Origin of the sequence: Nonomuraea sp. NPDC049129, from assembly GCF_040648495.1 — a bacterium.
Lineage (GTDB): Bacteria > Actinomycetota > Actinomycetes > Streptosporangiales > Streptosporangiaceae > Nonomuraea.
On the sequence record NZ_JBEZDU010000019.1, the window covers coordinates 54164 to 109502 of the forward strand.

At 69.7% G+C, this 55339-nt stretch carries 55 protein-coding genes (2 of these 55 cut by a window edge); 24 read left to right on the forward strand and 31 right to left on the reverse strand.

The window, feature by feature from the left end; all coding sequences use genetic code 11:
• Positions 1-1286, reverse strand: the 5' portion of a protein-coding gene (locus AB0B64_RS42665) for an ATP-dependent helicase C-terminal domain-containing protein (RefSeq protein WP_358185403.1). The gene continues 1237 nt to the left of window position 1, outside the view; the window shows 1286 of its 2523 coding nt (coding positions 1-1286); it begins with the start codon at positions 1284-1286; its stop codon lies off the left edge, out of view.
• Between the two features lie 76 nt (positions 1287-1362).
• Positions 1363-1680 (reverse strand): helix-turn-helix transcriptional regulator, encoded by a 318-nt coding sequence (locus AB0B64_RS42670; protein WP_357959159.1) that lies wholly within the window; start codon positions 1678-1680, stop codon positions 1363-1365.
• An 83-nt stretch (positions 1681-1763) separates the two neighbouring features.
• Here AB0B64_RS42670 and AB0B64_RS42675 point away from each other — a divergent pair, with 83 nt between their 5' ends.
• A complete protein-coding gene (locus AB0B64_RS42675) occupies positions 1764-2915 on the forward strand; it encodes an MFS transporter (RefSeq protein WP_358185407.1) in 1152 nt (383 codons plus the stop codon).
• Here the strand turns inward: AB0B64_RS42675 and AB0B64_RS42680 are convergent.
• Entirely contained in the window at positions 2864-3424 is a 561-nt protein-coding gene (locus AB0B64_RS42680; protein WP_358185410.1) for a TetR family transcriptional regulator, read from the reverse strand. The genes AB0B64_RS42675 and AB0B64_RS42680 overlap by 52 nt on opposite strands.
• A 141-nt stretch (positions 3425-3565) precedes the next feature.
• Between AB0B64_RS42680 and AB0B64_RS42685 the strand changes: the two genes are divergently transcribed.
• Positions 3566-4525: a hypothetical protein gene (locus AB0B64_RS42685; protein ID WP_358185413.1), complete on the forward strand. Its 960-nt coding sequence runs from the start codon at positions 3566-3568 to the stop codon at positions 4523-4525.
• Positions 4526-4530: 5 nt separating this feature from the next.
• Here the strand turns inward: AB0B64_RS42685 and AB0B64_RS42690 are convergent, their stop codons facing one another.
• Positions 4531-5361 (reverse strand): undecaprenyl-diphosphate phosphatase, encoded by an 831-nt coding sequence (locus AB0B64_RS42690; RefSeq protein WP_357959147.1) that lies wholly within the window; start codon positions 5359-5361, stop codon positions 4531-4533.
• 41 nt (positions 5362-5402) lie between these two features.
• Complete coding sequence (locus AB0B64_RS42695) at positions 5403-6284, reverse strand: MurR/RpiR family transcriptional regulator (RefSeq protein WP_357959143.1); 882 nt, start codon at positions 6282-6284, stop codon at positions 5403-5405.
• A 114-nt stretch (positions 6285-6398) separates the two neighbouring features.
• Here AB0B64_RS42695 and AB0B64_RS42700 point away from each other — a divergent pair, with 114 nt between their 5' ends.
• The 6 genes from AB0B64_RS42700 to AB0B64_RS42725 all read left to right on the forward strand — a co-directional run bounded on the left by AB0B64_RS42700 (position 6399) and on the right by AB0B64_RS42725 (position 12659).
• On the forward strand, positions 6399-7532 hold the full coding sequence (locus tag AB0B64_RS42700; protein ID WP_358185417.1) for a C45 family peptidase: 1134 nt from the start codon (positions 6399-6401) through the stop codon (positions 7530-7532).
• Positions 7529-9136, forward strand: coding sequence for an ABC transporter substrate-binding protein (locus AB0B64_RS42705; RefSeq protein ID WP_358185420.1), 1608 nt, complete (start codon positions 7529-7531; stop codon positions 9134-9136). The genes AB0B64_RS42700 and AB0B64_RS42705 overlap by 4 nt, the downstream gene beginning before the upstream one ends.
• Positions 9137-9138: 2 nt before the next feature.
• Positions 9139-10053, forward strand: a complete 915-nt coding sequence (locus AB0B64_RS42710; RefSeq protein ID WP_357959134.1) for an ABC transporter permease — start codon at positions 9139-9141, stop codon at positions 10051-10053.
• A gap of 64 nt (positions 10054-10117) precedes the next feature.
• Positions 10118-10957, forward strand: coding sequence for an ABC transporter permease (locus AB0B64_RS42715; RefSeq protein ID WP_358185423.1), 840 nt, complete (start codon positions 10118-10120; stop codon positions 10955-10957).
• On the forward strand, positions 10957-11898 hold the full coding sequence (locus tag AB0B64_RS42720) for an ABC transporter ATP-binding protein (protein ID WP_357959128.1): 942 nt from the start codon (positions 10957-10959) through the stop codon (positions 11896-11898). Before AB0B64_RS42715 ends, AB0B64_RS42720 begins: the two co-directional genes overlap by 1 nt.
• Positions 11898-12659, forward strand: a complete 762-nt coding sequence (locus AB0B64_RS42725; RefSeq protein ID WP_358185426.1) for an ABC transporter ATP-binding protein — start codon at positions 11898-11900, stop codon at positions 12657-12659. The genes AB0B64_RS42720 and AB0B64_RS42725 overlap by 1 nt, the downstream gene beginning before the upstream one ends.
• Positions 12660-12701: 42 nt before the next feature.
• On the opposite strand, the gene AB0B64_RS42730 is transcribed toward AB0B64_RS42725, so the two are convergent.
• Positions 12702-13514 (reverse strand): NAD(P)H-binding protein, encoded by an 813-nt coding sequence (locus AB0B64_RS42730; protein WP_358185429.1) that lies wholly within the window; start codon positions 13512-13514, stop codon positions 12702-12704.
• Between the two features lie 74 nt (positions 13515-13588).
• Between AB0B64_RS42730 and AB0B64_RS42735 the strand changes: the two genes are divergently transcribed.
• From AB0B64_RS42735 to AB0B64_RS42745, 3 genes are read left to right on the forward strand one after another with little or no spacing between them, the layout of a single operon-like run.
• Positions 13589-14506, forward strand: a complete 918-nt coding sequence (locus tag AB0B64_RS42735) for an AraC family transcriptional regulator (protein WP_357959119.1) — start codon at positions 13589-13591, stop codon at positions 14504-14506.
• Between the two features lie 32 nt (positions 14507-14538).
• Positions 14539-15045, forward strand: coding sequence for an HAD domain-containing protein (locus tag AB0B64_RS42740; RefSeq protein WP_357959116.1), 507 nt, complete (start codon positions 14539-14541; stop codon positions 15043-15045).
• 60 nt (positions 15046-15105) lie between these two features.
• Positions 15106-15288 (forward strand): PspC domain-containing protein, encoded by a 183-nt coding sequence (locus AB0B64_RS42745; protein ID WP_357959113.1) that lies wholly within the window; start codon positions 15106-15108, stop codon positions 15286-15288.
• Between the two features lie 179 nt (positions 15289-15467).
• Here AB0B64_RS42745 and AB0B64_RS42750 read toward each other — a convergent pair whose 3' ends face one another.
• From AB0B64_RS42750 to AB0B64_RS42765, 4 genes are read right to left on the reverse strand one after another with little or no spacing between them, the layout of a single operon-like run.
• A complete protein-coding gene (locus AB0B64_RS42750; protein WP_358185433.1) occupies positions 15468-15722 on the reverse strand; it encodes a hypothetical protein in 255 nt (84 codons plus the stop codon).
• 56 nt (positions 15723-15778) lie between these two features.
• A complete protein-coding gene (locus AB0B64_RS42755) occupies positions 15779-16480 on the reverse strand; it encodes a M15 family metallopeptidase (protein ID WP_357959107.1) in 702 nt (233 codons plus the stop codon).
• On the reverse strand, positions 16477-17499 hold the full coding sequence (locus tag AB0B64_RS42760) for a D-alanine--D-alanine ligase (protein ID WP_357959105.1): 1023 nt from the start codon (positions 17497-17499) through the stop codon (positions 16477-16479). The genes AB0B64_RS42755 and AB0B64_RS42760 overlap by 4 nt, the downstream gene beginning before the upstream one ends.
• On the reverse strand, positions 17499-17864 hold the full coding sequence (locus AB0B64_RS42765; protein ID WP_357959102.1) for a hypothetical protein: 366 nt from the start codon (positions 17862-17864) through the stop codon (positions 17499-17501). The genes AB0B64_RS42760 and AB0B64_RS42765 overlap by 1 nt, the downstream gene beginning before the upstream one ends.
• A gap of 835 nt (positions 17865-18699) precedes the next feature.
• Here AB0B64_RS42765 and lipB point away from each other — a divergent pair.
• The gene (gene lipB / locus AB0B64_RS42770) at positions 18700-19335 is read left to right on the forward strand and encodes a lipoyl(octanoyl) transferase LipB (RefSeq protein ID WP_358185436.1); all 636 of its coding nucleotides are present in this window, start codon (positions 18700-18702) and stop codon (positions 19333-19335) included.
• Between the two features lie 5 nt (positions 19336-19340).
• Here the strand turns inward: lipB and AB0B64_RS42775 are convergent, their stop codons facing one another.
• A complete protein-coding gene (locus AB0B64_RS42775) occupies positions 19341-20870 on the reverse strand; it encodes an amino acid permease (RefSeq protein ID WP_358185439.1) in 1530 nt (509 codons plus the stop codon).
• Between the two features lie 120 nt (positions 20871-20990).
• Positions 20991-21338, reverse strand: a complete 348-nt coding sequence (locus tag AB0B64_RS42780) for a DUF2809 domain-containing protein (RefSeq protein WP_358185442.1) — start codon at positions 21336-21338, stop codon at positions 20991-20993.
• Between the two features lie 28 nt (positions 21339-21366).
• On the opposite strand from AB0B64_RS42780, the gene AB0B64_RS42785 reads away from it, so the two are divergent.
• The 6 genes from AB0B64_RS42785 to AB0B64_RS42810 all read left to right on the forward strand — a co-directional run bounded on the left by AB0B64_RS42785 (position 21367) and on the right by AB0B64_RS42810 (position 28830).
• A complete protein-coding gene (locus AB0B64_RS42785; RefSeq protein WP_358185445.1) occupies positions 21367-22995 on the forward strand; it encodes an ABC-F family ATP-binding cassette domain-containing protein in 1629 nt (542 codons plus the stop codon).
• Positions 22996-23113: 118 nt separating this feature from the next.
• Positions 23114-24928, forward strand: a complete 1815-nt coding sequence (locus AB0B64_RS42790; protein ID WP_358185448.1) for an ABC transporter substrate-binding protein — start codon at positions 23114-23116, stop codon at positions 24926-24928.
• A complete protein-coding gene (locus tag AB0B64_RS42795; protein WP_358185452.1) occupies positions 24925-25977 on the forward strand; it encodes an ABC transporter permease in 1053 nt (350 codons plus the stop codon). The genes AB0B64_RS42790 and AB0B64_RS42795 overlap by 4 nt, the downstream gene beginning before the upstream one ends.
• Positions 25974-26858 carry an ABC transporter permease gene (locus AB0B64_RS42800; RefSeq protein WP_358185456.1) on the forward strand — a complete coding sequence of 295 codons (885 nt, stop codon included), beginning with the start codon at positions 25974-25976 and terminating at the stop codon, positions 26856-26858. The genes AB0B64_RS42795 and AB0B64_RS42800 overlap by 4 nt, the downstream gene beginning before the upstream one ends.
• Positions 26855-27829 (forward strand): ABC transporter ATP-binding protein, encoded by a 975-nt coding sequence (locus tag AB0B64_RS42805; RefSeq protein ID WP_358185459.1) that lies wholly within the window; start codon positions 26855-26857, stop codon positions 27827-27829. The genes AB0B64_RS42800 and AB0B64_RS42805 overlap by 4 nt, the downstream gene beginning before the upstream one ends.
• On the forward strand, positions 27826-28830 hold the full coding sequence (locus tag AB0B64_RS42810) for an ABC transporter ATP-binding protein (RefSeq protein WP_358185461.1): 1005 nt from the start codon (positions 27826-27828) through the stop codon (positions 28828-28830). The genes AB0B64_RS42805 and AB0B64_RS42810 overlap by 4 nt, the downstream gene beginning before the upstream one ends.
• Here AB0B64_RS42810 and AB0B64_RS42815 read toward each other — a convergent pair.
• Together AB0B64_RS42815 and AB0B64_RS42820 are read right to left on the reverse strand one after the other, a co-directional pair.
• Positions 28820-29644 (reverse strand): NAD(P)H-binding protein, encoded by an 825-nt coding sequence (locus AB0B64_RS42815; protein WP_358185464.1) that lies wholly within the window; start codon positions 29642-29644, stop codon positions 28820-28822. The two genes, AB0B64_RS42810 and AB0B64_RS42815, sit on opposite strands and share 11 nt — an antisense overlap.
• Before the next feature lie 67 nt (positions 29645-29711).
• Entirely contained in the window at positions 29712-30887 is a 1176-nt protein-coding gene (locus tag AB0B64_RS42820; RefSeq protein WP_358185467.1) for an FAD-dependent monooxygenase, read from the reverse strand.
• 73 nt (positions 30888-30960) lie between these two features.
• On the opposite strand from AB0B64_RS42820, the gene AB0B64_RS42825 reads away from it, so the two are divergent.
• Positions 30961-31542, forward strand: a complete 582-nt coding sequence (locus tag AB0B64_RS42825) for a helix-turn-helix domain-containing protein (protein ID WP_358185469.1) — start codon at positions 30961-30963, stop codon at positions 31540-31542.
• Positions 31543-31555: 13 nt separating this feature from the next.
• On the opposite strand, the gene AB0B64_RS42830 is transcribed toward AB0B64_RS42825, so the two are convergent.
• Positions 31556-32194: a maleylpyruvate isomerase N-terminal domain-containing protein gene (locus tag AB0B64_RS42830; RefSeq protein WP_357959063.1), complete on the reverse strand. Its 639-nt coding sequence runs from the start codon at positions 32192-32194 to the stop codon at positions 31556-31558.
• A 65-nt stretch (positions 32195-32259) separates the two neighbouring features.
• Positions 32260-32988 carry a nucleotidyltransferase domain-containing protein gene (locus AB0B64_RS42835; protein WP_357959060.1) on the reverse strand — a complete coding sequence of 243 codons (729 nt, stop codon included), beginning with the start codon at positions 32986-32988 and terminating at the stop codon, positions 32260-32262.
• 10 nt (positions 32989-32998) lie between these two features.
• On the opposite strand from AB0B64_RS42835, the gene AB0B64_RS42840 reads away from it, so the two are divergent.
• Positions 32999-33757, forward strand: coding sequence for an SDR family oxidoreductase (locus AB0B64_RS42840; protein WP_358185472.1), 759 nt, complete (start codon positions 32999-33001; stop codon positions 33755-33757).
• A gap of 90 nt (positions 33758-33847) precedes the next feature.
• On the opposite strand, the gene AB0B64_RS42845 is transcribed toward AB0B64_RS42840, so the two are convergent.
• The 4 genes from AB0B64_RS42845 to AB0B64_RS42860 form a co-directional block, all read right to left on the reverse strand.
• Complete coding sequence (locus tag AB0B64_RS42845) at positions 33848-34624, reverse strand: SDR family oxidoreductase (RefSeq protein WP_357959053.1); 777 nt, start codon at positions 34622-34624, stop codon at positions 33848-33850.
• A gap of 62 nt (positions 34625-34686) precedes the next feature.
• On the reverse strand, positions 34687-35625 hold the full coding sequence (locus AB0B64_RS42850; protein ID WP_357959050.1) for a ribose-phosphate pyrophosphokinase: 939 nt from the start codon (positions 35623-35625) through the stop codon (positions 34687-34689).
• A gap of 18 nt (positions 35626-35643) precedes the next feature.
• Positions 35644-36117 (reverse strand): GNAT family N-acetyltransferase, encoded by a 474-nt coding sequence (locus tag AB0B64_RS42855; protein ID WP_357959046.1) that lies wholly within the window; start codon positions 36115-36117, stop codon positions 35644-35646.
• Between the two features lie 28 nt (positions 36118-36145).
• Positions 36146-36787, reverse strand: a complete 642-nt coding sequence (locus tag AB0B64_RS42860) for an HAD family phosphatase (protein ID WP_358185476.1) — start codon at positions 36785-36787, stop codon at positions 36146-36148.
• 79 nt (positions 36788-36866) lie between these two features.
• On the opposite strand from AB0B64_RS42860, the gene AB0B64_RS42865 reads away from it, so the two are divergent.
• Positions 36867-38636 carry an alkyl sulfatase dimerization domain-containing protein gene (locus AB0B64_RS42865; RefSeq protein WP_357959042.1) on the forward strand — a complete coding sequence of 590 codons (1770 nt, stop codon included), beginning with the start codon at positions 36867-36869 and terminating at the stop codon, positions 38634-38636.
• A gap of 121 nt (positions 38637-38757) precedes the next feature.
• Here AB0B64_RS42865 and AB0B64_RS42870 read toward each other — a convergent pair whose 3' ends face one another.
• A complete protein-coding gene (locus AB0B64_RS42870; protein WP_357959038.1) occupies positions 38758-40164 on the reverse strand; it encodes a cytosine permease in 1407 nt (468 codons plus the stop codon).
• Between the two features lie 147 nt (positions 40165-40311).
• Entirely contained in the window at positions 40312-41301 is a 990-nt protein-coding gene (locus AB0B64_RS42875) for an NAD-dependent epimerase/dehydratase family protein (RefSeq protein ID WP_358185481.1), read from the reverse strand.
• Between the two features lie 253 nt (positions 41302-41554).
• Between AB0B64_RS42875 and AB0B64_RS42880 the strand changes: the two genes are divergently transcribed.
• On the forward strand, positions 41555-42946 hold the full coding sequence (locus AB0B64_RS42880; protein ID WP_357959032.1) for an ATP-binding protein: 1392 nt from the start codon (positions 41555-41557) through the stop codon (positions 42944-42946).
• On the opposite strand, the gene AB0B64_RS42885 is transcribed toward AB0B64_RS42880, so the two are convergent.
• Genes AB0B64_RS42885 through AB0B64_RS42905 form a run of 5 tightly spaced genes read right to left on the reverse strand, consistent with a single transcriptional unit; the run spans position 42903 to position 48078 of the window.
• The gene (locus AB0B64_RS42885) at positions 42903-43883 is read right to left on the reverse strand and encodes a D-glycerate dehydrogenase (protein WP_357959029.1); all 981 of its coding nucleotides are present in this window, start codon (positions 43881-43883) and stop codon (positions 42903-42905) included. The two genes, AB0B64_RS42880 and AB0B64_RS42885, sit on opposite strands and share 44 nt — an antisense overlap.
• Positions 43880-45319, reverse strand: a complete 1440-nt coding sequence (locus tag AB0B64_RS42890) for an FGGY family carbohydrate kinase (RefSeq protein ID WP_358185486.1) — start codon at positions 45317-45319, stop codon at positions 43880-43882. The genes AB0B64_RS42885 and AB0B64_RS42890 overlap by 4 nt, the downstream gene beginning before the upstream one ends.
• 7 nt (positions 45320-45326) lie before the next feature.
• A complete protein-coding gene (locus tag AB0B64_RS42895) occupies positions 45327-46163 on the reverse strand; it encodes a hypothetical protein (protein WP_357959023.1) in 837 nt (278 codons plus the stop codon).
• 1 nt (position 46164) lies between these two features.
• Positions 46165-47214 (reverse strand): alcohol dehydrogenase catalytic domain-containing protein, encoded by a 1050-nt coding sequence (locus AB0B64_RS42900; RefSeq protein WP_358185489.1) that lies wholly within the window; start codon positions 47212-47214, stop codon positions 46165-46167.
• Positions 47215-47262: 48 nt separating this feature from the next.
• Positions 47263-48078, reverse strand: a complete 816-nt coding sequence (locus AB0B64_RS42905) for a DeoR/GlpR family DNA-binding transcription regulator (protein ID WP_357959017.1) — start codon at positions 48076-48078, stop codon at positions 47263-47265.
• Positions 48079-48334: 256 nt separating this feature from the next.
• Here AB0B64_RS42905 and AB0B64_RS42910 point away from each other — a divergent pair, with 256 nt between their 5' ends.
• Complete coding sequence (locus AB0B64_RS42910; RefSeq protein WP_358185493.1) at positions 48335-49750, forward strand: MFS transporter; 1416 nt, start codon at positions 48335-48337, stop codon at positions 49748-49750.
• Positions 49751-49916: 166 nt separating this feature from the next.
• On the opposite strand, the gene AB0B64_RS42915 is transcribed toward AB0B64_RS42910, so the two are convergent.
• Positions 49917-51701 carry a bifunctional metallophosphatase/5'-nucleotidase gene (locus AB0B64_RS42915; RefSeq protein ID WP_358185496.1) on the reverse strand — a complete coding sequence of 595 codons (1785 nt, stop codon included), beginning with the start codon at positions 51699-51701 and terminating at the stop codon, positions 49917-49919.
• A 108-nt stretch (positions 51702-51809) separates the two neighbouring features.
• Here AB0B64_RS42915 and mshD point away from each other — a divergent pair, with 108 nt between their 5' ends.
• Positions 51810-52778 (forward strand): mycothiol synthase, encoded by a 969-nt coding sequence (gene mshD / locus AB0B64_RS42920; RefSeq protein WP_358185499.1) that lies wholly within the window; start codon positions 51810-51812, stop codon positions 52776-52778.
• Here the strand turns inward: mshD and AB0B64_RS42925 are convergent.
• The 3 genes from AB0B64_RS42925 to dcd form a co-directional block, all read right to left on the reverse strand.
• Positions 52711-53715, reverse strand: coding sequence for an inorganic phosphate transporter (locus AB0B64_RS42925; protein WP_357959007.1), 1005 nt, complete (start codon positions 53713-53715; stop codon positions 52711-52713). The two genes, mshD and AB0B64_RS42925, sit on opposite strands and share 68 nt — an antisense overlap.
• A 5-nt stretch (positions 53716-53720) precedes the next feature.
• Positions 53721-54338, reverse strand: a complete 618-nt coding sequence (locus AB0B64_RS42930; protein WP_225294450.1) for a DUF47 family protein — start codon at positions 54336-54338, stop codon at positions 53721-53723.
• Between the two features lie 738 nt (positions 54339-55076).
• Positions 55077-55339, reverse strand: the end of a protein-coding gene (gene dcd, locus AB0B64_RS42935) for a dCTP deaminase (RefSeq protein WP_357959004.1). 313 nt of this gene lie beyond the right edge of the window; 263 of the gene's 576 nt are visible here — the last part of the coding sequence; the start codon falls outside the window, past its right edge; its stop codon occupies positions 55077-55079.

Below are 55339 nucleotides of genomic sequence, written 5' to 3' on the forward strand. Positions count from 1 at the left end.
CCACCACCGGTTACCTGGCCGGTGCTGTCGCCGGTCACATGGTCGGTGCCGTCGTCCGACCCGTACCAGGGCGTGGTGGTGCCGGGGGCTGGTTCCAGGGCGCCCAGGGTGTGGAGGGTGCGGGTGGCGGCGGTCATCGCGGCAGGTGGTGGTGGGTCGAGCAGGGCGAGGCCTGAGGCGTCCGGGTCGCCCCAGCAGGCGGCCTGCAGTGCGAACCCCGTGAGGTCCGCCAAAGCGATCTCCGGCCGTGCGTGGTCGGCGAGCCGCTCGTGCTCCGCCGCCGTCCAGCACCGGTACACCGTGCCGGGAGCCTCCCGCCCGGCCCGGCCGGCGCGCTGGTCGGCCGATGCCTTCGAGACCCGTACGGTGGTGAGCGAGCCGAGGCCCCGGGCGTGGTCGGTGCGCGGCTCCCTGGCCAGGCCCGAGTCCACCACCACCCGCACCCCCGGCACGGTCAGGCTCGACTCCGCCACCGACGTGGCCAGCACCACCCTGCGCGCCGACCCGGGCGACAGCACCGCGTCTTGGACCTGGGCCGGCGCCTGCCCGTGCACCTGAAGCACCTCGACACCACCCGAGAGCCCACTGCCGAGCTGGGCGGCCACCCTGGCGATCTCGCCCGTGCCGGGCAGGAAGCACAGGATGTCGCCCTCCCGTTCGGCCAGCGCCTGCCGTACGACCTGGGCCACGTGCGAGAGCAGCGCGGGGTCGACCCGGAGGCCGTGCGGCGGGGCGACCGGGCGTACCGGTGGCGTCCACACGATCTCGACAGGGTGTGTCGCGCCGGACGCGCGGACGATCGGCGCGTCGCCGAGCAGGCGGGACCAGGGGGCGGCGTCCGCGGTGGCCGAGGCGGCGAGGAGGCGCAGGTCGGGGCGGAGCGTGTCCCGTACGTCGAGCAGGAAAGCGAGCGCCGTGTCGGCGTCGAGGTGGCGTTCGTGGCATTCGTCGAGCATCACCACGTCCACGCCAGAAAGCTCCTGGTCGCGCTGGAGCCGCTGCAGGAGTACGCCGGTGGTGACGACCTCCACCAGGGGGTTCGCGCCGGTGTGCCGTTCGCCGCGGATCGTATAGCTGACGCCCATCCGTTTGGCCGCGGCTCGTACGGCCAGTCGCCGCGGCTCCGCCACCAGCACCCGTAGCCCGGCCGCCGCCAGGGCGAGTGGGACGACGGTGGTCTTGCCCGTGCCGGGTGGTGAGGTCAGGATGGCCGACCCGGCGCGGTCGAGCACGTCGAGCAGCTCGGGCAGGACGTGCCGGATGGGCAGCCCGTCAGCCGGGGACACCGGCCGCCCGTCTGCCGGGGACGCCGACCGCCCGTCAGGCTGGGGCAGCGGTCGGCCGTCAGACGCGGGCCGCCGCTCAGACCGGGACATGAGCCGCCGAAAGGATCGCGTCGAGCAGGCCGGGGAAGCGGGCGTCGAGGCCGTCGCGCCGCAGGCTGATGTACTTCAGCCGCCCCTCCTGTCTCGACATGATCACCCCGGCCTCGCGCAGCGTTCGGTAGTGGTGCGAGGCCGTCGACTTGTGGACGCCGAGGTCGTCGCCCGCCGCCGTGCACGTTATCTCGCCGCGGCTGGCCAGCCGGATGACGATCTCCATGCGTATGGGATCGGACAGCGCCCGCAACACCTCGGTGAGCTGGATGTCGGCAGTGGCCGGATGGGGAAGCAGGCGCATGGTCCGACCTTACCTCCGTCGGATTGTTTGACAACAATCCAACGATAGTCCAGTTTGATGAGCATCAAACTGAAGGAGACTCAGTGAGCAGTCGGCTCTATCCTCTCGCGCTCGGGAATTTCGCCGTCGGCACCGGCATGTTCGTCACCGCCGGGCTGCTGGCGCCCATTTCACATGATCTGGATATCTCGTTATCGGCGGCCGGCCAGCTGATGACCGTGTTCGCGCTGGCCTACGCGTTGCTGTCGCCGGTGCTGGCCGCCCTGACCGCGCGGCTGTCGCGCCGGCGGGTGCTGCTGATCGCGCTGGCCGTGTTCGTGCTGGGCAACACGTTGACCGCGCTGGCGCCCACGTACCCGCTGGTGATGGTCACCCGCGTGGTCGCGGCGGCGGGGGCGGCGATGTTCACGCCGACCGCCTCCGGTGTCGCCACGGCGCTGAGTTCGCCCGAACGCCGTGGTCGTGCGCTCGCGCTGGTGATGGGCGGCCTGAGCGTCGCGTCGGCGATCGGCGTGCCGCTGGGTACCTGGCTCGGGTCCGCGTTGAGCTGGCGGGCCACGATCTGGCTCGTGGTCGCGCTCGGCGTCCTCGGCTTCGCCGGGGTGGTCGCCGTGGTGCCCGACGTCATGGTCGAGACCACGGGACGGCTGTCCGACCGGTTCGCCCCGCTGGCCGACCGGCGGGTGCTGGCGGTGCTGACGACGCAGTTGCTGATGTTCGCCGCCGGGTTCGCCGCCTACACCTACATCGGCTCGCTGTTCGACCTGCCGCTGCCCGCCGTCCTGTGGGCGTGGGGGATCGGCGGGGTCGTGGGCAACCAGGTCGGCGGGCGGTTCACCGACCTGTACGGGCCGCGGCGGATGGTGCTGATCGGCATCGCCGCCTCGACGGTGTTCATGGCGCTCATCCCGGTCGCCAACCTCGCCCTGCCCATCGCCCTGGTGTGGGCGCTCTGCTGGGGCGCGCTCGGGTGGCTGGTCGCGCCGGCGCAGCAGTACAGGACCGTGGCGGCCGTGCCGCACAACGTGCCGATCGGTCTTGGACTGCTGTCTTCGGCGCAGTATGTCGGGTTGTTCGTGGCGGGCATCACCGGCGGCCTGGCCCTCGACGGGTACGGCAGAGCGGGCGTGATCGTGCTGGCCACCGGGCTCGCGCTGCTGGCGCTGGTCTTCACGCTGGTGACCTATCGGCCGGAGACGGTCAGCTCGTCGAGCGAGAGCGTGCCGGTCAGATAGCGCTGTACGTTGGGCGCCACCAGGGCCGCCACCCGGTCCACGGGCAGCGAGGCCAGCGGATCGACCTTGAGCACGTAGCGGAACATGGCCATGCCGACCAGCTGCGACCCGGCGAGCAGCGCGCGGATCTCGGCGTGGTCGCCGGGCAGCCGTTCGGCGAGCGGCCCGAGCAGATCCACCCGCGTGAGGTTCGTCACCAGGTCGGCCGCGGCCGGGGTGGCGGCGGCCGCCTGCAGGATGGCGGTCAGCCGCGGGCCGTGCGCGGGATGCTCCCAGAGCGACAGATATCTGGTCACCAGCCGCTCGCCTATGTGCTCCGGGTCGCCGTCGAGGGCCTCGGCCATCAGCCGGACCGGCATGCTGTGCTCGATCGCCGCGCGGAACAGCCCCTCCTTGCTCCCGAAGAAGTGCATCACCAGCGCCGGATCGACACCCGCCGCGCGGGCCACGGCCCTGATCGTGGTCTGCCCGTAGCCCTGCGCGGTGAAGGAGTCGACCGCGGCCTCCAAGATCGACCTCCTGGTCGGGGGGCTGCCCGGGCGCCTTCCGCGTTCTTCGGCCATGGGGCCATTCAACTACGGAAATTCATCTATGTAGAATTCGACGGCCATGAATTCAACAGTGATGAAGTCAACAGACAGTGAATCTCTATGAGGAAGATCATCGGCGTGCTCGTCGGGGTCTCGTTGCTCGGCATGCTCTTCTCGGGGTCGTTCCTCGGGACGTTCTTCGAGCCGGAGCCGCACGGCGTGCCGGTCGCGGTGGTCGGGCCGGACACGCTGGTGAACCAGCTGTCGGGCGCCATGGAAGACAAGCAGCCCGGCGGCTTCGACCTGCGGGAATACACCTCCGTCGACGTCGCCCACGAGGCCCTGCTCGGCCGGGAGGTGGACGCGATCCTGGTCCCGCGGGAGGGCAGGCTCGTGGTGGCCAGCGCGGGCGGGCGCGCGGGCGCCGCCGCGATCACCGGGGCCTTCCAAGCCGCCGAGCAGGCGCGGGGCCGGGCATTGCGGGTGGAGGACGCGGTGCCGCTCGCCGCTGGTGACGTGGGCGGCACGTCCGGCATGTTCTACGTGCTCAGCCTGGTGCTGCCCGGCCTCGCGATGGCCCTGCTGCTCACGAAGGTCGCGCCCGGCCACGGCGTGGCTCTGCGGGTCGGGGTGATGGTGGCGGGCGCCCTGGTGGCGGCCTCGGTCAATGCCTGGCTCGCGGACGTGGTGCTCGGCGCCCTGCCCGGCAGATACGGCTGGCTGGTCGTGGTGTCGGCGGGGATCGTACTGACCATCGGACTGGTCGTCTCGGGCCTGCTCAAGACCGTCGGCATCGGGGGGATGGTGCTGGCGGCGCTGCTGTTCATCCCGATCGGGCTGCCGGCCAGCGGCGGCCCGATCGGGGCGCGGTTCATTCCCGAGTGGTACGCCGCGATCGGCCGCTTCCTGCCGGTGGAACCGGGGAGCGAGGTGGTGCGCAACACCGTCTACTTCGACGGGGCCGCGCTGGGGACGCCGCTAGGGGTGCTGGCGGCCTGGGCGCTGCTCGGGGTGGTCCTCCTGGCGCTGCCCCGCCGCCGTACGAGCTCTCACCAGGCGGCTCATCGCATACGCCGGTGAGTGGCTCAGCCCTGGGCGGGGATCCAGCCGATGGTGACCGCGAGGATGACGAACAGCCCGAGCAGGATGCGATAGATGACGAACCCGGTGAAGCGGTGCTGGCTGATGTACTTCAGGAACCAGGCCACCGCCGCATAGCCGACGACGAACGAGATGACCGTCGCCAGGATGGTCGGCCCCCAGTCGGGTGCCTGGCCCCCGCCGATCTGGGCGACCTCCAGCAGGCCTGACGACAGGACCGCGGGGATGGCCAGCAGGAAGGAGTATTTGGCGGCGTCCTCGCGCCGATAGTCGAGCAGCAGACCCGCCGTGATCGTGCCACCGGAGCGGGAGACGCCCGGGATCAGCGCCAGTGCCTGCGCGAAGCCGTAGACGATGGCGTGCGTGAAGCTCAGGTGCTTCTCCAGCGTGAGCCTGTTGCGGGCGGTGTAGTCGGCGAACCAGAGGATGATGCCGAATACGATCAGCGTGGTGCCCACCAGGCGCAGGTCGCGGAAGACCGTCTCGATCTGGTCCTTGAACACCAGGCCCAGGATGCCGATGGGCAGGGATCCGACGATCACGTACCAGCCCATCCGGGCGGCGTAGTGGCTGCGCAGTTCGGGCGTCCACAGGGCGCGGGTCCAGGTGGAGATGATCTCCCAGATCTCTTTCCTGAAGTAGATCAGCACGGCCGTCTCGGTGCCGAGCTGGATCACCGCCGTGAACGCGGCGCCGGGATCCTGCCAGCCGAAGAACGCGGACACCACGCGAATATGGGCACTTGAGGAGATCGGCAGGAACTCCGTGAGGCCCTGAATCAGCCCCAGCACCACCGCTTCGAGCCAGCCGATCACGACTACACCTTCCCCATACCCGCGTAAGTGACGAGGCGAGGCTAGCGGATACGGGGGCCCAGCAGTTGCTCGCGGAGTGCGGTCAGCTGGTGGGAATGCTCGACGGAACGGCTCTCGTCGAGCGAATCGAGCGCCAGCAGCAGCGCGTCGGCCACGATGATGCCGGTCAGCGGCTCGGCGCTGATGCCGGTGGGCGTGTGAGGGGCGGCCAGTACGGCGTCGACCCGGTCGGCGAAAGTGCCGCCCAACTCGTCCGAGATGAGGATCACGCCGGCGCCCACCGCGTGCGCCCGGTCGATCAGCACCGTGAGCTCCCTGAGCTTGCGGCCCGGCTGGAAGATGACCACGGCCTCGCCGTGCTGGAGTGAGAGCAGGTCGTCGGCCAGCGCGAAGCCGGTGGCCGAGACCGCGCGGGCGCGGTGGCCACGACGGCCCAGCTTGAGCGCGAAATAACGGGCGGACGGCTCGGAGGCGCCCGCGCCGTAGACGAGCACCGAGCTCGCGTGGGCCATCACCTCGATCGCGCGCTGGAACGCCTCCGCGTCATAGAGCCGGCGGCCGTGGTCGAGGCGCTCGCGGGCCTCGTCGAAGACCCGGTCCCAGATCGCCGACAGGTCGTGGCCGACATGGCTGATGCGCTGCCGCATGCGTACGTCGGGCGCCACGGCCGAGGTGAACTCACCGGCGAGCGCCCGCTTGAGCCCCGGCAGCCCGCCGAAGCCGAGCCGCTGCATGGTGCGGATCACGGTGGCGTTGCTCGTGCCGGAGGCCGTGCCCAGCTCCTGCGCGCTGGAGAAGAGGATCTGCTCGGGCGCAGCGGAGATCAAGAACTGGCACACGGCGCGCTCGGCGGGAGACAGCTCGTCCCAGAGCTGCTTCACCGTGCTCCTGAGCTGCTCGATCGGACTGTGTGAATTTTCCATTACGAACCTTGACTCCTGTGTAGCGCTCATTACTCTTTCCTGGAAACGACCGCTACGGACTCGTTGCCTCACTGAAATGAACGTTACAGGCAGCGGCCGGTCCAAGGAGCACCATTGAGCCTCACATCCCTGCCCGTCGTCGAGATCGCCGGGGGTCCGCGAGAACGCGGGCGCCAGTACGGCGAGCAGGCCCGCGAGCGGATCCACCGGGCGCTGGCCTACTACGCCGAGGCGTTCGCCCACTCCAGCGGCCTGGACTGGCCACAGGTGACGCAGCGGGCGGCGCGCTGGGTGGAGCCGAGCAAGGCGTTCGCCCCCGACCTGGTGGAGGAGATGGAGGGCATCGCGGAGGGCGCCGGCGTCGAGTTCCTCGACATCGTCGCGCTGAACGCGCGTGGGGAGATCATCTACGACACCACGTTCAACTCCATGGAGCCGGACGGGTGCACCTCCTTCGCCCTGATGGAGCAGGCGTCCGGCGACGGCCACGTCTACGCGGGCCAGAACTGGGACTGGCGGGCCGGCGTGGCCGACACGGTCATGGTGCTCAGGGTGGTCCAGCCGGGCAAGCCCACCGTGATCATGCACGTCGAGGCGGGCCAGGTCGGGCGGCAGGGGGCCAACTCGGCGGGCATCGCGCTCAACGCCAACGGGCTCGGCGGGCGCTTCGACGACGCGATCGGCGTGCCGCAGACGCTGATCAGGCGCCGGGTCCTCGACAGCGCCGACCTCAACTCGGCGCTGGAGGCGCTGACCAAGTCGCGGGCGCACATCGCCAGCAACGCGCTGGTCACCCACCGCGCCGGCTTCGCGATCGACCTGGAGACCACGCCCGGCGCCGTCGGCTGGATGTATCCCACCGACGGACTGCTCGTGCACGGCAACCACTACCAGGCGTTCATGCCGCCCCAACTGGCTGCCACCTACCGCCCCGGCTCGGCCGACTCGCTGTTCCGGGTGCCGCGCGCGGAGGGCGGGCTGCGCGCCGTCCGCCACGCGTCCGGCAGCGACGAGGCGCGCAAGCTGATCCGGCACGCCATGTCCGACCACCTCGGCTACCCCGAGTCGCTCTGCACCCACCCGGACGAGAGCCAGCCCCCTGTCAAGCAGTGGGCCACCCTGCTGTCGAGCTGTGTCGACCTCACCACGGGCGACTACTTGATCGCCGCCGGCACGCCCTGCGACCACGAGTACGAGCGCGTGCCCTGGAACCTCTACGACGGACCGCACGGAGAAGAGACGTTGTGAAGAAGACACTCGCTGTGGCCGGGCTGATCGGTCTCACCGCCGCGTGCGGTGGCCCGGCCGCCACGACCAAGGCGCCCGACCCGGCCAAGCTCACGCTGGTGAACCAGACGGCCAAGGCGACCGGCGCGCTCGACTCGGCCACCTGGCTGCTCGACGAGGAGCCGGGCACGCTGGACATGGACATCGACGGCAACACCGACAACCGAACGGTCCTGGCCAACGTCTGCGAGCGGCTCATGCAGACGCAGCCCGACATGACGGTCAAGCCGTGGCTGGCCGAGAAGATCGACCAGCCCGACCCCAAGACCATGGTCATGACCCTGCGCAAGGACGCCACCTTCCACGACGGCTCGCCGGTCACCGCCGACGACGTCGTGTGGAGCCTGAAGCGGCACTCGGGCGAGGGCATGGACGAGTCCGACGAGTTCGAGGACGTCGAGTCGATCAGCAAGTCCGGCGAGGGCCGGGTCACGATCGCGTTCAAGAAGCCGAACGCGCTGTTCGTCCAGGCCATGGCGGGCGGCGCGGGCATCGTGCTGAACCAGAAGGTCGTGGACAAGCTCGGCAAGGAGTACGGCACGCCGGGCCACGAGGACGCCTGCAGCGGGCCGTACCAGGTGAAGGACTGGAAGTCGGGCACCGAGCTGTCCATCGAGCGCTATGACGCCTATTGGAACAAGGACGTCAAGCCGCTCACCAAGACGGTGACCTTCAAATGGGCCGGCGACACGGCGCTGGTCAACAGCCTGACGACGGGCGCGGCCGACGGCGCCTACCTCTCCAGCACCGGCCCGGCGGTCGCGCTGCAGGGCAACCAGGCGGTCAACGTCGCCTACGGGCCCACCACGCGGGTGTTCGTGCTGCTGCCCACCGACCGCGGCGTGCTGAAGGACCCGAAGATCCGCCGGGCGCTGTCGCTGGCGGTCGACCGGGCGGGCATCGCCAAGTCCGGGTTCGCCGGGCTGGCCAGACCGTGGAAGGTGCCGGTGGGCGCGGGCGCCTGGTCGTACGAGAAGCAGGCCTTCCAGACGGCCTACGACCAGCTGTCCGGCGCGCCCGAGACGCCGTCGCTCGACGAGGCCAAGAAGCTGGTCCAGGAGGCCGGAACGCCCAAGGAGCCGATCGTGGTGGCCACCAACGGGGACGAGACCCGTACGGTGATCGCCAACGCGGTGGTCGACGCGGCCAAGAAGATCGGGCTCACCGCGCAGATCAAGACCGTGCCGCCGTCGGAGTTCGGCAGCTTCTACACCGACAAGGCGCTGCGCGCCCAGGTCGACCTGGTGCCCGACGACTGGTACATCACCAAGTCCGACCCGATCGGCTTCTACGACAACGGCCTGACGGGCTCGGCCAACAACTGGGTCGGCTTCAGCTCGCCCGAATACGACGCGCTCGTCGCCAAGGCGCTGGCCGGCACCGACGACGCCCAGCGCGCCAAGGACGTCATCGAGCTGCAGCGGCGCTTCACCGCCGACATGGTGTGGATCTCGCTCGTCGAGGTGCCGTCCGCGGTCGTGCTCGGCGGCAAGGTGACCGGGCCGCCCGCCTCCCAGGTCTACATGGGCTACCCGTGGGCCGCCGACCTCGGGGCCAAGGGCTGAGCATGGTCCGCAAGCTGACCGGGGTGGTCGCGACGCTGCTGGTCACCTCGTTCGTCATCTTCGGGGCGTCGTACGCGGCGCCCGGCGACCCGGTGACGTTCCTGGCGGGCGGCAAGGAGAACCTGACGCCCGAATACCTGGCGGCCGTCCGGGCGCAGTACCACCTGGACGACCCGTTCCTCGTCCAGTTCGGGCGCTGGCTCGGCGACGCCGTGACCGGCGACCTGGGCCGGTCCACGCAGTACAACGACCAGGTGGGCGACCTGCTGGCGGCGCGGTTGCCGAGCACGCTCGGGCTGGTCGCCTACGCGGCCGTGCTGTTCGTGGTGTTCGGCATCGCGCTGGGCGTGCTGGCGGCGGTACGCGGCGGGCGGACCGACGCGGCGGTGGTGGCGGGCACGACCTTCGCCACCTCCGTGCCGCCGTTCGTGGTGGCCACCGTGCTGATCTCGCTGTTCGGCGTCCGGCTCGGCTGGTTCCCCGTCATGGGCGGCGGCTCGCTCTGGCACCTGACCCTGCCGGCCGTGACGCTGGCGCTCGGCGCGCTGGCGATCATCAGCCGGGTCACCAGGCAGGCCATGGTCGAGCAGCGCGAGCTCGACCACGTGACCGTCGCCCGCGCCTCCGGGCTGTCCGAGCGGCTGATCGTGGTCAGGCACGTCTTCCGCGGCGCGCTGGGCCCGATCGTGACCATGTGCGGGCTGGTGACCGCCGGGATGCTGGCCGGGACGGTGACTGTGGAGACCGCGTTCGGCCTCAGCGGCATCGGCTCGCTGCTGGTCAACGCGATCAACACGCACGACTTCCCCGTGACGCAGGCGGTGCTGCTGCTCATGGTCACCGCCTACATCGTGGTGACCACGCTGGTGGAGCTGGTCCAGCCGCTGATCGACCCCCGAGCAAGGAGGCGGACATGAGCGAGCTTGTCGAGGTCATCAATAAGCACAGCACCTTGGTCATGAGGCCGACGAAGGAGGACTCATGACCGCTATTGCCACGCTGTCGCCGCGACCGGCCCGGCCGCTCGGCTACCTGCTCGCCGCCGCCTTCCTCGGCCTGGTCGTGGTCGGCGCGGTGTGCGCGCCGCTGGTCACACCGTTCGAGCCGGACGCGGTCGACTTCGGCGCCTCGCTCGCGCCGGTCTCGCCCGAGCACCTGCTCGGCGCCGACCAGTCGGGCCGCGACCTGCTCACCCGCATCCTGTACGGCGCCCGCACCTCGCTGGTCGGCCCGCTGCTGCTGCTCGCCATCGCCTCGGCCCTCGGCGTCGCCCTGGGCACGCTGGCCGCCTGGCACCGGGGCTGGGTCGACGCGGTGGTGTCCAGGGTGACCGACGTGATGTACGCCTTCCCCGGCCTGCTGTTCGTGGTGCTCATCGTGGCCGTCTTCGGCAACGGCATGACCACGGCGGTCATCGCGCTGGGCCTGGCCTACGCGCCGACGATCGCCAAGTACACCAGGAGCGTCGCGCTGGCCGAATGCGGCAAGCCGTACATCGACGCCTATCGGGTGCAGGGCATGGGCGGGCTGGCGATCTGCGTGCGCCACCTGGTGCCGAACATGGGGCGCTCGATCGTCGGCTACCTCGTGGTGCTGTTCGGCGAGGGGCTGATGAGCCTGGCCACGCTGAGCTTCCTGGGGTTCGGCGCGCAGCCGCCGTCGTCCGACTGGGGCCTCATGGTCAAGGAGGGGCAGCCGGCGATCGTGCAGGGCGCCTTCCTGCCCGTGCTGGTGCCCGGCGCGGCCATCGCCCTGGTGGTCGTGTCGTTCAACGTGATCGGCGTACGGCTCGCCGACCGCATGGGCGTGAGGGGAATCTGATGCTGCTCTCCGTGGAGGACCTCACGATCGAGGCGGGCGGCCGGCGGCCGATCCTGCGCGAGGTGTCGCTGAGCGTCGGCAAGGGCGAGGTCGTCGGTCTGGTCGGCGAGTCCGGCTCGGGCAAGTCCACGATCGCCCGCGCGGTGCTGCGCCTCCTGCCGCAGGGGGCGCGGGTGTCGGGCCGGGTGCTGGTCTCCGGCGACGACGTGCTCTCGATGAGCCCGGCGGCGCTCAGGGACCTGCGGGCCGCCCAGGTGTCGATGATCTACCAGGATCCGCGCTCGTCGCTCAACCCGGTACGCCGGATCGGCGACTTCCTCACCGAACGCATGGTGCTCACCCTGGGCCGGTCCAAGGCGGAGGCCCGTACGCGGGCGCTGGAGCTGCTGGCCGCCGTCGGCCTGCGTGACCCCGAGCGGTGCGTGCGGCAGTACCCGCACGAGCTGTCCGGCGGCATGCTCCAGCGCGTGGTCATCGCCGCCGCGCTGGCCGCCGACCCCGCCCTGCTCCTGGCCGACGAGGCGACCAGCGCGCTCGACGTCACCACCCAGGCCGAGACCCTTGCGCTGCTGCGCCGGATCCAGGCCGAACGGGAGCTCGGCATGCTGTTCATCACGCACGACCTGCACCTGGCCGCCGCCTACTGCGACCGGGTGCACGTGCTGTACGCCGGTGCGGTGGTGGAGTCGCGGCCGGCCAAGGAGTTGTTCGCGGACCCGCGGCACCCGTACACGGCCGGGCTGCTCGCCTGCACGCCCGAGCTCGGCGACCCGCGCCCGATCCGCCCCATTCCCGGCCGGCCGCCGTCGCTCGACGACGCGTTCACCGGCTGCCCGTTCGCGCCGCGCTGCCCGCACGCCACCGGCGACTGCGACGCCTGGCAGCCGCGGCCCCTGACCGTCGCGGGCGGCTCGGCCGCCTGCCGCCTCGTGGAGGCCTGATGCTGGCCGTAGAGAAGCTCAGCAAGTCCTTCCAGGGCGCCGTGGCCGCCGACGAGGTCTCCTTCGAGCTGGCGCCGGGCGGCTCGCTCGGGCTGGTCGGCGAGTCCGGCTCCGGCAAGACCACGATCGCCCGCATGCTCGTCGGGCTGGTCACTCCCGACTCCGGCACGATCACCGTGGCCGGCCGCCCCCGCGGCCCGAAGGAGCGCGGCAAAGCGGCCAGGCTCCGAAGAGCACGCGAGATCCAGATGGTCTTCCAGGACCCCTACCTTTCGCTGGACCCCCGGCTGACCGCGACCGAATGCCTGCACACCTCGCTCCGCCTGCACGGCAAGCCGCCCGCCCGCGCCGCCGAACTGCTCGACCAGGTGGGCCTGGGCAGCCGCGAGGCCGGCGCGCGCCCGCACCAGCTGAGCGGCGGCCAACGCCAGCGCCTCGCCATCGCCAGAGCGCTCGCGGTCGAGCCGTCGGTGCTGGTGCTCGACGAGGCCGTGGCCGCGCTCGACGTCTCCATCCAGGCCCAGATCCTGGAGCTGCTGGCCCAGGTACGTCGCGACGCGGGCGTGGCCCTGCTGTTCGTCAGCCACGACCTGGCCGTGGTCCGGCACCTGTGCGAGGAGACGCTGGTGCTGCATCGGGGGGTGGTCGTGGAGCGGGGCCCGGTCGAGCGGGTGCTGGCCGAGCCCGAGCACCCTTACACGCGCCTGCTGCTGGCCTCGGTGCCCGGCCCCGGCTGGGATCCGGCCAAAGTGGTGCGTTGAGCGCACGGTCCAGGTGGTGCGTGGCGCGCGGTCCAGGGGGCGTCAACGCACGGTCCAGATCGCCTTGTTCGCGGTGGCGTAGTCGGTGAAGTCCCGGGCGGGCCGGCCGAGCGCCTGGTGGACGCCGTCGGCGAGGTGCGCGTTGCGGCCGTCCAGGACCTCGGCGAACAGCCCGTTCAGCCCCTCGATCTCGTTCTCGGGCACGCCCTGCTCGCGGGCCCCGGCCGCGAACTCCTCGGCCGTCACCGGCACGTAGACGATGTCCCGGCCCGTCGCCTTGGACAGCTCGGCGGCCACGTCCGTGAACGTGAGCAGCCTCGGCCCGGTCAGCTCGTACAGCTTGCCGCCGTGGCCCTCCTGGGTCAGCGCCGCCACCACGACGTCCGCGATGTCGTCCACGTCCACGAACGGCTCGGGCACGTCCGCGATCGGCAGCGCGATGACCCCTTCGAGCACGGGATCCAGCAGGTAGCCCTCGCTGAAGTTCTGCATGAACCAGCTGCACCGCACGATCGTCCAGTCGGCCCCGGACGACTGGACGACCTGCTCGGCCGCCTCGGCCATCGGCTCGCCCCGGCCGGAGAGCAGGACCAGCCGGCCGACGCCGCCGGCCACGGCGAGCGAGGTGAAGGCCTGGATGTCTGCCAGGGCGCCGGGGAAGGCGAGGTCGGGATAGTAGGTCACGTACACGGAGTCGGCGCCGTCCAACGCGGGCGCCCACGTGGATCGGTCTGTCCAGTCGAAGGACGGTCGCGCGGAGCGGGAGCCGATCCGCCACGGGTGGTCGAGAACGGTGAGCCTGTTCGCCACGCGGCGGCCGGTCTTGCCCGTGCCGCCCAGCACCAAAGTTGTCATGGCTCAAGTAAGCCGCCGAAGTCTGAGACTCTCCATGGTTGAGAAGCGCAATCCCATATGCGATCGTCTAACCCATGGACCAGCTAGCCGCCCTGCTCGACGGTCCGCGGGCGAGGGGCGCCTTCATGCTCCGCTGCCTGCTGGATCCGCCCTGGTCGCTGCGCATCCAGGACGAGGCCCCGCTCACGGTGGTCGTGATGGTGCGTGGCGAGGCGTGGGTGGTGCCCGATGAGGGGGATGTCGTCCGGCTGTGTCCTGGAGAGGTGGCGATCATCCGCGGGCCCAAGCCGTACACGGTGGCCGACAACCCGGCCACGCCGCCGCAGATCGTCATCCACCCCGGCCAGCACTGCACCACGGTCGACGGGGAGTCGCTCGCCCAGGCCATGGACCTGGGCGTACGCACCTGGGGCAACGCCGCGGACGGCGAAACCGTGATGATCACCGGCGCCTACCTCATGGAGGGGGAGGTGAGCAGGCGGCTGCTGGAGGCGCTGCCCACGCTGCTGGTCCAGCGGGGCGACCCGCTGGTCCCGCTGCTGGGCGCCGAGATCGTCAAGGACCAGCCGGGGCAGGAGGCGGTCCTCGACCGGCTGCTCGACCTGCTGCTCATCTCCGTGCTGCGGTCGTGGTTCGCCACCCACGAGGCGCCGGCCTGGTATCGGGCGCAGAGCGATCCGGTGGTGGGCCGGGCCATGCGGATGCTGCACAACAACCCGGCACACCCGTGGACGGTCGCCGCGCTGGCCGCGCAGGTGGGCGTCTCGCGGGCCTCGCTGGCCAGGCGCTTCACCGAGCTGGTCGGCGAGCCGCCCATGGCGTTCCTGACCGGCTGGCGGCTGGCTCTTGCCGCCGACCTGCTGCGCGAGCCCGACGCGACGGTCGGCTCGGTGGCCAGGCAGGTCGGCTACGGCAGCCCGTTCGCGCTCAGCGCGGCCTTCAAGCGAGTACGCGGCGTCAGCCCGCAGGAGCATCGGGGGGCGGTTCGGTGAGACCGCAGCCCGCAGGGGCACCGGGCGGTCCGGTGAGACCGCTGCTGCTGATCGACGTCGACGGGGTGCTCAACCCGTTCAGCCGGCCCACGCCCGACTTCCGCCGCTACCAGTGCACGGTCGGCGACCAGGTCTACACCGTGCAGCTCAACGCCAGGCACGGCACCAGGCTGCTGGAGCTGGCCCTGGTCACCGGGGCCGAGCTGGTCTGGGCGACGACCTGGGAGCAGCACGCCAACGAGTGGATCGGTCCCCGGCTCGGCCTGCCCGAGCTGCCCGTCATTCCCATGGGACCGGACCAGGGGGGTTTGTACGGGGAAATGTTTAAAACCCCGCACGTAGCCGCTTATGTCGGCCGCAGACCGTTCGTATGGTTCGACGACCAGGTATGGCTGGAGGACGAGGAATACCTCAGGGGCACTCAGGGTCTCGATGATTTCCTGCTCATTCATGTTGATCCGAGACAGGGCCTGACCAGCCAACACCTCGCCCAGGCACACGAGTGGCTGACCCTCTCAGGGTTTTCTCAGGGTGCCTAGTGGGATATCTCCAGCCTGGACATCCGTTTTCCAGATAGGTGCAACCACACGGAGGAAACGATGTACCGCTCACGAGAGCATAGAATCCTGGCCGGCGTCTGCGGCGGTCTCGCCGACAAGATGGGCCTGCCCCCCACCCTCGTCCGGATCCTCTGGCTGCTGCTGTCGCTCATCCCCGGACCGCTCTGGGTGGTCTACGTGGCCATGTGGATCCTCGTCCCCGAGGAGCCGCAGCGCTACTAAGGGCTGTTTCTTAGATCAGGTACGGAGCCAGATGACCAGGGCGGCCAGGGTGACGGTGCCGAGGAAGACGTAGGCGCGTTTGTCATAACGCGCGTCGTACGGTGATCGTTCCATCGCCCGCCTCGTTGGCCGGCTTGGGGCCAGCAGCGGGTGGAGCCGCTCCCACTCGGCGTTTTAAGTCACCACGTCCCACGCTGGTAGGCCGCCTGGTCGGCCACGACGGCGCGGTAGGCGTCGCGTCCGCCGTAACGGGCGATCTGGCGAGGGTTCGCCGAAGAAGCCCGGTTCAGCCGCCGGGCCGGCGCCGGACTTCCGGCCGCCGGCCCTCGCGAGATCACCTCCCGCTCGGCCGCCGAAAGGTGTGCCTTGGCGCGTCGCTGTGGCCGATGGCGGATGCCTCCGGTCTGCGCCAAGAAGCTCCGGACATGGTGCATGGGCACGCCCCATCGAATTGAACGACTCCCCCGCACGCCATCGCTGCCAGTGGACGTCACCCCGGCTCCTGGTCGCCCAGTTCGTCGCTTGTGGGCGTGCAAGGCCTCAACCCGCGCCAGCCGATCTCGCCGTAGAAGGCTTCCGGCTCCTTGTAATGCGCCGCCCAGATCTGGTTGCCGAAGTCGAAATGCCACCACTCGTCGGCATCGCAGCGGAAGCCGGCACCGATCATGGCGTCCCGCAGTCTCCGCCGGTTGTCCCTGACCAGGGAGTTCCCAGGGCGGTCTTCAAAGTAGAGCGCCGCCGACTCGGGACCGAAGTGATCGAAGGCCGTCCCCATGTCGAGCTCTTGTCCAGCCCAGTCCAGCAGTGTCAGATCCACCGCCCCGCCGGTGGCATGGGGAGGGACGCGTCGCGGATCTCCTGGTTCGGTGACGAAGACCTCCGCCTGCTTGCGCAGTTCGGCCTCGTCCATCTCCGGGTGCGTGACTCGAAGGTTCGCGAGGTAGCGCAGGTAGATGTTGCTCTGCACGGACCGCGGCCGACAGCCGTCCCAGATCCTGAAGGTGAGCGGAGCCAGGCTGCGCTGGATGCTGACCAGCATGCGGGCGACCGCATGACGTACGTACATCGCGCTGGTCGGTGACAGGCCCCGCCGAAAATAGGAGGGGGACAGATCGAAGGGGTAGGAACGGAGATCCACCAAGGGATCTCCGTTCTCCCTGATGGCGACGTGCTCGAACTCGACGGCCGTCATCCGTCTGCCGCCGATCGGCAGATGCGCTCGCAGAGCTCGGGAAACGAGACCCCCGACGCCTGCGCGGCCTGAGGGAAGAGGCTGGTCGCGGTCAGGCCGGGCAATGTGTTCACCTCCAGGCACCACAGGTGTCCCGCCTCGTCCTGCCGGAAATCCACGCGGCTGTAGGAGCCCGCCTTGAGGATCTCGTGCGCCCGGCCCGCGAGATTTTGCAGTTCGGCCGTCAATTCCGGGGAAATGCCGGCAGGGAAGATCTCCAGCGCGACACCCGGCTGGTATTTGGCCTCGTAGTCGAAGATCTCCTTGACGCCCAGCTTGATCTCTCCCACAGCCAGCGGCCGTCCGTCGAGGACGCCGACGACGAATTCCCGTCCGGGCACGAAGCGCTCGACGAGCACACCGGCGTCGTGCATTCGGGCGGTCCTGACGGCGTCGTGCAAATCCTGCGGCCTCTTCACCAGGGTCAGGCCGACGGTGGACCCCTGCGCGTTCGGTTTGACGATTACCGGGCTGCTGGGGGTGATCTCGAACGGGATGCCGCCGGGATCGTCATCCGGCTCCAGGAGCACCCAGTCAGGAGTGGGTATGGCCTCCGCACGGAAGAGCCGCTTGCTCAGGTCCTTGTCCATGGCAATGGCGCTGGCGAGGTGGCCGCTGCCGGTGTAGCGCAGCCCCGCCGAGTCCAGGATCGCCTGGATGACACCGTTCTCCCCCGCTCCTCCGTGCAGGGCGAGGAAGACGAGGTCCGCGCCCAGCAGTTCTTCCACCAGCCGGGGCGCCATGCCCACGACGGGCCGCAGGGCCAGGTCAGGCGGCGCGTGTCCCACCGTCGCCGCCAGCACGCGCTCCTCCTCGGCGGAGCTGAGCCGGCCCTTGACGGTGTCGAAGACCTCCACGCTGTGGCCGCGCCCGCGTAGGGCCGGGATGACCTCCGCGGCGGAGGCGATCGAAACGTCACGCTCGGCGCTGGCGCCACCGAGGAGCAGCGCCACGCGCAGCGGCTTGGAGGGCAGGCCCATCAGATCATCTGCCTTTCGAAGGCTTTTACGATTCGGTGGATGTCGTACAACGGCGTCGCGTCCTCCATGAGGAGGACCTCTGTCTGGACAGGTGTCGCGGTGGACCTGCAGGCCGCCATGTAGGCATGGATCGGCTCGAGGAGGTCGCCGGGAACGAGTTCGGGATTGCCCACCACCGCGGTCTTTCCGGCGTTGCGGAGATGGAGCGCGGAAAAGATGTCGTCGTCGCTGGGCGTCAGGCCTGGATCCACGATGGCGAGGTGAACCCCATCGGCCAGCGCGCCTTTCCGCTGAATCACCTGCGCCGCCGTGACGACCTCGACAACGCGGAAGGGCGTTTCTCGTAACGAGGCGATTCCGCTCACCAGAAGGACAGGAACGGAAAACGTCATGCTGCGGCCCGGCGCATGCCCATCAGATCATCTGGCGTCACATCGGTGGTCCACCGCATTGTCAAGGTCTTCATCTCCCCCTGGTCGTACGGCGCGGCCGAATGCCGGGCCCGAGCGTGTGCAGCGATCTTCGAGACCTGAACCTGTATGGCCGGTTCGAACTCGACATGAGCCATCACCTCGGCGTCGGTCTGCCCGGCCCGGGCGGAAGGCCGCGGCGACTCGCTCGCTTGAGCGCACGCTCACGTCGGGACTATTGGGGCCAGCCGTCTACGTCACCGTCGGGCTGCGCCGTTCGACCGGTACATGCATCGTCCATGCGAGCGACCTCTCGACGACCAGCGCCGGGGCATCGATCTCCATCGTCTCGACAAAGTCCATCTGGTCTCCATCAGGCGTGGACCGCGGATACTCCCAGATCAGCGTGCGGCCGTCTGTGAAGTAGTTGGTGCGGAACCGCTTGCGCTGCGGCGGATCAGTGGACTCTCAAAGGACCGCACCGGGTGCGTAGAGGGCGATGTCGTGGCTCGATGTCATGGTTCTGGGGCTCCTCATTCGGGTCGCGCCTCGTGATCAACGAGGAATCAGTCTGGCCGCGAATTAGTTCGACGCGCGCCGAAGTGTCGCCGCACCGCCACGAGTGATGCGTCCGACGCAACGCATCACGGTGTACAAGCGACACCGCCGCTGGTCGGCCGACGGCACATCACCTCCGCCGCCTCCCGCACTGGGCCGGCAAAGGGGGAACGCCTCCGGGGCAAACCGGGGCGATCCGGTGCTGGCCGCGCTGCGTCCTATCCTGGAACGCATGAAGGCAAGGCCGCTGACACTCGTCCAGGATGAGCTCGTCGATTACGACAAGGCGATGGAGCGCATGACCGACCTCGTCAGTGAGCGCCAACGAGACGAGCGGCCGGACACGCTCTGGCTGCTGAGCCACCCGTCGGTCTACACGGTCGGGCGCCGCACGCCGGTGACCCACCTGCCGGACCCGTCGCGCGGCATCCCCGTGGTCGAGACCGGCCGCGGGGGCCAGCTCACCTACCACGGTCCCGGCCAGCTCGTCGGCTACCTCATCGTCAAGCTGGGCGAGGAGGAGGGCATCGTCGACTACGTACGGGAAGTGGAGCTCCGGCTGGTCGAGGCCCTGGGCGCGCTGGGGCTGCCCGCGGAGCGCCGCGACACCCCGCCCGGCTCCGAGCTGCTGACCGGCGTCTGGACATCCGAGACGGGGCGCAAGGTCGCGTCCATCGGGATGCGGCAGAGCCGTGGCGTCACCAGCCACGGCTTCGCGCTCAACGTCGACGGCGACCTGGAGCCGTGGCACTGGGCCGTCGCCTGCGGCATGCCCGACGTGGACATGACCTCGCTCAAGAGAGAGCTGGAGGCCACGTCCATGGACACCGTCCGCGCGGCCGTGGCCACGGCCTTTGAAGCGTCGTAAGCGTCTTAAGGCATGGGCAATTCGTCGATGGTCCGGCGGGGCCCGGTGAACCAGTGTTTGGCCGACAGCTTCCACCACAGGGCGATGCCGAGCAGCACGACCCCGACCAGGACCGGCGCGTAGTTCACGTCCGTCCAGGTGAAGTTCTCGTTGCCGGGGATCGCTGAGGGCTTGATCGGCATGATGAAGTAGATCGAGATGATCACGATCTCAACGCAGGCGATCCAGCACATGGCCCGATATTTCCGCCCAAGGGTCCACGGGCCGGGCCGGAAGTTGTCGCCCATGCGCAGCCGCAGCCAGATCGGGATGAGGAACGCCAGGTAGAGCCCGATGACCGCGATCGACACGACGGCGAGAAAGGCCACCGGAGTGGTCGAGCCGGCCGGCGCCCAGAGCGCGGGCAGGGTAATCAGCGCGGCCACCACGCAGCCCGCGAGGATCGCGTTGACCGGCGTCCGGTTGCGGTCGACCTTCGACCACAGCCGCCAGCCCGGCACGGCGCCGTCGCGCGAGAACGCGTAGGTCATCCGCGACATCGAGGTCACGCAGCTCATCCCGCAGAAGAACTGACCGATCGTGGAGATCGCGAAGATCGCGGTGGCCAGCGGCGAGGAGAGGGCGGTCTCGAAGATGGCGCCCACGAAGCCGCCCTGCTTGTTGATCTCGTCCACGTTCGTCGCGGCGAACAGGAACGCCAGCAGCAGGATCCAGCCGCCGATCGCCGAGTAGAAGATCGACTGCCAGAGTCCGCGGGCGGCCGCCGTGGAGGCGCCCTGCGTCTCCTCCGACACGTGCGCGCAGGCGTCGAAGCCGGTGATCGTGTACTGCGTGAGCAGGAAGCCCAGCGGCAGCACGTAGAACCAGAACGGTATGCCGCCGTCGCCGTCACCGAAGCCGGAGTTGTTGATGGTGTCGGTGAAGACGAAGCCGACCGTCTGGTGGTGGCTCGGCGCGAAGATCAGAATCGCCACCACGATCGCGGCACCCGCCACGTGCCACCAGACCGAGATGTTCTGCAGCAGTGAGATGAGCCGGTGGCTGTAGATGTTGATCAGCGCGTGCAGCACCAGAATGATCACGAACAGCAGGAACGCGTTCCCGAGCGAGGCGTCCCAGCCGCCGCCGGTGAGCCGGTTGATGGTGATGTTCAGGAATGTCGCGCAGCCGTAGTCGACCGACGCGGTGACCGCGATGAGACCGATCAGGTTGAGCCAGCCGGTGAACCAGCCGTGGATCGGCTTGCCCATCGTGGCGGCCCACCAGTAGATGCCGCCCGCCGTCGGGTACGCGGAGACCAGCTCCGACATGCAGAGACCGATGATCAGGATGAAGACGGAGATCAGCGGCCAGCCCCAGGAGATGGCGATGGGACCGCCGTTGTTCCAGGCCTGACCGAAGGTGGTGAAGCAGCCGGCGAGGATCGAGATGATGGAGAAGGAGATGGCGAAGTTGGAGAAACCGCTCCAGGTCCTTGACAGCTCCTGCTTGTAACCGAGCTCGGCGAGGCGCCTGGAATCCTCTTCTGTGGTCATTGAGGTCTCCTTGGGGGGATGCGCGGCGGAGGACTCTCTAGGATTTGGTCTATCTCTAGACCATTTCCATGTCACAGGCAAGGCGTTACAGCGGAGTTTCGAGCTGGTAAGGACCGTTCTTTACCTAAATGTGGACCTCGTCGCTAAATGCGCAGCACAAGCCACGACAGCGCCCACGGCGTACCAGAACAGGTCGGGCGGGTTGAACGTGCTGCCCAGCAGCGGCCGCAGCAGCGGCGGGATCTCCCAGAGCTGGGCGAACTCGATCGCCCAGCTCAGCGCGGCCGACCCCAGCGCGGCCCACACCGGCCGGATGCGCGGCAGGACGAGCACGACCAGCAGGTAGATCAGGACCGTGTAGAGCGCGTCGCCCGCGTACTTGGCGAACGGTCCGTCCCACAGCAGCCGCACCCCCAGCCCGGCCACGACGGTGACGACAGCGGCGGCGAGCACGGGCCAGCGAGACATTTGGCTCACGTTAGTAGCATCGGCCTACATGAGCGCGACGATGGTGGTCAAGGACCTTGCGGCGGGGCACGGCGAGCGGATCCTGTTCTCGAACCTGGATCTGGTGGTGGCCCCCGGCGACGTCATCGGGCTGGTCGGGGCCAACGGCGCCGGGAAGTCCACGCTGCTGCGCCTGCTGGCCGGGATCGATCGGCCCGAGCAGGGCTCCATACGCCTCAGCCCGGCCACGGCCACGGTCGGCCACCTGCCGCAGGAGCCGGAGCGCCGCCCCGGTGAGACGGTCGGGCAATTCCTGGCCAGGCGCACCGGCGTCGAGCAGGCGCAGCGGGAGCTCGACGACGCCACCCAGGGTCTGGTCGAGGCGCGGCCGGGCGCCGACGACGCCTACAGCGTCGCGCTGGAGCGCTGGCTCGCGCTCGGCGGCGCCGACCTGGAGGATCGTGCGGCGGAGATCGGGCTGCCGGTGAGCATGGAACAGCCCATGACCTCGTTGTCGGGTGGCCAGGCGGCCCGCGCGGGGCTGGCCTCGCTGCTGCTCAGCCGCTACGACCTGTTCCTGCTCGACGAGCCGACCAACGACCTCGACCTCGACGGGCTCGACCGGCTGGAGGGCTTCGTCCAGGGCCTGCGGGCCGGCACGGTGGTGGTCAGCCACGACCGGGAGTTCCTGGCCAGGACCGTCACCAAGGTGCTGGAGCTGGACCTGGCCCAGCAGCAGATCCACCTATACGGCGGCGGCTACCAGGCCTACCTGGACGAGCGCGAGGTGGCCAGGAGGCACGCCCGCGAGCGCTTCGAGGAGTACGCCGACACCCGCGCCCAGCTGGAGTCCCGTGCCAGGACGCAGCGGGCCTGGATGGAGAAGGGCGTCAGGAACGCCCGGCGCAAGGCGACCGACAACGACAAGATCGGCCGCAACACGCGCATCGAGACGACCGAGAAGCAGGCCGCCAAGGCCCGCCAGTCGGAGAAGCTCATCGAACGCCTCGAGGTGGTCGAGGAGCCGCGCAAGGAGTGGGAGCTGCGGATGGAGATCGCCGCCGCGCCGCGTTCCGGCGCGGTGGTGGCCACGCTGCGCGGCGCGGTGGTCAGGCGGGGCGCGTTCACACTCGGCCCGGTCGACCTGGAGATCGGCTGGGCCGAGCGGGTGGCGATCACCGGGTCCAACGGCTCGGGCAAGACGACGCTGCTGGCCGCGCTGCTCGGCCGCACCCCGCTCGACGAGGGGCACGCCACGCTCGGGCCCGGCGTGGTGGTCGGCGAGGTGGATCAGGTCAGAGGGCTGTTCGAGGGCGGGGAGCCGCTGCTCGACGCGTTCGGCGCGCAGACGCCGGAGCTGCCGCCCGCCGAGGCGCGGACGCTGCTGGCGAAGTTCGGGCTGCGGGCCGCGCACGTGCTGCGGCCCGCCGACACGCTGTCGCCCGGCGAGCGCACCCGCGCGGCTCTGGCGTTGCTGCAGGCTAGAGGCGTTAATCTACTCGTGCTGGACGAGCCGACGAACCATCTCGATCTCCCGGCGATCGAGCAGTTGGAGTCGGCCCTGTCGAGCTACCCAGGCACGCTGCTGCTCGTCACCCACGACCGGCGGATGCTCGACGCCGTACACGTCGATCGTCGCCTGAGGGTGAGCGACGGGACCGTTCTTGAGTCGGTCTGAAAATTTACACCGCTCAAGGAAACGAAGGTGAAACAATTTTCCGGCACTCGTTGACACGCAGTGTTCGTATGGTGTGCCTTTCTCTACACAGGACACCCCCGCCTGAAGGTGAGGCACAATGAGGAAATGGTTCGCACGCCTGGCTCTGCTGGGCGTAGCGGTATTAGTCGCAGGTCAGGGCCAGGCGGCCCAAGCCGCGGAACCGGCAGCGGGGAAGAAGATCGTCCGCATCGGCGCCACGCAGGCGATGGACTCGATGAACCCGTTCCTGGCGGTCAGGCTGGTCTCGTCGGCGGTCCAGCGCGAGATGTACAGCTTCCTGACCACGCCCGACCCCAAGACGCTGAAGCCCAGCCCGGATCTGGCCGAGTCGTGGACGACCTCGCCCGACGGGCTCACGTGGACGTTCAAGATCCGCAGCACCAAGTGGTCTGACGGTCAGCCGGTCACCGCCGAGGACGCGGCCTGGACCTTCAACAAGGTCATGACGGACGACGCGGCCAAGACCGCCAACGGCCCGGCCGTCGAGAACTTCGAGAGCGTCACCGCCAACGGCCAGGACCTGGTCATCAAGACCAAGGCGCCGCAGGCGTCCATGCTGGAGAACCCGATCCCGATCATGCCCAAGCATGTCTGGGAGAAGGTCACCGACATGGCCAAGTACGAGGCCGACGTCTACCCGGCCGTGGGCAGCGGGCCGTACATCGCGGTCGAGCACAAGAAGGACCAGTTCGTCAAGCTCAAGGCCAACCCCGACTACTGGCGGGGCAGGCCCAAGGTCGACGAACTGCAGTTCATCTTCTACGACAACCCGCAGGCCGCCATCGCCGGTCTGAAGAAGGGTGACATCGACCTGATCGGCCGCATGACGCCGCCGGACTTCGAGTCGATCAAGGGCGACCCCAACATCGAGCAGTGGAACACCCAGGGCCGCCGCGCGGCGTACCTGGAGGTCAACCCCGGCGCCACCACCACGGACAACAAGCCCGTCGGCGACGGTCACCCCGCGCTGAAGGACCCGAAGGTGCGCACCGCGCTGCACTACGCGATCGACAAGCAGAAGCTGGCCGACGAGGTGCAGAGCGGTCTGGCCAAGCCCGCCGACGGTTCGATCATCCCGCCGCTGTACAAGGAGTTCTTCTGGGAGGCCACGGGCGACCAGAAGGTCACCTACGACGTCGCCAAGGCCAACAAGATCCTCGATGACGCCGGCTACAAGAAGGGCGCCGACGGCGTCCGTACGATGCCCGACGGCAAGAGGAAGCTGGAGTTCCGCTTCAGCATCCACACTGACACCCCGATCGAGGACAAGCTCGCCGAATACCTGACGGGCTTCTTCAAGGAGATCGGCGTCACGCTGACCACGGTGAAGCTCGACTCCAGCAAGTTCGCCGAGGAGACGGGCGTCACGGGGCTGTACGACATCGCGATCAGCGGCTGGTCGGTCAACCCCGACCCCGAGGAGGTCCTGGCCACGCACCTGTGCAGCCGCCGGCCCACCCCGTCGGGCGAGGGCGGCGGCACCGAGTCGTTCTACTGCGACCCGACCTTCGAGAAGCTCTACCAGGAGCAGCTCAAGGAGCTCGACCGGGCCAAGCGCGTCGAGATCATCAAGAAGATGCAGGAGCGCCTCTACACCGACGCTCCGGTGATCGCGATCTACTACCCGAACGACCTTGAGGGCTACCGCAAGGACCGCATCACCAGTATCACCCCGGTCCCCGAGGACAAGGGCCTGATCTACGGCGGCAGCAGCGGCTACCCGTTCTACGCCATGGACGTCAAGGCCACGGGCGGCACCAGTGCGGCCGGCAGCGACGGCGGCTCCAACACCGGCCTCATCGCCGGCGTGGTCGGCGGCGTGGTGGTCATCGGACTCGTGGCCTTCCTCTTGACCCGGCGTCGCAAGAGCGTCGCCGACGAGCGCGAATGACCACACCGCTCGAAGCAGCGGAGCCCGCCGTCCAGGCGGCGGGCTCCGGTGATGACCGCCCCGCCTACCGCGGCACGCTGAAGTACGCGCTGTCGAAGGTCGGCGGGGCGTTGTTCAGCATCGCGATGGTGATCGTCGGCACGTTCTTCGTGTTCCGGCTGCTGCCCGGCGACCCCGTGCGCAACCTGGCGCAGGGCCGCAACATGACCCCGACGCAGCTCGCTCTGGAACGGCACCGGCTCGGCCTGGACAAGTCGCTGATCGACCAGTTCTTCGACTTCGTCGGTAAGACGCTCCACCTCGACCTGGGCACCTCGTACGAGTACAACCGGCCGGTCCTCAGCCTCATCGGCGAGCGGTTCCCCGCGACGCTGCTGCTCGCGGGCGGGGGCCTGGTCATCGCGGTCGGCCTCGGGATCTGGCAGGGCCAGCGGGCCGGATGGCAGCGCGGCAGCCGCTTCGACCAGGTCTCCACGGGCGTCTCGCTGGTGTTGTGGTCCATGCCGACGTTCTGGCTGGGGCTGCTCCTGCTCATGGTGTTCGGCGTCGGGATCGGGCCGATTCCCGGCATCTTCCCGACCCGGGGCATCGAGAGCGTGGACGCGCCCGACGGCTTCGCCTACGTGCTCGACGTCGGCATGCACATGGTGCTGCCGTGCCTGACCCTGGTGGCCGTGGTCTACGCCCAATACCTGCTGGTCATGCGCTCGTCGCTGCTGGAGGAGGTCAGCCAGGACTACGTGAACGTGGCCCGCGCCAAGGGCCTGCGTGACGACCAGGTGCGCCGCCGCCACGCGGTGCCCAACGCGCTGCTGCCGACGGTGACGCTGGTCTTCATGCGCATCGGCTTCGTGGTCGGCGGCGCGGTCACCGTCGAGACGATCTACAGCTGGCCGGGGCTCGGGCAGCTGTTCTACGAGGCGGTCAGGGTGCCTGACTTCACGCTCATGCAGGGCACGTTCATGCTGATCACGGTGGCCGTGATCCTCATGAACACGCTGGCCGACGTGGTCTATCACATCATCGACCCGAGGGTGAGGTCGGCATGACCGCCGTGGCCACGTCTCGCAGGCGTCTGGCGCTCGGCCGCTTCTGGCGGAGTTTCCGTCAGGAGCGGGCCGGGATGGCCGGGCTGATGGTGCTCGGTGTCGCGGTTCTTCTGGCGCTGATCGCGCCCCTGTTCATCAGTGACAGCGTGACCAGCGTGGTGAGCGGCACGGGCGACGAGTTCGCGGCGCCCAGCCTCGCGGCGCCGTTCGGCACCGACGAGTCCGGCCGGTCCATCCTGCTGATGGTCTGGTGGGGCTCGCGTACGTCGCTGTTCATCGGCTTCCTCGCCGCCCTGCTGAGCATCGGGATCGGCCTGGTCGTCGGCATCGCCGCCGGGCACTTCCGCGGCTGGATCGGGGCCGTGCTCATGCGGGTCACCGACTGGTTCCTGGTGCTGCCGTCGCTGCTCACGGCGCTGGTGCTGGCGGCCATCCTGGGCGGCAGCACGGCCACGATCATCGTGGCCATCGGCATCACCACTTGGCCGTCCACCGCCCGGCTGATCAGGTCTCAGACGCTGTCCGTCGAGGCCAGGCCGTACATCGAGCGGTCCAAGGCGCTCGGCGGCGGGCACTGGCACATCACCACGCGGCACGTGCTGCCGAACGTGGCGCCGTTGCTGCTGGCCAGCACCACGCTGGAGGTCGCCAGCGCGATCGTCACCGAGTCCACGCTGGCCTTCCTCGGTGTCAGCTCGAACAAGACCTCCTGGGGCACGATGCTGCGCGCGTCCTACGACTTCAACGCTCCCGCCCACGGCGCGTGGTGGTACATCCTCATTCCCGGCCTCTGCATCCTGGCCGTCGTCATGGCGTTCACGCTGGTGGGACGCGCGCTGGAGGCCGTGCTCAACCCGCGACTCAGGAAGGCGGGCGCATGACTCTCCTCGAACTCGACGACCTCTCGGTGACCTACCGGATCGCCTCCGGCGAGGTGCCCGCAGTACGGGGAGTGTCGCTGAAACTGGAGTCGGGCGCGGCGCTCGGGGTAGCCGGTGAGTCGGGATCCGGCAAGTCGACACTGGCCATGGCGCTGCTGCGGCTGCTGCCGCGTGACGCCCGCGTCGGCGGCCGGATCCTGCTCGACGGCGAGGACATCCTCACCATGAAGTGGGGCCGGATGCGCGCGGTCCGCTGGGCCGAGGCGTCGATCGTCTTCCAGGGCGCCCAGCACGGTCTCAACCCGGTCCGCAAGATCGGCGACCAGATCGCCGAGCCGCTGCTGGTGCACAACCTGGCCAAACCCGACCAGGCCGGCAAGCGAGTGGCCGAACTGCTCGAACAGGTCGGCCTGCCCGCCTGGCGGGCCCGCAGCTACCCGCACGAGCTGTCCGGCGGCCAGCGGCAGCGCGTGATGATCGCGATGGCCCTGGCCTGCTCGCCCCGGCTGATCATCGCCGACGAGCCGACGACCGCGCTCGACGTGATGGTCCAGGCCCAGGTCCTGACGCTGATCAAGGAGCTGATCGCCGAGCGGAACATCTCGCTGATCATGATCTCGCACGACCTGTCGGTGCTCGCCGACGTCTGCGGGCAGCTCGCGGTCATGTACGCGGGCCGCGTCGTGGAGCACGGCCCGTCGCGCGAGGTGTTCCACGAGGCCAAGCACCCCTACACGCGGGCACTGGCGGCGGCGTTCCCCACGGTCGGCGACCCGGTGTCGCGGCTGGCGCCCAAGGGCCTCGGCGGCGATCCGCCGGACCCGATGGACCTGCCCACCGGCTGCGCCTTCCATCCGCGCTGCCCGGTGGCGCTGGAGGAGTGCGCGACCCTCGATGTCGAGCTCTGGCCCGCGGGCGACAGCCGTACCGCTGCCTGCGTGCACGTACGGGCGAAGGAGGAGGCCTCATGACCGAGACGGAGACGTCCTCGGAGACCGTCGCCACGGGGCACAAGACCCTGCTGGAGGCCCGTGACCTGCACGTGGAGTTCCCGTCGCGCGGGCGGCGGGCCCGCGCGGTCGACGGGGTGAACCTGGCGATCGGCGCCGGCGAGATCGTGGCCCTCGTCGGTGAGTCCGGCTGTGGCAAGACCACGCTGGCGCGCACGCTGATGGGCCTGGAACGCCCCACTTCGGGGTCGGTCGTCTATGACGGTAAGGAGCTGGACTACCACTCCAAGGCGCTCAAGGCGTACCGGAAGGCCGTGCAGCTGGTCCTGCAGGACCCGATGGGCTCGCTGAACCCGCGGCACACCGTCTACGAGGCGGTCGCCGAAGGACCGCGCATCCACGGCCTGTCCGGCGAGCGGGAGATCGTGGCCGAGGCGCTGTCCAGGGCCGGGCTGCGGCCTCCTGAGCGGTTCTTCCTGCGCTACCCGCACGAGCTGTCGGGCGGTCAGCGTCAGCGCGTGGTCATCGCCGGCGCGCTGGCCCTCAACCCGAAGGTGCTGGTCGCCGACGAGCCGGTGGCCTCCCTGGACGCCTCGGTGCGGGGTGAGATCCTCGCGCTGCTGCTCCGGCTCCGCGCGGACCTGGGCCTGTCGGCCTTGGTCGTCACCCATGACCTCGGGCTGGCCTGGAACATCGCCGACCGGGTGGCGGTCATGTACCTCGGCCGGATCGTCGAGGCGGGGCCGGTCGAGCAGGTGCTGACCGCGCCGCGCCATCCGTACACGCAGGCCCTGATGTCGGTGCTGCCGGAGTCGCCCGAGCGGATCGTGCTGACCGGCGAGCCGCCGGACCCGACGCGGATCCCGGGTGGCTGCCGCTTCCACGCCCGCTGCCAGGTGCTCGCCTCCGGCAAGGCGGCCGAGGCGGGGGTGGACGCCAAGTGCAGGTCGCAGCGGCTCGACATCCTGCCCGCCACGCCGGCCGCGCGGGCGGCCTGCCATTACGCGGAGCTCAGCGCTTGAATGCCGTGGCGTGCTCGGCGGCCCACTGGGCGAAGGAACGCGGTGCCCGGCCGGTGACCTGCTCGACGGTCGGGACCACCGTGTAGCCGATCTCGGGGGTATTGCCGAGCGCGCCGATGAGGAACTCGATCGTCTCCGCGCCCATGCCGTCGGCGCGCCACTTCGCGCGGGCCTCGGCCTCGGAGAGTTCGACGAACCGGATCTCCTGGCCGACGGCTTCGCTGAGGATGCGCACCTTCTCCGTGGTGGTGATGGCCTGCGGCCCGGTCAGCGGGTACGTCTTCCCTGCGTGACCATCGCTCGTCAGCACGGTGGCCGCCACCGCGGCGATGTCACGCTCATGCACCATGGCGCTGAGCCGACTGCCGAACGGCTCCCTGATGGCGCCCTCGGCCTTGATCGTCTGGGCCCACCACTGCAGCGTGTTGGACATGAACTCGACCGGCGTCAGCAGCGTCCACTCCAGCTCACTGGCGGCCAGGGCCTGCTCCAGCGGGCCGTCGGCGCGCCCGCCCAGGACGGTGACCTTGCGCACGCCCGACTTGACGGCCAGCTCCACGATCTGCTCGCCGGTCTTCAGCGGCGCGTAGTCGTCGCCGGCGAAGTTGATGAGGTGAACGGCCTTTACCCCCTCGAAGGCGGTCGTGAGGCTTCCCGGCTCGGCCAGGTCCCCGGCGACGACCTCCACGCCCTCGGGCAGGTCGGCCTTGGCCGGGTCGCGGGTCAGGGCACGCACCTGGTGGCCGTTCCGGGCGAGCTCGTCGACGATGAGGCGGCCGACGGTTCCGGTGGCACCGGTGACGAGGATCGTCATGACAGGCTCCTTCTGGCATTTATGCGGAACGGAACGTTCGATTCCCAATCTACCAGAACGGAACGCTTTATTCCATATAGTTCTTCAGCGTGATGGCCGTCGCGGCCCGGGCCATGGGCCCGGCGATGCGGTCGATCATCCGGTCACGGCCGGGCAGATGGGGGAGCAGCCTGATCATCCTGGTCTGGAACCAGATGACCGCGCGTGAGGGCAGCACCATGCCCTTGACGTTGGCCGGGCCCAGCTTCTGGTTGGCGTCCACGAAGGCGCGCATCTCCCGCTCGTAGCCGTCCACGCCGCCGCCGGAGGCCAGCTCACCGGCCAGCACGTACGCCCCCACCAGGGCGAGGCTGGTGCCCTGGCCCGACGCCGGCGAGGCGCAGTAGGCGGCGTCGCCGACCAGCACGACCCGGCCCTTGGACCAGCGGTCCATGTGGATCTGGCTGACGGAGTCGAAGTAGAAGTCCGTCGACTCGCGCACGGCCTCCAGCAGCGCGGGCACCTCCCACTCGACCCCGGCCATGGCCTGGGTCAGCAGCTCCTTCTGCTGGTCCGGGTCGCGGCGGTCGTAGGTGAGCGGCTGCGACGACCACATGAACAGCGCCTTGGCGTTGCCGTCCTGCTTGGTGCTGTAGACGTTCGCGGTCCGGCCGGGGGCGGCGTGGACCGCCTCCTCGCGGTCGAGGCCCAGACGGTTGGGGACCGTACAGATCGAGATGTAGTAGCCGAGATCGCGCACGAACGCCGACTCCGCGCCGAAGACCAGCCCGCGCGTGTTGGAGTGCATCCCGTCGGCTCCGACGACCAGGTCGAACCGCCGCGGCGCCGACCGCTCGAACGTCACCGTCCCGTCCTCGGCGATGCCGGTGATCGAGTCGTCGAAGATGTACTCCACGTCGTCGCGGGTCAGGTCGTAGAGAAGCTCGTTGAGGTCGCCGCGCATGATCTCGGCGTCGGCGCCCTCGCGCCCGCCGAACAGGTCGGCGTCCATCTCCGCGATCCGCCGGCCCTTGCCGTCATAGTGCGTCGCGATCCGCATGTCGGTGCTCCTGGCGCGGACCGCGTCGAGCAGGCCCATGCGCTCGACCACGTCGAGCGCCACGCCGCGGATGTCGACCTTGTAGCCGCCCTCGCGGATCGAGGGCGCCCGCTCCACCACGGTGGGGGTGAAGCCGTGCCGCCGCAGCCAGTAAGCCGTCGCGGTGCCGGCGATGCTCGCGCCGGAGATCAGGATGTTCGTCATGCCCTGAAAGGTACAGTCGTCTCAGACGCTTGTCTAGTACGGATTTCTGAGACGTCCGTGTTAGACTTTGGGCATGGGAAATCGTGAAGACCTGCTGGCCGGGGCCAAGCGCTGCCTGATCGAGAAGGGCTACTCGCGCACGACGGCGCGCGACATCGCCACGGCCTCCGGAGTGAGCCTGGCGGGCATCGGCTATCACTTCAGGTCGAAGGACGCGCTGATGAACGAGGTGCTGTTCGAGGTGATGCGGGAGTGGGGCGACGATCTGGCGGCGACGCTGGCCGCCGACGTCAAGCACGCCGACGTCAAGGCCAACACGGAGCCGCTCGAACGCTTCGAGGCGGCATGGGACCGGGTGATCGAGTCATTCGACCGGCTGCGGCCGCTCTGGGTCACCCAGTTCGAGCTGCTGGGCCAGATCGACCACCTGCCCGATATTCGGGAGCAGCTCGTGGCCGGCATCCAGGAGGGGCGTCAGGGGCTCGCGGAGTTGTTCGAGGGCATCGACCCGGCGGCGGAGCCGGAGCGGGCGCGGCTGGTCGGCACGTTCTATCAGGCCATGCTGACGGGATTCCTGTCGCAGTGGCTGATCGATCCCGACAGCGCGCTGTCGGGCCGCGAGGTGGTCGCGGCCCTGCGCATGGTCCAGAGGTAGCTTCTCGTGTGGCTTAGAAGGCGCTGATCGTGGCGGGCGCCCGCTCGGCCCTGCTCAGCGTGCGGATCACCGCCGTCGCGCCATGACGGTGTACGGCAAGCCGCGCCAGCAGCTCGACGACCGGCTCGACGACCGAGGCCGGCAGCTCGGGAGTCTCCACGCCCACACTGGCGGCCAGGTCGTCGGAATGCACGACCAGCTCCATCAGGCGGGTGAGCAGGAGGTCGTCGAACCGGAGCGACCAGCCCGACCACGGCAGGTACACCACCTTGTCGCTGGGCTGCGCGGGCAGGGCGACCCGCTGCCGGTCGAACAGCTCGCCCGCCCTGGCGGCCAGCGCCACCGGGCCATCGGCGGCGGCCACCTCACCGGCCCGCCGGATGCCCACGTTGCTCTCGTGGTCGAGACCCGCCTGCACCCACGGCGACCTGGTGAAGTGCTCGATCAGCGGGATCGGCTCACCGGGCGGCCCGCCGTCCTCGAGCAGGTTGTCGACCCGGACGATCTGGTGGGCCAGGTGCGCGGCCAGTCCGGCCACACTGAACTCGGTCAACGCGCTCGGCTTCTCCCACGCGGCGGCCACGGCCGGCTCACGCAGCAGCGCCACCGCGGACGACGCGGCGACCAGATAGGACTCCCTGATCTCCCCCATGTCCCGCCTTTCCCCGTTTTCTGGTGGTGACCCGGCAAAGACTATCCGGGGTGCTGTCCTGATCGTCAGCCGAGGGCGCGCCTGATCGCCGACCTGATGAAGACCCTGGCCAGCGTCGCGCGCCTGAAGCGGCTCAGGAACGGCCGCGGCAGGCCGTACCTGCGGGCTCGGATGTCCGCCACCACGTTCATCGGCGCGCCGAGCTCGGCCAGCACGTCCAGGGCCTCCCGCTTGGTGATCAGCCGCCCGTCCCGCAACGTGACCGTCGCCCTCGCCACGGTGATCATCCCGAGATCCACCCAGATGTCCCGCAGCCACAGCTTGCGCGTGCGCGTCTTGACCAGCCAGAAGTCCCGGAGATCCGCCCGGATGAACTCGCTCAGCTCCTCGTCCGTCACCGGCGGCAGCAGGCCCGCGGGCGGCTCGCCGTGCAGCTCGAGAGCGCCCGAGTGCAGCTCACGACGGGTCACCGGGGTGACCGGCCGCTCGTACAGCTCCTGGTGCGCCCAGGTCACATGGTCGGTCGCGAAGTCGCCCAGCCGGTGTTTGGGCATGTAGGAGCAGTGCAGATGCTCAGCGAGCGGCAGAACGATCTCCTCGTGCAGCTTGGCCAGCCGTTGCCGCTGCTCCTCGGTGAGGTCCGTCTCGACCACCGCGATGAGATCGAGATCGCTCTTGCCCGGCTGGTAGTCACCCGCCGCGAGCGACCCGTGCGCCCACAGGGCGACCAGGGGTACGGCCGGCCTGATGTCGTGGAGGAAACGGGTTAGCAGAAGATCGGTGGCCGCATGCATGATGGCCACTATGGTCGACACGAGACGCGACGGAAAAGTGGCCCTGGTCACCGGTGTGGGCCGCACTGTCGGCATCGGCGCCGGCATCGCCCGCCGGCTGGCGGCCGCGGGCTGGGACATCGCCTACACGTACTGGACCCCGTACGACGAGCGCATGTCCTGGGGTGCCGAGCCGGGGGCGGCCGACGCGATCGGCGAAAGCCTCGCCGGGCGCGGCGCGGCGATCGAGGCCGACCTGACGGACGCCGACGCCCCCGCACGGATCTTCGACGAGGCCGAACGCCGGCTGGGCAACATCACCGCCCTGGTGATGTGCCACTGCGAATCGGTCGCCTCCGGCCTGCTCGACACCACCCTCGCGAGCTTCGACCGCCACTTCGCCGTCAACGCGCGGGCCACCTGGCTGCTGGTCCGCGAGTACGGCCGCCGCTTCTCCGGCGCCCACGGGACCGGCCGGATCATCGGCCTCACCAGCGACCACACGGTCGGCAACCTGCCCTACGGCGCGAGCAAGGGCGCCCTGGACCGCATCGTCCTGGCCGCCGCCCGCGAGCTGGCCCACCTCGGCGTCAGCGCCAACGTCATCAACCCCGGACCGGTGGACACCGGCTGGATGTCGGACGAGGCCCGGGAGACCTTCCTCCGCCAGACCCCACTCAACCGCCTCGGCACGCCCAAGGAGACCGCCAACTTGGTCGACTTCCTGTGCTCCCCACAGGGCCAGTGGATCAACGGCCAACTGCTGATGAGCAACGGCGGCTTCGTCTAGAGCGGTGTCCACGACGGACCGTTTGCCTCTTCTGCCCCAAAGGACCTCAGCTCACGACGGACCGTTACAGGGATTGAGGCGGTCACCGCACTAAAGCGCGTGGCCACCCGCCACCTGGAGAACCTGACCGGTGATCCACCGAGCCTGGTGCGAGGCGAGGAACACGACGGCGTCGGCGATGTCGGCGGGCTCGCCCACCCGCCCCAGCGGCACGATATCGCCGACCCGCGCGCACATCTCGGCGTCCATCCAGCCGGTCTGCACCGGGCCGGGAGCCACCGCGTTGACCCGGATGCCGGTCGCACCGAGGTCGAGCGCGGCCGCCCGCGTAAGGGCCTCCAGTGCCGCCTTGGACGTCCCGTACCCGATCTGACCGGGAAAGGCGCGCGCGGCGTCCGTGGAGACGTTCACCACGCACGGCTCGCGGCCGTCCCGCTGCCGGCTCGCCAGTTCGGAGACGAGCAGCGCGGGGGCGATCGCGTTGACCTCGTAGTGGCGGCGCAGGCCGTCGGCGGTGAGGGCGCCGAAGGTGTCCGGGGTCTCGCAGTGCGCGGCGTTGTTCACCAGCACGTCGACCGGCCCCAGCAGCCGCTCGACCGCGTCGAACAGCTGTCGCGCCGCCTGCGGCTCACGTAGGTCGGCGGGTACGGCCACCGCGTCGCGGAGCCCGGCGGCCAGCGCCTCGGCGACGTCCCTGGTGGGGGTGACATGCTCCCAGGTGACGCCCGGGGGAGCGGGCCTCTCACTGAAGTAGTGCACCGCCACCCGCGCCCCCTCAGCCGAGAAGGCCCGCGCGACCGCCGCCCCGATGCCTCCACTGGCGCCGGTGACGAGAACGGTCCGACCGGCGAGTTTCGTATCGACCATCCGAGGAGCATGTCGTGATTAATCCCCCATGGCGAGCCAGGGGGACCGGAACCGGCCTTTTGTCAGGGCGCGCTGAACAGCGCGCTCACCGACTCCCCGTCGTGGATCCGCCGCATCGCCTCGGCCAGCGCCGGGGCGATCGACAGGACCGTGAGCTTGTCCGTGGGCTTGGGCACGGGCACGGTGTTGGTGCAGACGATCTCCTCGACCTCGGGCAGCGCGGTCAGCCGCTCGATCGACCCGGCCGCGAACAGCCCATGCGTGCACGCCACGCGTACGGAGTTGACGCCACGCTCGCGCAGCCGGTCGAGCAGCTCGATGACGGTCGTGCCCTTGGCGATCTCGTCGTCCAGGATGATCACGTCCTTGCCCTCGACCTCGCCGATCACCGAGCTGATCACCACCCGGTCGTCGCTGAAGCGCTGCTTGGCCCCCATCGCCACGTCGGTGCCGAGCAGCCGGGCGAAGTGCGCGGCCTCCTTGGCGTTGCCCAGGTCGGGGGAGACGACGACGGTGTTGGACAGGTCGTACTGGCGGAAATGGGCGGCCAGCTCGCGCAGCGCGTGCAGGTGGTCGACGGGCACGCTGAAGAAGCCGTGCACCTGCGGCGAGTGCAGCGTCATCGTCAGCACCCGCCCGGCGCCCGCCGTCACCAGCAGATCCGCCACCAGCCTGGCCCCCATGGAGATGCGCGGCGCGTCCTTTTTGTCACTCCGGGCAAATGCGTAATGCGGCATCACCACGGTCGTCCTTGCGGCGGACGCGCCACGGGCGGCGTCGAGCATCAGCAGCAGCTCGACCAGGTTCTCCTGTACGGGCGGAACAAGCGGCTGGATGATGAAGACGTCGCGTTCTCTGCAGTTGGCCTGGAGCTGGACCTCCAGCACGTCGTTGGCGAAGCGGCTGACCTTGACCGGGTGGAGCGGGGTGCCCAGGTGGGAGCAGATCTCCTCAGCCAGGTCGGGGTGGGCGCTGCCGCTGAATACCGTGATGTCTCGCACGATTCCGAAAGGATAGCTTCACGGGCTCAGGTAATGGTGCACCAGGGCAGGTTCACCGGCCGCGTTGCGCCATCGGGCCCGGGAGGTGGCGACACGCTGCCAGCCGTACCTCTCGTAGGCGGCGATGGCCGCCCGGCCCTCGTCGGAGACCTCCAGGGTGAGACGTCCGTCCGCGTCGGCGAGGGCGGTGTCCAGCAGACGGGCGGCGAGCCCGCCACGCCGGGCGGAGGGCGTGACGAACAGACGGGTCACGGACGCGCGGACGGGCGCGCCGACCAGCTCGGCCACCCGCGACTCGACCTGAGCGAGCCCGACATGACCGACTATGACGCCCTGCTCGTCCAGGGCGATCCAGGCGCGGAGCAGGTCGCCAGGCGTGAGCCAGCTCTGCGGATCGTCGGGCCAGTCCACGGGGTAACGGTCGGCGGCCTGCACCTCGGCCAGCGCCTGCACACACGCGTCGAGATCGGCGGGAGTTCTGAGTCGGATCATCGCTGGAGCGCCGCCATTGTGAGTCGAGTCATCGTTCGAGTGCCGCGACCGTGAGGGAGTCGAGGTCGGGGACCACCTTCCAGGCGAGTGCCAGCGCGTCGGGGGCGGGCGGATAGCGGGGATGGGGCACGGCGATCACCCGCATCCCGGCCGCGTGCGCCGAACGCAGGCCGTTGCTCGAATCCTCCACCGCCACGCTCTCGCGTGGGTCGACCCCCAGCTTGGCGGTCGCCTCCAGGTAGCCGTCCGGGGCGGGCTTGCCGCGCGGTACCTCCTCGGTGGAGACGGTGACGGCGAAGCAGTCACGGAAGTCGGCCGCGTCCAGCACCACCTCGATCAACGCACGCGGCGAGGAGCTGGCCAGGCCCAGCGTGAGGTCCGCCGCCAGGCGCCGTACCGCCTCGGGCGCCCCCTTCATCAGCGGTACGCCGTGCCGGTAGCGCTCGGCCATCTGGTCCACCACGCCGCGCGCGATCTCGTCCGGAGGCAGCGCAACGCCGAGTTCGTGCAGGTAGGCGGCCCATTCCTGGGTGCTCATCCCCATGAGCCTGGACTGGGTGTCCTCCTGCCAGGTGCCGCCGTGTTCGGCGACGTACGCCCGCCGTACCTCCTCCCAGACCGGCTCGGAGTCGACGAGCACGCCGTCGAGGTCGAACACGCACGCTTCCACGGAACCTCCTAGCGGGCTTTGTCGGGATTGCCCATTAACGAGGATATGCGTTGACCGGTTCTCGGGAATGGGCCTGGGCATGGCCGACCTTCCACTCCACGATTCCAACGACTTCGAGGCGGCGGCGGATCGCGGCTTCATCGCGAAGTTCAGCCCGGCGGTGGTCAGCGCCGTGGACAGCAAGGTCATCTGGGACGGCGAGTCGGCCGCCTTCCTGGAGCAGGAGTGCCCCGGCAGCGCGCATCCCAGCCTGTGGCGGCAGGCCCGGCTCTCCGCCAGGCAGGGGCTGTACGAGGTGACGGACGGCGTCTACCAGGTGCGCGGGTTCGACCTGTCGAACATGTCGATCGTCGAGGGCGACTCCGGCGTGATCATCATCGACCCGCTCATCTCCACCGAATGCGCCGCCGCCGCGCTGCGCCTCTACCGAACCCATCGCGGCGCCCGGCCCGTGACCGGGGTGATCTACACGCATCCGCACGTCGACCACTTCGGCGGCGTGCGCGGCGTCACCGGCGGCGGCGTGCCGATCCTGGCGCCCGCGGGCTTCCTGCGGAACGTCGCCCGCGAGCACCTGCACGCCTGGTCCGCCACGGCCCGCCGATCCGTCTACCTGTACGGCCAGGCCCTCGAACGATCACCCGACGGCCAGATCGGTACGGGCCTGGGCAAGACCCGCTCCATCTCGCTCATCGCCCCCACGATCGACGTCGAACGTACGGGACAGGAGGAGACGGTCGACGGGGTACGCATCGTCTTCCAGCTCGCCCAGTCGCCACCGGAGCTGGCCCTGTACCTGCCCGGCCGCCGGGCCCTGTGCCTGGGCGAGAACGCCACCCGCAACCCGCACAACCTCCTGCCCCTGCGGGACGCCAAGGCCCTGGCCCGGCAGCTGGACGAGACGGTCGCTATGTTCGCGGCCGAGCTCGATGTCGCCTTCGCCTCGCACCACTGGCCCACCTGGGGCGGACCGGAGATCACCCGGTTCCTGACGCAGCAGCGCGACCTGTACTCCTACCTGCATGACCAGACCCTGCGGCTGATGAACAAGGGCCTGACCGGAGCCGAGATCGCCGAGGCCATGCGGGTGCCGCCCGAGCTGGAGCAGGTCTGGCACACGCACGGCTACCACGGGCCGGTCGGCCACAGCGTCAAGGCCATCTACCAGCGCTACCTGGGCTGGTTCGACGGCAACCCCGCGCACCTGTGGGAGCACCCGCCGAGGGAGAGCGCGATCCGCTACGTGGAGTGCCTCGGCGGCGGGGCGGCCGTCGTCGCGTTCGCCAGGCGCTACCTCAAGGAGAACGACCTGCGCTTCGCCGCCCAGCTGCTCAACCACGCGGTCTTCGCCGACGAGGGCAACAAGGAGGCGCGTGACCTGCTCGCCGAGGTGTACACCCGGCTCGGGCACGGCGCGGAGAACCCCACCTGGCGCAACCTCTACCTGACGGGCGCGCTGGAGCTGAGCGACGGCGTCGTGCCGGCCGCCACGGAGCGGGCCGCGCCCGGCCTGGTCGCGGCGCTCGGCGTCGACCAGATCCTCGAATCGATCGCCATCCGGATCGACGGCCCGCGGGCCTGGAACGAGAGCCTGTCCATCGACTGGCACCTGACCGACCTGGGCGAGAGGTATCGGACCACGCTGTCGAACGGCGCGCTCATCCAGCACGCCGACCCGCCCGAGGGGCCGGTCGACCTGACCTTGCGACTGACCAAGGCGCAGCTGCTCGGCCTGCTGGCCGGCCGGGGGGTCGAGCGGGTCGAACGAGAAGGCGACATCGGCGTACTGCGGCGCCTGGTGGCCGTACTCGACCACCCGATACCCGACTTCGCCATCGTGACCGCCTAACACAGCGCGGGTGCCCGTCCTTGGGCCTTGTACGACGACGGACCGGCTTCCTCTTCTCCCCGGAGGGGGTATCTCCCAAAGGACCCCAGCCACCACGACCGTCACAGGCCGTCCGGGGCCCTCAGCCGCTACGGCGGGGCGCCAGACTCGAAATCGCGAAGTAGAGAACTCCCGCCAGCACCAGCGCGACCACCACGCCGATGTTGGCCGCCCCGAACGTCCCCGCCCTCAGCTGGTCACTCATCAGGAAGCCGACAACCCGGGCGATGTTCGGGTCGGTGGAGGTGATGAGCCCGACGCCCACGACAGACGCCACGACCAGCGAGATCACCCCGGACCAGTTCAGAGCGGGCGCCCCGGGCCGAAGCAGCCGCTCGTCGTAAGACCGCCCGCCCGCCCGCCGGAGCCACATGTCGACGAGGAAGACGGCCACCCAGGCGGCCATCACCACCCCGATGATCGCCAGGAACGCCTGGAAGGTCGCCAGAAAGCTGGTGGAGACGAACAGCAGGTAGTAGCCGCCGAGCACCATCAGCGCGCCGTCGATGAGCACCGCGTAGTGCCGCTTGATCGGCACCCCCAGCGCCAGCATGGACAGTCCCGACGAGTAGATGTCCATGATCGCCCCGGCCAGGAAACCACCGATGGCGGTCAGCAGGTACGGCAGCAGGAACCAGGTCGGCAGCGCCGCCGCCAGCGCCCCGACCGGATCCGCGCCCGCGGCCTGGGCCAGCTTGGGGTCGCCGCCGGCCAGCAGCACGCCGAAGACGAGCAGCACCATGGGCGGCACCGCCCCGCCCACCGTCGTCCACAGCGCCACCGACGAGGGCTTGGACGCGGTGGGCAGGTAGCGCGAGTAGTCGGCGCCGCAGTTGACCCAGCCCAGGCCGAGCAGCGTCATCGCGAAGATGATCGCGCCCACCCAGCCGCCGGGGCCCGCGGTGGTGTCCAGCGAGGTGCCGAGCTTCGGGGCCATGAGGATCATGTACACGACGGTCAGCACGATGAACGCGTACGTCAGATACCGCTGCACCGCCATGATCAACGCGTGGCCGTACACCCCGATCACGATCGTGAGCAACGCGGCGACCGCGAAGCAGGCCGCCATGGCGGTCGTGCCGGGAATGCCGGGCGCGACCCGCTTCAGGATCGCCGCGCCGCCCTGCGCCGACAGCGTCACGAGCACGATCTCCCAGCCGACGTTCGAGACGTAGGAGAGTACGGCCGGCAGTTTGTTGCCCTGGTAGCCGAAGGGGGCGCGGCCGAGCGTCATCGTCGGCACCCCCGACCGGGTGCCCGCGATGGCGACCAGCCCGACCAGCCCGAACGAGAGCGCGTAACCGATCGCTCCCGTGATGATCGCCGGGACGACGCCCAGACCGAGCCCGACGATGTAGACACCGAAGGCGACGCCGAACAGGGAGAGGTTGGCGCCGGCCCATGGCCATAACAGGTCCCGAGGCGCGCCCCGCCGCTCGGCTGCCGGAACGGCGTTGATGCCGTTCTGCTCAACGGTCATCATGTCCATGAGCGGACGGTACACCCGGCAACCGCGCCGCCCCAGAGCAGGTGACCGGACGGCGCGCCTGGTAACCGCGCCGCCCCAGAGCACCGGCAGCCGCGGCTGCCCCACCAGCAGCCGGGATCAGCCGTCGAGCCCCAGCAGCAGCTGAGATCAGCCGTCGAGCCCCAGCAGCGCGGCCTCCACCTTCGGGTCCAGGCCGACCGGCGGCCGGTCGGGACGCATGGGCGCCCGCCCGCCGATGCTCCGCAGCCACGCCCACGTGTCGGCCACCGTCTCGGCCACCGGCCGGAATCGCAGCCCGGCCGCCACCGCCTTGGACACGTCGGTTCGGTGGATGGAGTCGTGGTCGTCGCCCTGCAGCCAGATCGGCAGATCGGTCCACGGCTCCACGCCGGCAGCCAGGATCGGCTCCGGCTCCACCCACCGCAGCTCGGCCTCGGACTCGGTCACCTGTACGCAGGTCCGCAGTAACCCCTCCATGGTGACGAATCCCGACGGGCTCACCACATTGTAGGCGCCACCCAGTCCGTCCTTGGCCACCTCAAGGCACCACCGGGCCATGTCGCGCGCGTCCACGTACTGCAGGGGCAGCTCGGCGGGCCCCGGCGCGAGCACTGGCCCGCCACGCGCGATCCTGTTCAACCACCATGGCAACCGCCCGATGTTCTCGTACGGTCCCAGGACCAACCCCGCCCGCGCCAGCAGCGCCCGCTCCCCGAAGGCCGCCACCGCCGCCAGCTCCCCACCGGCCTTGAACCGCGCGTAACCCACGTCATCGCCGTCATCGGCCGAGGCCGCCACCACCGGAGCGTCCTCTCCGGCACCGGCCGCAGTCGGGTAGGTGTAGACGGACCGGCTGGACACGTAGACGTAGTGTCCCGCCCGCTCGGCCAGCAGCGTCGCCGCGTCGCGTACGGCGGACGGCGCCCACGACCAGGTGTCGACCACGACGTCCCACTCACCACGGTCGAGTGCCGCCAGCCCACCCGGCTTCGCCCGGTCGCCCCGCAGCCCCGTCACCGTGGGTGGCGGGGCATGCGTGCCCCGGTTGAACACGGTCACGTCCCAGCCGGACGCGACAGCCTCCTCGACGAAGGCCCGCCCCACGAACTCCGTCCCGCCCAGCACCAGAAGCCTCATGCCACCACCCTGCCGATCCCGGCCACCGCCCGGTAGCGGTGCACGCCGACAGCGGAATCGCCAGCAGCGAAACCACCGACCGCAGAATCGCCGACAGCGAAACCACCGACCGCGGAATCGCCGACAGTGGAGCCCCTTACTCTCCGCGACGATTTAGCGCTGTAAAGGTAGATATATCAGCAGGTCAGTATCAATGCTGTTCCTCGCGGCATAATAGGGAAGTGTCACAGATAGTGATGCTAGGGACCATGGAATGGTGAAAAGGATCTTCCCCTGCTCGATCCGGGCTCGCCTGACCATGATCGCGACGCTGGTCGCGGCCGTGGTCTTCGCCGCCACGGTCGGCCTCACCCTGAGCACGTTGCCGAGCAGCCTCCGCGGCGCCGTGCAGAACCGGGTGGAGCTGGCCGTACGACGAGTGGCAAACGACGCCCGCACAAAGGAGCTGCGCAGTGTGCTCCCGACGCCGGCCCGCGTACCCCTCCTGCAGGTCGTCTCGTCCGAGGGCACCGTCCTCGCCTCCAGCCACAACCTGAGGGGCCAGCCCCCCGTCGCGAACCTGCGGCTGCCCCAGCCGGAGACGATCTACGCCACCGAGATCGAGCTCACCAGCGACAGCGAGAGCGTGGAGCACGGCGCCAAGTACCTGGTCATGGCCATGCAGTCGCGGACGCCGTACGGCCTGATCACCGTGTACGGCGCGTCCTCACTGAGCGACGTCAACCGGGCACTGGCGTGGCTCTATGCCCTGATCTTCCTCGGCACCCCGCTGATGCTGCTCGGCGTCGCGGGCATCACCTGGGCCGTGGTCGGCCACACCCTGCGCCCGGTCGAGCGCATCCGGGCCGAGCTGGCCGAGATCACCGGGCACGACCTGAGCCGCCGGGTCCCCGTGCCCGGCGCCGGGGACGAGATCTCCAACCTCGCCGTGACCACCAACGACACCCTCGACCGGCTGGAACGCTCCGCCGAGACGCAACGCCGCTTCGTGGCCGACGCCTCGCACGAGCTCCGCAGCCCCATCACCGCGCTGCGCACCCAGCTGGAGGTGGCCAGCGCCTACCCGGACGACACGGACTGGGCGTCGACGGGCGCCCGGGCCCTGAAGTCAGCCGACCGTCTGACGGACATCATCGAGGAGCTCCTGATGCTGGCCCGGCTCGACGCGGGCGCCGTCATCGACTGGCACGTCGTCGACGCCTGCCAGCTGGCGGAGGAGCAGGGGCGGCGCCGTGCGGGAGGCGACATCAGCGTCGTCACCCACGTGATGGGCACGGCCCCTGTCATGGGCTCGCGCATCCAGCTGGACCGGCTGCTGACCAACCTGCTCGACAATGCCACCCGGCACGCCACCAACAGGATCGACCTCCAGGTGGCGGTCAACCATCGAGACAAGACCGTCGACATCACGGTCACCGACGACGGGGCGGGCATCGCGGCCGACGAGCGCGAGCACGTCTTCGAGCGCTTCACCCGCCTGGCCGAGGCCCGGGCCAGGGACAAGGAGGGCAGCGGACTCGGCCTGGCCCTGTCGAGGGAGATCGCTCAGGCGCACCGGGGGACCCTGACGATCACCGACCACTATCCAGGCGCCCAGTTCGTCACCCGTCTGCCGCTGTACCTGGATGGAGATTCACCGGTGTGAGCGGTTCGCGCCCGTCCAGCACGGCCGCGACGTTCGACACCGACAGGTGACACATCCGCTCGCGGGTCGCCGTGCCCGCGCTGCCGATGTGCGGGGTCAGCACGGTGTTGCCGAGCTCGACCAGCGCCGGGTTCACCGCCGGCTCGCCCTCGAACACGTCGAGGGCCGCCCCCGCGATCGTCCCCGCCCGCAGCGCCTTCACCAGCGCGTCCTCGTCGACGATGCCGCCACGAGCGGTGTTGACCAGGATCGCGGTGCGCTTCATGCGGCCCAGGGCGTCGGCGTCGATGAGGTGGCGGGTGGCCGGGGTGAGCGGGCAGTGCAGGCTGACCACATCGGCGCGCTCCAGCAGCTCGGGCAGCTCGACGAACTCGACGCCCCGCTCATCCTCCTCCGCCAGCGGCGAGGAGGTGGGCGTGGCCAGGATCTCCATGTCGAACGCGCGGGCGCGCCGCGCCACGGCCCGCCCGATGCGGCCGTAGCCGACCACGCCGAGCGACGCCCCGGCGCTGAGATCGAGCCCGAGCAGCATGCGCGGCCCCCAGACCCACGGGGTACGCTCCCGCAGCAGCCGGTCGCCGTCCAGCACGCGGCGCGCGGCGGCCAGGATCAGCGCCATCGTCAAATCGGCGGTGGCGCCGTCGAGCACCCCGGGGGTGTTGGTGACCTGGATCCCGCGCTCGGTGGCCGCGGCCACGTCGATGTTGTCGTAGCCGACCGCGGTGTTGGCGACGACCCGCAGCGACGGGCCCGCCGCGTCGAGGAACTCGGCGTCGATGCGCTCGGTGAGCGTACACACGACCCCTTCCGCGCCCGCGGCCAGGCGCAGCAGCGTGGCGCGGTCGGGTGGGTCCTCCTCGCCGCACACCACGGGACGGCCGAGCGAGCGCACGAGCGCCATGGCGGCGTCGGTCAAGGTGCGGGTCACGTAGATCATCGACTCTCCTCGCTCATCGGGGGTGCCGTGGGGGCGGGGCGGCCCACGATCCTGCCCCAGGTCTCGCCGTACGACTCCCACCGCGCGGCGACGACGTGCGCCCACTCGGGACGCGGGTCGATGCGCCGATACGGCGGCGCGGGGAGTATGACCCCGTCCGTCCCCTCGGCGGCCATCGCCGCGGCTCCCATCGCGGGCAGGTACGTCTCCTCCACGAGATGGACCGGCCGTCCGAACAGGTCCGCCACGATCCCGGCGTAATCCAGCGAGCCCACCATAACGACATGATCGGAGTCGCCCAGCATCAGGCGGACCGCGAAGGCCACCCCCTCGACCGCGCCCCACGCCGCCGACCAGGCGTCGGTATCGGGCAGGTAGCCGAGCAGGGCGGTGCGCGGCCGTTCCAGCCACAGCGGGCCGCGCTCGGGCGTCACATGCGGGATGAACACGGGCGCCGCCTCGGCCTGCGCGATCGTGGCCGCTCCGGCTCTGGCGATCAGCTCCTCCACCGCGTCGCCGTAGCCGAGCAGCCGCGCCGCGACCGACAGAGCCACGCCGCCGTTCGTCGCGGAATGCCACAGCCATCTGCCCGGCCGTACGTCCGCGCGCTGCAACACCCGCGGCGCCCGATCAGGTACGGCGGAGCTCCGCGTGACCACATGCGTCGTGCCCACCGTGTACAGCGGCGCGCGAGACCCGTGGATGTCGAGCAGGCAGGCGGCGGCCGCCGTGTCGGCCGCCCCGGTGACGACCGGGATGCCAGGGCGCAGCCCCAGCTCGGCGGCGGCCTCGGGCAGGAGGGTGCCGAGGGGCGACAGCGACGGGACCACCGGCGGCAGGACGTGCCTGGGCACCCCCACCAGGGCGGCGAGGTCGTCGATCCAGTCACAGCCGTCGGTGCAGGCGAACAGGCCGCTGTAGGAGGCCTGCGTGGGGTCGATCGCGTCGCGGCCGGTCAGCCGGTGCCCCAGCCAGGTGCCGACGAACCCCATCGTGCGCGTACGCGCCAAGGTCTCCGGCTCGTGCTCGGCGAAGAACCGCCAGGCCAGCCCCATAGCGGTGGCCGGAAAGGCGGCATTGCCCACCAGGGTGGCCGCCTCGTCGCCGCGTGCCTTGGCGTACGCCTCCACGAGGTCGGGGAGCGCGGGATGATCCCAGCACAGGCCGGGCGCGACGGCCTCGCCGGCGTCGTCGAGGGGGATCGCGACCGGGCAGTGCACGGCCAGGCCCACGGCGTCGGCGCGGGTGGCGTCGCCGAGATCGTGGCAGGCCAGCCGCACGCTGCGCGCCCATTCCGCCGTGTCCACCCGGCCCCGCGCCTGCCGGTGAGCGGGACGGTGGTCGGCGCGGCCGCGGGCGAGCACCCGGCCGGCGCCGTCGACCAGGACGGTCTTGGTCGCCGACGTGCCGAGGTCGATCCCCAGATAGGTGGCCATGTGGTCCCTACTTCAGCAGCTCCGCGGCCTTCTCCGGCTCGACGTCCTCATGGACGACCGCGCGGAGGGCTCGCACCATCTTGCCGGGATCCTCCGCGCCCCACACGTTCCGGCCGAAGGTGACACCGCGCCCGCCCGCCTCGATCACCGAGGCCGCCTGCCGGAGCACCTGCAACGGGCTGTCGGCCTTGGCGCCACCGGCGGCCACGACGATCGCGGGCGTGCCCTCGACGATCTCGCGGAAGGACTCCGTCGAGCCGGAGTACCAGGTCTTGACCACGTCGACGCCCAGCTCGGCGGCGGCCCTGGCGGCGTACAGGATCGCCTCGACGCTGCCCTTCCTGTCCTCCCACAGCTCCCCGCTGGGGTAGGCGTGGCAGACCACGGGCAGTCCGACCGCGCCGGCGCTCTCCACGACGCCCGACAGCAGTTCGAGGTCGCGCGCCTGGTTGGAGGACCCGGCGCTGATGCCCACGGCGACCGCCTCGGCGCCCAGGCGGATCGCGTCGGACACGCTGGCCACGACCGCGTCGTAGTGGGCGTGGAAGTCCACGGAGAACGTCGACGCCTTCAGGATCCACGGGACGCGCGTGGGATTGTGGGCGATCACGTGTCCGGCGATGCCCTTGAACATCGTCACGGCGTCGGGACCCGCCGCCGCGATGCCGTCGTACGTGGGTGCGATCCCCGCCAGGCGAGGGGCGACACCGCGCGGCACCGCCTGGTCGAGGGCCACGGTGACCGTCCGGCCCGTGGCGCCGAACAGCCGGCGCAGCCGGATCGTCCGGCCCAGAGCGCTGGTCGTGCCCGTCGGGTTGATATCGAGTGTGGCGTAAGCCGTCATGTCAGTCCTTCCAAGGAGATATGCCGACGCGGAGGTCGCGGCCTGAAGCGGCCAGGTCGATGGCCTTGGCCATGTCGTCTATCGGGAACTGGGTGCCGACCAGGTCGTCCACCCTGAGCTCGCCCGCGGAGATCATTTCGGCGATCTTCGTGAAGCCGTCGAGCCGGCACGAGGAGGCGCCCACGACGGACCACTCGTTGTAGTGGATGTCGTTGGCCGGGATCTCCAGCACGCTGCCCTCGCCACCGAACCCCGCGAACATGCTGACCCTGGCACCGGGTGCCAGGCAGGCCAGGTAGGGATGCACGGCGTCGAGCCGTCCCACGGCGGCGATGAGCACGTCGACGCCCGCCCCGCCGGTCCACTCCAGCACGTCGGCCGCGGTGCCCTCGCCGGGGGACAGGGCGAGCTCGGCGCCGGACGCCAGCGCGGCTTCGCGCCGCTCAGGGATCGGATCGACCGCCACGATCCGTGGGACGCCCAGCTCCCTGGCCAGCCGTACGTGCATGAGCCCCAGCGGCCCGCACCCGCTGACCAGCATGGTCTCCGCGCCCGGCGCGCCGGCCAGCAGCTGGCCGTTGTAGGCGCAGGCCAGGGGCTCCACGATGGCGGCCTCCGCGGCGGACACGCCGGGCACGGGCACCAGATTGCCCGCCTCGACCGCCTGCGCGGGCACCCGGACGTACTGGGAGAAACCGCCGGGCAGTTGGTAGCCGAAGGCGACCCGGTTGCGGCAGATGTTGCCGCGGTCCTTGGCGCACGCCACGCAGGCGCCGCACGGCACCAGTGGATAGACCGCCACCTGGTCCCCGATGGACAGCCCGGCCGGCAGGGCACCGGCCACCTCGGCGATCGTCCCGGCGAACTCGTGACCCATCACGGTGGGATACGTGACGTTCCGCTTCTTGGTGCCCTGGTAGATGCGGATGTCGGTGCCGCACACGAGGGAGCTCTCCACGCGGACCAGGACGTCGCCCGGCTCCAGCGCGGGCCGCTCGACCTGGGACACGTCCAGGCGCTCGGGGGCGCGCAACACTGCCTGTTTCATCATGGCCTCTCGCTCGGTGGGGGTCGGTCGTCGCTGTCTGTAGATCAGCGGTCATTGCCTGTCGGTCGGTGGGAGGTCCGTCGTCGGGCAGACCACGATCCGCAGGTCGCCGCCGCTCGCCGCGCGCAGGGCGGCCAGCGCCTCGGGGTCGGCCCCGTCGTCGGTGAGGAGCGTCCAGGGGCGATCGATCGGCGACCAGTAGGAGCTGGCGTCGTCCAGGAGCTTGGCGGAGTCGGCCACCACGACCAGCCGGCGCGTGTGCTGGCTCATCAGCGTCTTCAGCGAGCTCTGCTCGAAGGTGCGCGAGGCGATGCCCCGGGTGGGATGCACGGCGTCGGCGCCCAGGAAGGCGATGTCCGCGTACAGCCCCCTGACCATCTCCTCGGCCCCCGGACCCGTCATGGTCTGGTTGATGCGGCGCAGCCGCCCGCCCATCACCACGACGTCGACGCCCTCCTCCTCCACCAGCGTGTTGACCGCCCCGAGGCCGTTGGTGAAGACGGTGAGCCCGGACTTGCCCAGCAGGTAGCGGGCCAGCCGCTCGGTGGTCGTGCCGGCGTCGAGCAGGACCACCTGGTCGTCCTCGACGTACTCGGCGGCCTGGCGGGCGATCGCGTCCTTCTGCCGTACGTGCTTCATGCGGCGCTGGCGTACGGAGATCTCGGTGGTGCCGCCGCCGAGCACCGCCCCGCCGTACGTCCTGGTGATGCGGCCTTCCTCGCGCAGCTGGGCGAGGTCGCGGCGGACCGTGGCGAGGGAGACGTCGAGCGTCTCGCTCAGCCGTTCCACCTCTACGGTGCCGTCCGTGTGGGCGGCGAGGAGCTCCATGATGCGCTCGCGGCGCGCCCTGCTGGGCAAACGGCTCACCGTGCACCACCTTCTAGATGATTGAATCGGTCATTTTGATGATTGTATCGAGCAGATTTGATTGTCAAGTCTCTGCGCGAACCGCTCATCGATATGAGCGTTTAACTCGGAACGACGCCCTGATTGCGCGTTTGTTTCCAGGTCTTGACAGCGAGGTTGCGTGTAACGAGCATCCTGTTAACCACACCACAGCACGGCAGGCTCTGAGCGAAACGATCAAATTGGTGCCGTGCCGTAATCTCGCGAGGAGGTCAGCATGGTGAAGCACGAGACCGCCGCAGCGCCACGATCACCGGCTCCCGACAGGGGCCGGGCGACCCGTGTGCGGTGGGTGGTGGCGGCCTTCTGCTTCGGCGGACTCGCCATCAACTACGTCGACCGGGCCGCGCTCTCCGTCGCCCTGCCCTTCATGACGCAGGACCTGAGTCTCACCCCGACCGAGCAGGGGCTGATCCTCAGCGCGTTCTCCTGGACGTACGCGGTGATGCAGCTGCCCGCGGGCTGGCTCATCGACCGGTTCGGCGCCCGGATCATGTACGGGGCGTGCGTGCTGTGGTGGTCGGTGTTCACCGGGCTCACCGCGCTGGCCAGCAGCTTCGGCGTGCTGCTGGGCTTCAGGCTCGGCCTCGGCATCGGCGAGAGCGGCGCCTATCCGGCCAGCGCCAAGGCGGTGTCGCTGTGGTTCCCGCCCAGTGAGCGGGGGAGGGCGACCGCCTTCTATGACAGTGGCGCCCGCATCGGGTCCGCGCTGGCGGTGCCGATCATCACGGCGATCATCGCGGGGTTCGGGTGGCATGCGGCGTTCGTGGTGATGGCCGCTCTGGGGGTGCTGTGGACGATCGGGTGGTGGTCGTACTACCGCTCACCGAAGTCCCACCCCAGGCCTAACGCCGCCGAACGCGCCCACATCACCGGCACGTCCGCCGTTGCCTCGACCGGCACGTCTGTCGAGAGCTCGTCCGCTACCTCGCCCGGTGCCTCCGGTGGCGCCCCGACCGGCGAGTCCGTCGGTGCCACGGCCCGTGCTTCGGCCGGTGCCTCCGCCGCGCCGGAGCGGCGTGGGAGCGTGGCGTGGTTGCTGCGGCACCGCGTGGTCTGGGGCATGATCGGCGGCTTCTCCTGCCTGAACTTCGTGGTCACCTTCTTCCTCACCTGGTTCCCGAGCTACCTCGTCCAGGATCGCGGCTTCGACCTGCTCAAGCTGGGCTTCTTCGGCATGATCCCCGGCCTGACGGCCGTGGCGGGCGGCTGGGCGGGCGGGATCGCCGGTGACTGGCTGCTCAAGCGCGGCTGGAGCCTCACCAGGACCAGGAAGACCTGCCTGGTGGCGGGCATGCTGCTGAGCTCCACTGTCGCGGCCGCCGTCCTGGTGGAGAGCGCCGCGCTGGCACTGGCCCTGCTGAGCATCAGCTACGCCGCGATCGCGTTCGCCATCGTGTCGCTCTGGTGCCTGCCCGCCGACGTCGCGCCCGCGCACCAGGTGGCCACGCTTGGCGGGCTGCAGAACTTCGCGGCCAACATCGCCAGCGCGCTCAGCCCGATCGTCATCGGCGCCCTCGCCCAGGCCACGGGCTCGTTCGTGGTCCCGCTACTGGTGACCGGTGTGGTGGCGGTGCTCGGCGCACTCTGCTTCGGCCTGCTGATCCGCAAGGTGGAGCCGATCGCCGGCTGACCGTCGGGCGAAGAAGAGCGTCGGGCGAAGAAGACCGTCAGGCGGAAGAGAGCGTCAGGCGAAGAAGGAGGAAGGGCCCGCTTCTCGTTTCCGAAGCAGGCCCTTCACATAAAGAGGGGCCCGCTTCTGCGTTAGAAGCGGGCCCTTCGCTAGTTCGCTAGGTTCGCTAGGGGGTTACGGTGATGCGGGTCGTGGCGGGCGGGGCGATCGGGTTGTCGCGGCCCAGCTGGTCGACGAAGGCGTCGATGTCCAGCGGCCCGCTCCAGAGGTCCGTACCGTCCTTGAAGCCCAGGAAGGCGTCACCGCCGCCGACCAGGAAGTTGTTCGCCGCGACCCGGATCGTCTGCGCGTCCGTCACCGCGACACCGTCGATCTTCATGTTCGACACCTTGGACCCCCACGCCGCGCCGCTGCTGTAGGTGTAGGTGAAGTTCGCCGACGGCTGGAGGATCTTGGTGAACGGCTGGGCGTTCGGCCCGCCGGTGAACTGCTGCTCCAGGACCGTCTTGAGCTGCGCGCCGGTCAGCGTCACGACCTGCATCAGGTTGTTGAACGGCTGCACGGTGAACGCCTCGCCATAGGTGACCACGCCGTCGCCCTCGCCCGCCGCGGAGCCGGCGAAGGTGAGCGAGGCCCGAACGCCACCCGGGTTCATCAGGGCGATCTGCGCGTTGCCGCCCGTCTTGGTGGCGGCCAGCTGGCCGTCGGCGATGAGGTCGCCGAGCGGGGACTCGCCGCTGGGGGCCGCGGTGTTGGTGATGTCCGCGGTGATCCGGCCGACGGGCTTATTGGCGACCGGGGCGACCCGGTCCTTCCAGGTCTGCACGAAGGCGGAAATTTCGGGATCCGGGGTGACCGTACGAGTCACGACCTGGTTGTCCGCCACCACCGAGGCGCGGTCGATGTCCCGCGTCTTGACGTTCACGTTGAGATCGACCTTCGTGATGACGCGGCCGAACGAGCCACCCTGCGAGTACAGGCGGTCCTGACCGGCGGGGTCCTTGACCTTGCACAGGTACGCCTGGTGCGAGTGGCCGCTGAGGATCACGTCGATCTCGGGGTCGACCTGCGTGGCGATGCGGTTGCCCGCGCCCGGGACGGCGCTGCAGGCGTCCGGCGACTGGCCCGCGGTCACCTGGTCACCCTCGTGCACGAGTACGACCTGGGCCTTGACACCCACCAGCTTGAGCAGCTTGGACGCCAGGTTCGCGGCCTTGACCTCATCCACGAACTTGAGGTTCTTGATGCCCTCGGCGGTGACGATGTTCGGGGTGGTCTGGGTGACCAGGCCGATGAAGCCGATCGGCACGCCGTTCATCCACTTGACGCTGACCGGCGGCAGGGCGGGCACGCCCCAGTCGCTCATCAGCTTCTTGACCTGGCTCTGCGGCGCGCCCAGCGCCGCGAGCGCGTCGGTCTTCTCGTTCGGGTTCTTGAACAGCACGTTGGCGCCGACGTAGTCGTACTGGGCGCCCTTCCACGTGCCGGCGGGCGAGCACCCGTCCACCGGGTGGCAGCCGCCCTTCATGATCCGGCGCAGCTCCGTGTATCCCTCGTCGAACTCGTGGTTGCCGACCGCGGCCACCTTGAGCCCGATCTTGCCCATGAACTCGACGGACGGCTCGTCGTGATAGGCCGCCGAGATCAGCGGGCTCGCGCCGATCAGGTCGCCCTGGGCCACCGCGATCGTGTTCTTGTCGCTGAGGGCCTTCATGTGCGTGGCGACGTACGCGGCGCCGCCCGCCTCGACGGTGGCGCCGTTCTCGTCGACCATCCGGCCGGAGGATCCGGTCGGGGGTTCGAGGTTGCCGTGGAAGTCGTTGAGCGCGAGCAGCCGTACCGGAACGGTCTTGGGTGCCTTGCTCGCGTTCGCGGGGGCGGTCGCCGCGGCGAACCCGCCCGCGGCGACGGCTCCGGCCAGCACAAGCCGGAGGAGGGAACGTGGGGTCATGGCCTAAGACGTTACGGCCGGAACCTATGCAGCCAATGTCGCAAAGGTAACGATTCATCGGCCCGCCACATGGCGTTATTTGCCAGCAGTACCCCTAGAGTTCGGACTGTGACAGCGCACGTGGAGATCAGACAACGACTTGATGACCGCGAAATCACTCAGGTGCTCGGCGTGGTGGACGCGGCGACGGAGGCCGACGGCGTCCGCCCGCTCAACGAGCATGTCATGCTCCACCTGCGCTATGGCGGTGATCCGCAGGCCCGTTCCCTGCTCTTGTACGACGACGATGAGGCCTTGGTGGGCTATGCCCACATAGATCCCACCGATGAGGTCGAGGGTCCCAGCGGCGAACTGGCCATCCACCCCGCCCGCCGCCGGAAGGGGCACGGTACGCGGCTGCTGCGGGCCGTACTCGAGGTATCGGGTGGCAGCCTGCGCCTGTGGGCGCACGGCGATCATGAGGGCGCGGGCGTCCTGGCGGCGTCGGCGGGGTTCGAGCGCGTGCGCTCGCTCTGGCAGATGCGCCGGTCCCTGTCCACGCCGCTACCCGCTTTCGAGATGCCTGAGGGGGTACGGCTGCGCACCTTCGTACCAGGTCAGGACGAGGAGGCGTGGCTCAAGGTCAACGCCGCGGCCTTCGCCCACCACCCCGAACAGGGCGCCTGGACCGCGAGCGACCTGCGCCAGCGCGAGCAGGAGCCCTGGTTCGACCCGGAGGGCTTCTTCCTGGCCTTCCGTGATGAGCGGCTGGCCGGCTTCCACTGGACCAAGATCCACGGCTCGTCCGAGCACGGCCACGAACCGATCGGCGAGGTGTACGTCGTCGGCGTCGACCCCTCCCAGCAGGGCACCGGGCTGGGCAAGGCGCTCACGCTGGCGGGTCTGGACCATCTACGCGCGCGTGGCCTCGCCCAGGCGATGCTCTACGTGGACGAGGCCAACACGGCGGCGATCCGCCTGTACGAGTCCCTGGGCTTCGACCGCTGGGACGTCGACGTGATGTACGCCGTTATTCCACCACCCAGTGCAGGGCAAAGTAGGACACCGCTGCCACCAGAGCCGCAGCCGGAATCGTAAGGATCCAGCCGGTCACGATGTTGCCCGCGACGCCCCAGCGCACGGCCGAGAGCCGCTTGGTGGCGCCGACGCCCATGATCGCCGAGGTGATCGTGTGCGTGGTGGAGATGGGCGCCCCGAACCCGATCGCCGCCGTGTACAGAACCACTGCCGCCGCGGACTCGGCGGCGAAGCCCTGTGGCGGGTCGAGCGCGATGATCCGGCGGCCCAGCGTACGCATGATGCGCCAGCCGCCGGAGTACGTGCCGAGCGAGATCGCCCCCGCCGACGCGAGGATGACCCACTGCGGGATCTCCGACCCCGGGCTGATGTAGCCGCCGACGACGAGGGACAGGAAGATGACGCCCATCGTCTTCTGCGCGTCCTGCAGGCCGTGGCCGAGCGCCATCGCCGCGGCCGAGACGGTCTGCGCGTAGCGGAAGCCGCGGTTGGTCTTGCCGGGCTGGCTGTTGCGGAAGATCCAATATATTGCGATCATGATCGCGCCGGCCAGCGTGAACCCGAGCAGCGGCGAGAGCACCATCGGGACCACCACCTTTTCCAGCACGCCGTCCCAGTGGACGGCGCTGGCCGACGCGAGGGCCGCGCCGACCAGGCCGCCGATGAGGGCGTGGCTGGAGGAGGAGGGCAGGCCGAAGTACCAGGTGATCAGGTTCCAGCAGATGGCGCCGATGAGCGCCGAAGCCACGATGACCAGGCCATGCGAGCCGTCCGGCGCGTCGATGATGCCCTTGCCGACGGTCGCGGCGACCTGGGTGCCCAGGTGGGCACCGATGAAGTTCATCGCGGCGGCCATGAACAACGCGGCCCTGGGAGTGAGCGCGCGAGTCGAGACCGAGGTCGCGATGGCGTTCGCCGCGTCGTGGAACCCGTTGGTGTAGTCAAAGGCCAGTGCGATGACGACCACGCCGATGACGAGGGCGAGCGAAAGGTCCACAGAGGTTAGCTTTCCTTGACCGCGATCGACTCGACCGTGTTGGCGACGTGCTCGAAGGCGTCGGCCGCCTCCTCAAGGGCGTCGACGACCTCCTTCATCTTCATGACCGTCAACGCGTCGTACTCACCGCTGAACAGCTTGGCCAGCAGCCTTCTGTAGACCTGGTCACCCTGGTTCTCCAGCCGGTTGACCTCGATCCAGTACTCGTTGAGGTTCTTCATCGACCGCAGGCGCGGCATGGCCTCGGCGGTCAGCTCGGCGGCCCGCTCCAGCACCTCCACCTGGCGGACGACGTCCTTGGGGAGGTGGTCGATCTGGTAGAGCACGATGAGGTCGGATGCCGCCTCCATGGCGTCCATCACGTCATCGAGGTTCGAGGCGAGGCGGTAGATGTCCTCACGGTCGAACGGAGTGATGAAGCTCTCATTGAGGCGGTTCATGATCGCATGGGTGCGTTCGTCCCCGGCGTGCTCGCAGGCGCGCATCTTTTCGGCCAGGGTTTCCCTGTCCGATCCCTCACTAATGATCTCGACCAATAGACGGGATGCCGTGACCAGGTTGTTCGCGGAGTCGGCGAACAGGTCGTAGTAGCTGTCCTCACGTGGCGTGAGACGCAGGCGCACGTCGTTCTCCAGATGTGCGGGGATGGTCCGTGGTAGAGAGTACGGGTTACCAGGAGAAATGCGAACTTCATGTCCCCTTCTCCTACTGGCTACCCTTCGTATGGTGTGCGACACCGGGCCGGTTGGTAGTTTGGTTGCCCTTTTTCCACGGCGGGGTGGGGGAGACTTGGCCGTGGGTTTCGGTCACCGCTTGTCCAGTCCATCTTGGTGACATTTCCGGACCACCGCTAGTCCGGTCGTGGGTCGTTGGGGCGTGTCTTCGGACGTCTTGCGGCCTCGGACGTCTTGTGTCTACTGGCAGGCACATCGCCGCTGCTCATGGGTTGGACGCTGGAGACGCGCTGCTCTCCGCAAGCCGCCCGCCAGTTTCCAGAGGCGCCCCCGTCAGCTAGCCGAGGCCCGCCAGTACTCCGGGGGACGCCCGCCGACCACCTGAGACACGCCCGCCAGTTTTCCGAGGGCCCACCCGCCCGAGAGGGTCATCTGAGGGATCACCCGCCCAAGGGAGGCCAGGTGGTCCGTCCAGGAGACGCCCGCCAACTACCCCGAGGCCACTGCCAGCTACCCCGAGGCGCCCGCCAAGCTAGCCGAGGGGCCCTTGTCAGTTTGCCTGGGGGCCGCCCGCCAGTACTGCGGGGGACGCCCGCACCCCAGGCAAGCCCCAAACAGCACAGAACAGCTCGCCCTCAAACACCCCAGAGCATCCGACCTTCGTCAGAGACCTTCATCGGATCATCATCAGATCTTCGTCCGATGGAAGTTCCGGAACGACCGGGAGGGCGTCGGCCCGCGCTGCCCCTGGTACCGCGACCCGTACTTCGACGACCCGTACGGATGCTCAGCCGGCGAACTCAACCGAAACACACACAGCTGCCCGATCTTCATCCCCGGCCACAGCTTGATCGGCAACGTGGCCACATTGGACAGCTCCAACGTGACATGCCCACTGAACCCCGGATCGATGAACCCGGCAGTCGAGTGAGTCAACAGCCCGAGCCGCC

Bases quoted from the DNA above. Each gene is read 5' to 3' on its own strand.
- AB0B64_RS42670 (WP_357959159.1), bottom strand. From the start codon at position 1,680: ATGCGCCTGCTTCCCCATCCGGCCACTGCCGACATCCAGCTCACCGAG.
- AB0B64_RS42685 (WP_358185413.1), top strand. From the start codon at position 3,566: ATGAGGAAGATCATCGGCGTGCTCGTCGGGGTCTCGTTGCTCGGCATG.
- AB0B64_RS42695 (WP_357959143.1), bottom strand. From the start codon at position 6,284: ATGGAAAATTCACACAGTCCGATCGAGCAGCTCAGGAGCACGGTGAAG.
- AB0B64_RS42710 (WP_357959134.1), top strand. From the start codon at position 9,139: ATGGTCCGCAAGCTGACCGGGGTGGTCGCGACGCTGCTGGTCACCTCG.
- AB0B64_RS42715 (WP_358185423.1), top strand. From the start codon at position 10,118: ATGACCGCTATTGCCACGCTGTCGCCGCGACCGGCCCGGCCGCTCGGC.
- AB0B64_RS42720 (WP_357959128.1), top strand. From the start codon at position 10,957: ATGCTGCTCTCCGTGGAGGACCTCACGATCGAGGCGGGCGGCCGGCGG.
- AB0B64_RS42725 (WP_358185426.1), top strand. From the start codon at position 11,898: ATGCTGGCCGTAGAGAAGCTCAGCAAGTCCTTCCAGGGCGCCGTGGCC.
- AB0B64_RS42730 (WP_358185429.1), bottom strand. From the start codon at position 13,514: ATGACAACTTTGGTGCTGGGCGGCACGGGCAAGACCGGCCGCCGCGTG.
- AB0B64_RS42735 (WP_357959119.1), top strand. From the start codon at position 13,589: ATGGACCAGCTAGCCGCCCTGCTCGACGGTCCGCGGGCGAGGGGCGCC.
- AB0B64_RS42745 (WP_357959113.1), top strand. From the start codon at position 15,106: ATGTACCGCTCACGAGAGCATAGAATCCTGGCCGGCGTCTGCGGCGGT.
- AB0B64_RS42750 (WP_358185433.1), bottom strand. From the start codon at position 15,722: ATGCACCATGTCCGGAGCTTCTTGGCGCAGACCGGAGGCATCCGCCAT.
- AB0B64_RS42755 (WP_357959107.1), bottom strand. From the start codon at position 16,480: ATGACGGCCGTCGAGTTCGAGCACGTCGCCATCAGGGAGAACGGAGAT.
- AB0B64_RS42760 (WP_357959105.1), bottom strand. From the start codon at position 17,499: ATGGGCCTGCCCTCCAAGCCGCTGCGCGTGGCGCTGCTCCTCGGTGGC.
- lipB (WP_358185436.1), top strand. From the start codon at position 18,700: ATGAAGGCAAGGCCGCTGACACTCGTCCAGGATGAGCTCGTCGATTAC.
- AB0B64_RS42775 (WP_358185439.1), bottom strand. From the start codon at position 20,870: ATGACCACAGAAGAGGATTCCAGGCGCCTCGCCGAGCTCGGTTACAAG.
- AB0B64_RS42780 (WP_358185442.1), bottom strand. From the start codon at position 21,338: ATGTCTCGCTGGCCCGTGCTCGCCGCCGCTGTCGTCACCGTCGTGGCC.
- AB0B64_RS42785 (WP_358185445.1), top strand. From the start codon at position 21,367: ATGAGCGCGACGATGGTGGTCAAGGACCTTGCGGCGGGGCACGGCGAG.
- AB0B64_RS42790 (WP_358185448.1), top strand. From the start codon at position 23,114: ATGAGGAAATGGTTCGCACGCCTGGCTCTGCTGGGCGTAGCGGTATTA.
- AB0B64_RS42795 (WP_358185452.1), top strand. From the start codon at position 24,925: ATGACCACACCGCTCGAAGCAGCGGAGCCCGCCGTCCAGGCGGCGGGC.
- AB0B64_RS42800 (WP_358185456.1), top strand. From the start codon at position 25,974: ATGACCGCCGTGGCCACGTCTCGCAGGCGTCTGGCGCTCGGCCGCTTC.
- AB0B64_RS42805 (WP_358185459.1), top strand. From the start codon at position 26,855: ATGACTCTCCTCGAACTCGACGACCTCTCGGTGACCTACCGGATCGCC.
- AB0B64_RS42810 (WP_358185461.1), top strand. From the start codon at position 27,826: ATGACCGAGACGGAGACGTCCTCGGAGACCGTCGCCACGGGGCACAAG.
- AB0B64_RS42815 (WP_358185464.1), bottom strand. From the start codon at position 29,644: ATGACGATCCTCGTCACCGGTGCCACCGGAACCGTCGGCCGCCTCATC.
- AB0B64_RS42820 (WP_358185467.1), bottom strand. From the start codon at position 30,887: ATGACGAACATCCTGATCTCCGGCGCGAGCATCGCCGGCACCGCGACG.
- AB0B64_RS42825 (WP_358185469.1), top strand. From the start codon at position 30,961: ATGGGAAATCGTGAAGACCTGCTGGCCGGGGCCAAGCGCTGCCTGATC.
- AB0B64_RS42830 (WP_357959063.1), bottom strand. From the start codon at position 32,194: ATGGGGGAGATCAGGGAGTCCTATCTGGTCGCCGCGTCGTCCGCGGTG.
- AB0B64_RS42835 (WP_357959060.1), bottom strand. From the start codon at position 32,988: ATGCATGCGGCCACCGATCTTCTGCTAACCCGTTTCCTCCACGACATC.
- AB0B64_RS42840 (WP_358185472.1), top strand. From the start codon at position 32,999: ATGGTCGACACGAGACGCGACGGAAAAGTGGCCCTGGTCACCGGTGTG.
- AB0B64_RS42845 (WP_357959053.1), bottom strand. From the start codon at position 34,624: ATGGTCGATACGAAACTCGCCGGTCGGACCGTTCTCGTCACCGGCGCC.
- AB0B64_RS42855 (WP_357959046.1), bottom strand. From the start codon at position 36,117: ATGATCCGACTCAGAACTCCCGCCGATCTCGACGCGTGTGTGCAGGCG.
- AB0B64_RS42865 (WP_357959042.1), top strand. From the start codon at position 36,867: ATGGCCGACCTTCCACTCCACGATTCCAACGACTTCGAGGCGGCGGCG.
- AB0B64_RS42870 (WP_357959038.1), bottom strand. From the start codon at position 40,164: ATGGACATGATGACCGTTGAGCAGAACGGCATCAACGCCGTTCCGGCA.
- AB0B64_RS42875 (WP_358185481.1), bottom strand. From the start codon at position 41,301: ATGAGGCTTCTGGTGCTGGGCGGGACGGAGTTCGTGGGGCGGGCCTTC.
- AB0B64_RS42880 (WP_357959032.1), top strand. From the start codon at position 41,555: ATGGTGAAAAGGATCTTCCCCTGCTCGATCCGGGCTCGCCTGACCATG.
- AB0B64_RS42885 (WP_357959029.1), bottom strand. From the start codon at position 43,883: ATGATCTACGTGACCCGCACCTTGACCGACGCCGCCATGGCGCTCGTG.
- AB0B64_RS42890 (WP_358185486.1), bottom strand. From the start codon at position 45,319: ATGGCCACCTATCTGGGGATCGACCTCGGCACGTCGGCGACCAAGACC.
- AB0B64_RS42895 (WP_357959023.1), bottom strand. From the start codon at position 46,163: ATGACGGCTTACGCCACACTCGATATCAACCCGACGGGCACGACCAGC.
- AB0B64_RS42900 (WP_358185489.1), bottom strand. From the start codon at position 47,214: ATGATGAAACAGGCAGTGTTGCGCGCCCCCGAGCGCCTGGACGTGTCC.
- AB0B64_RS42910 (WP_358185493.1), top strand. From the start codon at position 48,335: ATGGTGAAGCACGAGACCGCCGCAGCGCCACGATCACCGGCTCCCGAC.
- AB0B64_RS42915 (WP_358185496.1), bottom strand. From the start codon at position 51,701: ATGACCCCACGTTCCCTCCTCCGGCTTGTGCTGGCCGGAGCCGTCGCC.